This window comes from Microbacterium sp. NPDC028030, assembly GCF_040637855.1.
Lineage (GTDB): Bacteria > Actinomycetota > Actinomycetes > Actinomycetales > Microbacteriaceae > Microbacterium.
The window spans coordinates 953852-1011522 of record NZ_JBEZXF010000002.1; the positions used below are offsets into that span (position 1 = coordinate 953852).

51 protein-coding genes (2 of these 51 running past the window's edge) are annotated in these 57671 nt (G+C 69.2%); 26 read left to right on the forward strand and 25 right to left on the reverse strand.

Features of this window, described 5'->3' with window-relative positions; genetic code table 11:
* The 3 genes in view from aroA to bcp are tightly spaced (at most 9 nt apart) and all read left to right on the forward strand, a layout consistent with a single transcriptional unit that may run on beyond the window.
* Positions 1-941, forward strand: partial view of a 3-phosphoshikimate 1-carboxyvinyltransferase gene (gene aroA / locus AB0E56_RS13605; protein ID WP_359799708.1) — the 3' portion only. Its footprint begins 376 nt before the window's first position; 941 of the gene's 1317 nt are visible here — the last part of the coding sequence; its start codon lies beyond the left edge, outside the window; it ends in the stop codon at positions 939-941.
* Between the two features lie 2 nt (positions 942-943).
* Positions 944-2014 (forward strand): ribosome small subunit-dependent GTPase A, encoded by a 1071-nt coding sequence (gene rsgA / locus AB0E56_RS13610; protein ID WP_359799710.1) that lies wholly within the window; start codon positions 944-946, stop codon positions 2012-2014.
* A gap of 9 nt (positions 2015-2023) precedes the next feature.
* On the forward strand, positions 2024-2497 hold the full coding sequence (gene bcp / locus AB0E56_RS13615) for a thioredoxin-dependent thiol peroxidase (protein ID WP_359799712.1): 474 nt from the start codon (positions 2024-2026) through the stop codon (positions 2495-2497).
* Positions 2498-2651: 154 nt separating this feature from the next.
* Here the strand turns inward: bcp and AB0E56_RS13620 are convergent, their stop codons facing one another.
* Positions 2652-3038 (reverse strand): hypothetical protein, encoded by a 387-nt coding sequence (locus tag AB0E56_RS13620; RefSeq protein WP_359799714.1) that lies wholly within the window; start codon positions 3036-3038, stop codon positions 2652-2654.
* 231 nt (positions 3039-3269) lie between these two features.
* Between AB0E56_RS13620 and AB0E56_RS13625 the strand changes: the two genes are divergently transcribed.
* Entirely contained in the window at positions 3270-3518 is a 249-nt protein-coding gene (locus tag AB0E56_RS13625; RefSeq protein WP_017203224.1) for a WhiB family transcriptional regulator, read from the forward strand.
* Positions 3519-3579: 61 nt separating this feature from the next.
* On the opposite strand, the gene AB0E56_RS13630 is transcribed toward AB0E56_RS13625, so the two are convergent.
* Entirely contained in the window at positions 3580-5064 is a 1485-nt protein-coding gene (locus AB0E56_RS13630) for a histidine kinase N-terminal domain-containing protein (RefSeq protein ID WP_359799717.1), read from the reverse strand.
* A 24-nt stretch (positions 5065-5088) separates the two neighbouring features.
* Positions 5089-5475: an Rv3235 family protein gene (locus AB0E56_RS13635; RefSeq protein ID WP_359799719.1), complete on the reverse strand. Its 387-nt coding sequence runs from the start codon at positions 5473-5475 to the stop codon at positions 5089-5091.
* A 130-nt stretch (positions 5476-5605) separates the two neighbouring features.
* Between AB0E56_RS13635 and AB0E56_RS13640 the strand changes: the two genes are divergently transcribed.
* Positions 5606-6223: a hypothetical protein gene (locus AB0E56_RS13640; protein WP_359799720.1), complete on the forward strand. Its 618-nt coding sequence runs from the start codon at positions 5606-5608 to the stop codon at positions 6221-6223.
* On the opposite strand, the gene AB0E56_RS13645 is transcribed toward AB0E56_RS13640, so the two are convergent.
* Positions 6211-6489, reverse strand: coding sequence for a helix-turn-helix domain-containing protein (locus AB0E56_RS13645; protein ID WP_359799723.1), 279 nt, complete (start codon positions 6487-6489; stop codon positions 6211-6213). The genes AB0E56_RS13640 and AB0E56_RS13645 overlap by 13 nt on opposite strands.
* Before the next feature lie 97 nt (positions 6490-6586).
* Between AB0E56_RS13645 and AB0E56_RS13650 the strand changes: the two genes are divergently transcribed.
* Together AB0E56_RS13650 and AB0E56_RS13655 are read left to right on the forward strand one after the other, a co-directional pair.
* Complete coding sequence (locus AB0E56_RS13650; protein ID WP_359799725.1) at positions 6587-7207, forward strand: SAF domain-containing protein; 621 nt, start codon at positions 6587-6589, stop codon at positions 7205-7207.
* Positions 7204-8448 carry a P-loop NTPase gene (locus tag AB0E56_RS13655; protein WP_359799727.1) on the forward strand — a complete coding sequence of 415 codons (1245 nt, stop codon included), beginning with the start codon at positions 7204-7206 and terminating at the stop codon, positions 8446-8448. The genes AB0E56_RS13650 and AB0E56_RS13655 overlap by 4 nt, the downstream gene beginning before the upstream one ends.
* Here AB0E56_RS13655 and AB0E56_RS13660 read toward each other — a convergent pair.
* Both AB0E56_RS13660 and secA read right to left on the reverse strand, forming a co-directional pair.
* The gene (locus AB0E56_RS13660; protein WP_359799729.1) at positions 8372-9598 is read right to left on the reverse strand and encodes a pyridoxal phosphate-dependent aminotransferase; all 1227 of its coding nucleotides are present in this window, start codon (positions 9596-9598) and stop codon (positions 8372-8374) included. The two genes, AB0E56_RS13655 and AB0E56_RS13660, sit on opposite strands and share 77 nt — an antisense overlap.
* 65 nt (positions 9599-9663) lie before the next feature.
* The gene (secA, locus tag AB0E56_RS13665; RefSeq protein ID WP_359799731.1) at positions 9664-12465 is read right to left on the reverse strand and encodes a preprotein translocase subunit SecA; all 2802 of its coding nucleotides are present in this window, start codon (positions 12463-12465) and stop codon (positions 9664-9666) included.
* Between the two features lie 200 nt (positions 12466-12665).
* On the opposite strand from secA, the gene AB0E56_RS13670 reads away from it, so the two are divergent.
* The 4 genes from AB0E56_RS13670 to AB0E56_RS13685 all read left to right on the forward strand — a co-directional run bounded on the left by AB0E56_RS13670 (position 12666) and on the right by AB0E56_RS13685 (position 18241).
* Entirely contained in the window at positions 12666-13286 is a 621-nt protein-coding gene (locus tag AB0E56_RS13670) for a PadR family transcriptional regulator (RefSeq protein WP_359799734.1), read from the forward strand.
* Positions 13283-14008, forward strand: a complete 726-nt coding sequence (locus AB0E56_RS13675) for an ABC transporter ATP-binding protein (protein ID WP_220174107.1) — start codon at positions 13283-13285, stop codon at positions 14006-14008. Before AB0E56_RS13670 ends, AB0E56_RS13675 begins: the two co-directional genes overlap by 4 nt.
* Positions 14005-16842 (forward strand): FtsX-like permease family protein, encoded by a 2838-nt coding sequence (locus AB0E56_RS13680; protein ID WP_359799737.1) that lies wholly within the window; start codon positions 14005-14007, stop codon positions 16840-16842. Before AB0E56_RS13675 ends, AB0E56_RS13680 begins: the two co-directional genes overlap by 4 nt.
* A 76-nt stretch (positions 16843-16918) precedes the next feature.
* Entirely contained in the window at positions 16919-18241 is a 1323-nt protein-coding gene (locus AB0E56_RS13685; RefSeq protein ID WP_359799739.1) for a hypothetical protein, read from the forward strand.
* 71 nt (positions 18242-18312) lie between these two features.
* On the opposite strand, the gene raiA is transcribed toward AB0E56_RS13685, so the two are convergent.
* From raiA to mtrA, 5 genes are all read right to left on the reverse strand, one after another.
* Positions 18313-18969 carry a ribosome-associated translation inhibitor RaiA gene (gene raiA, locus AB0E56_RS13690; protein WP_359799741.1) on the reverse strand — a complete coding sequence of 219 codons (657 nt, stop codon included), beginning with the start codon at positions 18967-18969 and terminating at the stop codon, positions 18313-18315.
* 135 nt (positions 18970-19104) lie between these two features.
* Positions 19105-19590: a phosphoribosyltransferase family protein gene (locus AB0E56_RS13695; protein ID WP_359799743.1), complete on the reverse strand. Its 486-nt coding sequence runs from the start codon at positions 19588-19590 to the stop codon at positions 19105-19107.
* A gap of 250 nt (positions 19591-19840) precedes the next feature.
* Positions 19841-21565, reverse strand: coding sequence for an LpqB family beta-propeller domain-containing protein (locus AB0E56_RS13700; protein WP_359799745.1), 1725 nt, complete (start codon positions 21563-21565; stop codon positions 19841-19843).
* On the reverse strand, positions 21562-23244 hold the full coding sequence (gene mtrB, locus AB0E56_RS13705; RefSeq protein WP_359799747.1) for an MtrAB system histidine kinase MtrB: 1683 nt from the start codon (positions 23242-23244) through the stop codon (positions 21562-21564). The genes AB0E56_RS13700 and mtrB overlap by 4 nt, the downstream gene beginning before the upstream one ends.
* Positions 23245-23251: 7 nt before the next feature.
* Positions 23252-23932 carry an MtrAB system response regulator MtrA gene (gene mtrA / locus AB0E56_RS13710; protein ID WP_183152382.1) on the reverse strand — a complete coding sequence of 227 codons (681 nt, stop codon included), beginning with the start codon at positions 23930-23932 and terminating at the stop codon, positions 23252-23254.
* A 96-nt stretch (positions 23933-24028) separates the two neighbouring features.
* Here mtrA and AB0E56_RS13715 point away from each other — a divergent pair, with 96 nt between their 5' ends.
* The 5 genes from AB0E56_RS13715 (at position 24029) to AB0E56_RS13735 (ending at position 29523) form a co-directional block, all read left to right on the forward strand.
* On the forward strand, positions 24029-25366 hold the full coding sequence (locus AB0E56_RS13715; protein ID WP_359799750.1) for a hypothetical protein: 1338 nt from the start codon (positions 24029-24031) through the stop codon (positions 25364-25366).
* A complete protein-coding gene (locus tag AB0E56_RS13720) occupies positions 25363-26004 on the forward strand; it encodes a DUF4129 domain-containing protein (protein WP_359799752.1) in 642 nt (213 codons plus the stop codon). The genes AB0E56_RS13715 and AB0E56_RS13720 overlap by 4 nt, the downstream gene beginning before the upstream one ends.
* The gene (locus AB0E56_RS13725; protein ID WP_359799754.1) at positions 26001-27194 is read left to right on the forward strand and encodes a DUF4350 domain-containing protein; all 1194 of its coding nucleotides are present in this window, start codon (positions 26001-26003) and stop codon (positions 27192-27194) included. Before AB0E56_RS13720 ends, AB0E56_RS13725 begins: the two co-directional genes overlap by 4 nt.
* Positions 27195-27291: 97 nt before the next feature.
* On the forward strand, positions 27292-28215 hold the full coding sequence (locus tag AB0E56_RS13730; RefSeq protein WP_359800065.1) for a MoxR family ATPase: 924 nt from the start codon (positions 27292-27294) through the stop codon (positions 28213-28215).
* Entirely contained in the window at positions 28216-29523 is a 1308-nt protein-coding gene (locus AB0E56_RS13735; RefSeq protein ID WP_359799756.1) for a DUF58 domain-containing protein, read from the forward strand.
* Between the two features lie 55 nt (positions 29524-29578).
* Here the strand turns inward: AB0E56_RS13735 and AB0E56_RS13740 are convergent, their stop codons facing one another.
* Positions 29579-30571, reverse strand: coding sequence for a stage II sporulation protein M (locus AB0E56_RS13740; RefSeq protein WP_359800067.1), 993 nt, complete (start codon positions 30569-30571; stop codon positions 29579-29581).
* A gap of 16 nt (positions 30572-30587) precedes the next feature.
* Between AB0E56_RS13740 and AB0E56_RS13745 the strand changes: the two genes are divergently transcribed.
* On the forward strand, positions 30588-31397 hold the full coding sequence (locus tag AB0E56_RS13745; RefSeq protein WP_359799758.1) for an RDD family protein: 810 nt from the start codon (positions 30588-30590) through the stop codon (positions 31395-31397).
* 28 nt (positions 31398-31425) lie between these two features.
* Here the strand turns inward: AB0E56_RS13745 and ahcY are convergent, their stop codons facing one another.
* Positions 31426-32871, reverse strand: a complete 1446-nt coding sequence (ahcY, locus tag AB0E56_RS13750) for an adenosylhomocysteinase (RefSeq protein ID WP_359799760.1) — start codon at positions 32869-32871, stop codon at positions 31426-31428.
* 58 nt (positions 32872-32929) lie between these two features.
* Positions 32930-33136, reverse strand: a complete 207-nt coding sequence (locus tag AB0E56_RS13755; RefSeq protein WP_021199833.1) for a DUF3499 family protein — start codon at positions 33134-33136, stop codon at positions 32930-32932.
* Between the two features lie 77 nt (positions 33137-33213).
* Between AB0E56_RS13755 and AB0E56_RS13760 the strand changes: the two genes are divergently transcribed.
* Positions 33214-33642, forward strand: coding sequence for a metallopeptidase family protein (locus AB0E56_RS13760; protein ID WP_359799764.1), 429 nt, complete (start codon positions 33214-33216; stop codon positions 33640-33642).
* Positions 33643-33678: 36 nt separating this feature from the next.
* Here the strand turns inward: AB0E56_RS13760 and AB0E56_RS13765 are convergent, their stop codons facing one another.
* The 4 genes from AB0E56_RS13765 to manA form a co-directional block, all read right to left on the reverse strand.
* Complete coding sequence (locus AB0E56_RS13765; RefSeq protein WP_359799767.1) at positions 33679-35061, reverse strand: DUF5719 family protein; 1383 nt, start codon at positions 35059-35061, stop codon at positions 33679-33681.
* Positions 35058-38087 carry a glycosyltransferase gene (locus AB0E56_RS13770; RefSeq protein ID WP_359799769.1) on the reverse strand — a complete coding sequence of 1010 codons (3030 nt, stop codon included), beginning with the start codon at positions 38085-38087 and terminating at the stop codon, positions 35058-35060. Before AB0E56_RS13770 ends, AB0E56_RS13765 begins: the two co-directional genes overlap by 4 nt.
* Before the next feature lie 160 nt (positions 38088-38247).
* On the reverse strand, positions 38248-38568 hold the full coding sequence (locus AB0E56_RS13775; protein ID WP_274601226.1) for a WhiB family transcriptional regulator: 321 nt from the start codon (positions 38566-38568) through the stop codon (positions 38248-38250).
* A gap of 164 nt (positions 38569-38732) precedes the next feature.
* Entirely contained in the window at positions 38733-39863 is a 1131-nt protein-coding gene (gene manA / locus AB0E56_RS13780; RefSeq protein WP_359799772.1) for a mannose-6-phosphate isomerase, class I, read from the reverse strand.
* 69 nt (positions 39864-39932) lie between these two features.
* On the opposite strand from manA, the gene AB0E56_RS13785 reads away from it, so the two are divergent.
* Both AB0E56_RS13785 and AB0E56_RS13790 read left to right on the forward strand, forming a co-directional pair.
* The gene (locus AB0E56_RS13785; RefSeq protein WP_359799774.1) at positions 39933-41348 is read left to right on the forward strand and encodes an O-antigen ligase family protein; all 1416 of its coding nucleotides are present in this window, start codon (positions 39933-39935) and stop codon (positions 41346-41348) included.
* A complete protein-coding gene (locus AB0E56_RS13790) occupies positions 41345-42643 on the forward strand; it encodes an O-antigen ligase family protein (RefSeq protein WP_359799777.1) in 1299 nt (432 codons plus the stop codon). The genes AB0E56_RS13785 and AB0E56_RS13790 overlap by 4 nt, the downstream gene beginning before the upstream one ends.
* Before the next feature lie 22 nt (positions 42644-42665).
* Here the strand turns inward: AB0E56_RS13790 and galE are convergent, their stop codons facing one another.
* Entirely contained in the window at positions 42666-43655 is a 990-nt protein-coding gene (gene galE, locus AB0E56_RS13795) for a UDP-glucose 4-epimerase GalE (protein WP_359799779.1), read from the reverse strand.
* Positions 43656-43803: 148 nt separating this feature from the next.
* Between galE and AB0E56_RS13800 the strand changes: the two genes are divergently transcribed.
* Genes AB0E56_RS13800 through AB0E56_RS13810 form a run of 3 tightly spaced genes read left to right on the forward strand, consistent with a single transcriptional unit; the run spans position 43804 to position 47282 of the window.
* Positions 43804-45714, forward strand: coding sequence for a glycosyltransferase (locus tag AB0E56_RS13800; RefSeq protein ID WP_359799781.1), 1911 nt, complete (start codon positions 43804-43806; stop codon positions 45712-45714).
* Entirely contained in the window at positions 45711-46673 is a 963-nt protein-coding gene (locus tag AB0E56_RS13805) for a glycosyltransferase (protein ID WP_359799784.1), read from the forward strand. Before AB0E56_RS13800 ends, AB0E56_RS13805 begins: the two co-directional genes overlap by 4 nt.
* Before the next feature lie 3 nt (positions 46674-46676).
* A complete protein-coding gene (locus AB0E56_RS13810) occupies positions 46677-47282 on the forward strand; it encodes a hypothetical protein (RefSeq protein WP_359799786.1) in 606 nt (201 codons plus the stop codon).
* A gap of 36 nt (positions 47283-47318) precedes the next feature.
* On the opposite strand, the gene AB0E56_RS13815 is transcribed toward AB0E56_RS13810, so the two are convergent.
* The 3 genes from AB0E56_RS13815 to glf are packed head-to-tail and all read right to left on the reverse strand — an operon-like array spanning position 47319 to position 49991.
* Positions 47319-48053: an ABC transporter ATP-binding protein gene (locus tag AB0E56_RS13815; protein WP_359799789.1), complete on the reverse strand. Its 735-nt coding sequence runs from the start codon at positions 48051-48053 to the stop codon at positions 47319-47321.
* Positions 48053-48844 carry an ABC transporter permease gene (locus AB0E56_RS13820; RefSeq protein WP_359799791.1) on the reverse strand — a complete coding sequence of 264 codons (792 nt, stop codon included), beginning with the start codon at positions 48842-48844 and terminating at the stop codon, positions 48053-48055. Before AB0E56_RS13820 ends, AB0E56_RS13815 begins: the two co-directional genes overlap by 1 nt.
* 10 nt (positions 48845-48854) lie before the next feature.
* Positions 48855-49991, reverse strand: a complete 1137-nt coding sequence (gene glf, locus AB0E56_RS13825) for a UDP-galactopyranose mutase (RefSeq protein WP_359799793.1) — start codon at positions 49989-49991, stop codon at positions 48855-48857.
* Positions 49992-50141: 150 nt separating this feature from the next.
* Here glf and AB0E56_RS13830 point away from each other — a divergent pair, with 150 nt between their 5' ends.
* The 3 genes from AB0E56_RS13830 (at position 50142) to AB0E56_RS13840 (ending at position 54278) form a co-directional block, all read left to right on the forward strand.
* Complete coding sequence (locus AB0E56_RS13830) at positions 50142-51620, forward strand: cell wall-binding repeat-containing protein (protein ID WP_359799795.1); 1479 nt, start codon at positions 50142-50144, stop codon at positions 51618-51620.
* A 100-nt stretch (positions 51621-51720) separates the two neighbouring features.
* On the forward strand, positions 51721-53139 hold the full coding sequence (locus AB0E56_RS13835) for a cell wall-binding repeat-containing protein (RefSeq protein ID WP_359799797.1): 1419 nt from the start codon (positions 51721-51723) through the stop codon (positions 53137-53139).
* A 98-nt stretch (positions 53140-53237) separates the two neighbouring features.
* Entirely contained in the window at positions 53238-54278 is a 1041-nt protein-coding gene (locus AB0E56_RS13840; RefSeq protein ID WP_359799799.1) for a cell wall-binding repeat-containing protein, read from the forward strand.
* A 52-nt stretch (positions 54279-54330) separates the two neighbouring features.
* On the opposite strand, the gene AB0E56_RS13845 is transcribed toward AB0E56_RS13840, so the two are convergent.
* The 3 genes in view from AB0E56_RS13845 to wecB are tightly spaced (at most 21 nt apart) and all read right to left on the reverse strand, a layout consistent with a single transcriptional unit that may run on beyond the window.
* Positions 54331-55626: a nucleotide sugar dehydrogenase gene (locus AB0E56_RS13845; RefSeq protein WP_359799802.1), complete on the reverse strand. Its 1296-nt coding sequence runs from the start codon at positions 55624-55626 to the stop codon at positions 54331-54333.
* Positions 55627-55647: 21 nt separating this feature from the next.
* Positions 55648-56757, reverse strand: a complete 1110-nt coding sequence (locus tag AB0E56_RS13850) for an acyltransferase (RefSeq protein ID WP_359799805.1) — start codon at positions 56755-56757, stop codon at positions 55648-55650.
* On the reverse strand, positions 56754-57671 hold the 3' portion of the coding sequence (wecB, locus tag AB0E56_RS13855; RefSeq protein ID WP_359799807.1) for a UDP-N-acetylglucosamine 2-epimerase (non-hydrolyzing). The gene runs 147 nt beyond the window's last position; the window shows 918 of its 1065 coding nt (coding positions 148-1065); the start codon falls outside the window, past its right edge; it ends in the stop codon at positions 56754-56756. Before wecB ends, AB0E56_RS13850 begins: the two co-directional genes overlap by 4 nt.

Genomic DNA, 57671 nt, shown 5'->3' on the forward strand with positions numbered 1-57671 from the left:
ACCTCACCGCGCACGAGACCGCGCTGCATCGGCCGATGGGCGGCCTCATCAGCGCTCTCCGCGACCTCGGTGTCGACATCGACGACGAGGGCACGTGGGCGCTCCCCTTCACGATCCGCGGTCATGGTCGCATCCGTGGCGGCCGCGTGGAGATCGATGCCTCCGCGTCGAGTCAGTTCGTCTCCGGCCTCTTGCTCGCGGCCCCTCGATTCGATGTCGGCCTGCACCTGGTGCACACCGGCTCACACCTCCCGAGCCTTCCGCACATCGACATGACGATCGAGGCCCTGAGCCGCCGCGGCATCCGGATCGAGCGCCCTGCCGTCGGCGAATGGCTCGTCGAGGCCGGCGTCCCTCGGGCCAAGGAGATCGCGATCGAACCGGATCTCTCGAACGCGGCGCCGTTCCTCGCGGCAGCTCTCGTCACCGGAGGGTCGGTCGCCGTCACCGGGTGGCCGGCACACTCCACCCAGCCGGGTGCGATGCTCCCGGACATCCTCCAGGCAGCGGGTGCGCACGTCAGCCGCCACGGCGGCACCCTCACGGTGCGCGCCGGCTCCGGCATCCGCGGCCTCGACCTCGACCTGTCGGCGGCGAGCGAGCTCACGCCGACGCTCGTCGGGCTCGCCGCCTTCGCCGAGTCGCCGACGACGATCCGCGGCATCGGGCACATCCGCCTGCACGAGACCGACCGCATCGCCGCGCTGATCGGCGACCTCCGCGCACTCGGCGGCGAGGCCGAGGAACTGCCGGACGGCCTCCGCATCATGCCCCGCCCGCTGCACGGCGGCACCTGGGCCGCGCACCACGACCACCGGATGGCCACGACCGGAGCGCTCGTGGGACTTCGCGTCCCCGGAGTGGAGATCGACGACATCGGCACCACCGCCAAGACCCTCCCGGAGTTCACGATGCTCTGGGAGCGGATGCTGCGAGGCTGACGGTGAGCTGGCTCGACGACACCGACGACCTCGACGACGACTTCGAGGACTACGACGAGAGCAGTATCCGGACCAGACCGAACCCGAAGGCCAACCGCCCCCGGACCAAGCGCCGCCCTGCGCACGACGATGCCGAGATCGGACGGGTGCTCGGCGTGGATCGCGGCCGCTACTCCGTGCTCCTCGGCGAGGACACACCCGACGAGCGCATGATCACGACGACGAGGGCCCGCGAACTGCGGCGGACACCGATCGTGACCGGCGATCAGGCGCGCGTGGTCGGCGACACCTCGGGAGACGAGGGCACGCTCGGCCGCATCGTCGGCATCGTGGATCGCACTTCCCTCCTGCGGCGCAGCGCCGACGACACCGATCAGGTCGAGCGGGTGATCGTCGCGAACGCCGACCAGATGCTCGTGGTCGTCGCCGCTGCCGACCCGGAGCCTCGCGCGCGCCTGGTCGACCGCTACCTGGTCGCGGCGCTCGATGCCGGCATCCGTCCGCTCCTGGTCGTCACGAAGACCGACATCGCCGACCCCGCGGAGTTCCTCGCCCACTTCGACGGCCTCGATCTGCGGGTGTTCACGAGTGCGCAGGACGAGATGCCGATCGACGAGATCGGTGAAGCCCTGGTGGGTCACTCGACCGTCTTCGTCGGACACTCTGGCGTGGGCAAGTCCACTCTCGTCAACGCGCTCGTCCCGACGGCCGGCCGCGCGACGGGGCACGTGAACCAGGTCACCGGACGCGGCCGCCACACCTCGTCGTCCACGGTGTCGTTGCGCTACGAGGGGACGCACGGCACCGGTTGGGTGATCGACACTCCGGGAGTGCGGTCGTTCGGCCTCGGCCACGTGAACCCCGACAACATCCTCGCCGCGTTCACCGAGCTCGCCCTGATCACGCAAGACTGCCCGCGCGGGTGCACGCATCTGGCCGACGCTCCCGACTGCGCCCTCATCGAAGCAGCGGAGCGGGGCGACCTCGGCGAGACCGGACGCGCCCGCCTCGACTCGCTCCAGCGTCTGCTGCAGACGTTCGCCGACAAGGCCGAGCAGGCTCCCGGCCGATAGGCTGAGGGGGTGACTCAGCGCCTGGAACCCGGAACCGCCGCCCCCGACTTCTCCCTCCTCGACCAGGACGGCTCGACGGTCCGTCTCGCGGATCTGCGCGGGCAGAAGACCGTGCTCTACTTCTACCCCGCCGCCATGACCCCCGGATGCACGACCGAGGCCTGCGACTTCCGCGACAGCATCTCATCGCTCCAGGGCGCCGGCTATCGCGTCATCGGGATCTCGCGCGACGAGCCCGCGACGCTGGCGAAGTTCCGTGAGCGCGACGCTCTCACGTTCCCCCTCCTCAGCGACCCCGATCACTCGGTCCACTCCGCGTACGGCGCGTGGGGCGAGAAGATGAACTACGGCAAGGTCGTCGAGGGCGTCATCCGCTCGACATTCGTCCTCGACGAGCAGGGAACCGTCGACGTCGCCCTCTACAACGTCAAGGCGACCGGACACGTGGCGCGGCTGCGCAAGCAGCTCGGCATCGACGCCTGACGCCCCTCCGCACGGCACCGCCCCTCCGCGGACGGCAACGACCTTCCCGCACGCGTTCATCCGTCGGGAGAAGTCATGGATGTCGGGGCGGAGACCGCTTTCTCCCCCTGCATCCGCGCGAACTCCCGACAGGTGCTCCTGGTGCGGGCTGACGTCACTCCGCCGTGCGCTGCGGCCCTTCGCGGCGTGCACTCGAGATCAGCAGTGCGAACCCGAGGAGGCCGGGGAGTCCGACTCCGAGCGTGAACGTCCAGGAGACGGGCTGCACGGTGAGCGACGCCAGGGCGAGCGCCACCGCGAGCACCTGGAACACCACGCCTCCGGAGCGCGCCCACGACTTGCCTCTGCGTGTTCCGACGGCGAACGCGGCGAGGGCGGCGGCGGCGATCAGCGTGAGCACGATGAGCGCCAGCGCGGTCGGCAGCGACGCGGCGTCACCGGCCCCGAGACCGGCGAGCTCGATGATCGCGAAGACGAGGAGCGCCACCGCTTCGAGAGCGAGCACCGCCGCGGCCGCGAGGGCGATTCCAGGTGCGCGCACGGGGGACTCCCAGGGATCGAAAGAGAAGAAAACCCTTGATTTCAGGGTATTCATGTAACAGAATAGACAAAGTCATGTGCTCCCACAGCGGCGTGGGGCGAGCGTTCACGCTCGCATCACAATTCGCGGGCATTCCGTCCGCATCTCAACAGGGTAGCCGAACCCGAACAGCTACCCGAATCCGAGAAGTCGCATCGCGAAATCTCACGATATCCACACCGAGGAGCCCCCATGGACTGGCGCGATAAGGCCGCCTGCCTGACTGTCGACCCCGAGCTTTTCTTCCCCGTGGGGAACACCGGCCCGGCCGTCGATCAGATCGAGAAGGCGAAGACCGTCTGCGCCACCTGCACGGTCACCGAGATCTGCCTGCAGTACGCCCTGGAGACCAGCCAGGACTCCGGCGTGTGGGGTGGCCTCTCCGAAGACGAGCGCCGCGCCCTGAAGCGCCGCGCCGCTCGCGCCCGCCGCGCCTCCTGACCTCTCGTCAAGCGGCCTGAGAGCACGTCTCAGGCCGCTTTCGCATGCCGGGAGCCGCGCCTCAGCGCTCGAGCCAGCGCAGCGGGATGTCGATCACGACCTCGGTGCCCTCACCGTCGCTGCCGTGCCACTCGATCGTGCCGCCGAGTTCACCCTGGATGAGCGTGCGGATGATCTGCGTTCCCAGCCCCTGCCCGATCCGTCCCTCCGGCAGTCCGTGTCCGGTGTCCCGCACGGTCACGCGGAGGTTCTCCTCGGTACGTTTGGCATCGATCGTGACGACACCCTCCTGACCGGCGAGGCCGTGCTCCACCGCATTCGTCACCACCTCGGTCAGCGCGAGGGCGAGCGGTGTCGCGTACTCGCTCGGAAGCACCCCGAACCGACCGGTCGACTGTGTGCGGGCCCGCGTGTTGGGCGCGGATGCCACCTCGGCGACGAGCTTGAGCACCCGGTGGAAGACCTCGTCGAAGTCGACCTTCTGTGTGAGTCCCTGGGCCAGGGTGTCATGCACGACGGCGATCGCGTCGACGCGCCTCATGGCCTGAGTCAGCGCGTCCCGCGCCTCGTCGGAGTGGGTGCGACGCGCCTGGATCCGAAGGAGCGAGGCCACGGTCTGGAGGTTGTTCTTCACCCGGTGATGGATCTCGCGGATCGTCGCGTCCTTGGTGATGAGTTCCTGCTCCTGATGGCGCAGCTCCGACACGTCGCGGCACAGCACGATCGCGCCGATGCGGGTCCCATGATCCTTCAGCGGGATCGCTCGCAGCGACACCGTGACACCGCGTGCCTCGATGTCCGTGCGCCAGGGCGCGCGACCGGTGACGACGACGGGCAGGGACTCGTCGACCTGCCGCGACGGCGGGACGAGGCGGGTGGTGACCTCCGCCAGAGACTCGCCCTCGAGCTCGTCGTCGAAGCCCATCCGGTTGAACGCCGACAGGGCGTTGGGGCTCGCGAAGGTGCTGATGCCGTCGACGTCGATGCGGATGAGACCGTCGGAGGCGCGCGGCGCCCCCCGTCGCGGTGACGTCGGCGCGGCGAGATCGGGGAAGCTCCCGTCCGCGATCATCCGGAACAGATCGTTCGCGCATTCGTCGAACGTGATCTGCTGACGAGAGGGAGTCCGCAACTCCCCCAGGTTCGTGTGCCTGGTGACCACTCCGATCACGGTGGCCGCAGCGTCGGCCGCGCGCCGCTCGATCACGATCGGCACGGCCCGCACCCTCGTCGGCGTCTCCTCGAACCAGTCGGGCGAGGATGAGTCGACGATCTCCGCCGTGTCGAAGGCGCCCTGCACCTGGGTGCGCCACTGCGGCCTCACCCGCTCGCCGACGATGTCGCGATAGAAGAGCGTCGCGGCACCGCTGGGCCGCGCGTGGGCGACCGCGATGAACGAACCGTCGTCGGTCTGGATCCAGATGACGATGTCGGCCGAGGCGAGGTCGGCGAGGAGTTGCCCGTCGCCGGCGAGTCGGTGGAGCCACTCGACGTCGTTGTCGGTGAGGATTCCCTGGGCATGGGCGAGATCGCTGAGGGTTGACACCTCACCAGCCTACGGTGACCCGTGTCAGAGAATCGCCAGCGACGTCGCGCGCCAGCGTCGATCGAAGCCGTCCAGCCGGACGGCGACCGCACGCGTCCGCCCCGGCCCCGCCACCACCACGACGGCCTCGATCACTCCATCACGAGGCTCGGCCACTCGGAGGGACACGATCTGGAACGTCGGGCGCGCGGGCGCGACACCTCGCGCGCTCCGGGCCCTGGCCGAGAGGTTCGCCCTCGTGACCAGGCTGCGGTAGGCGTCTTCGCTGAACCAGCGGGCGAGCTGATCGACCTCTCGCACGCCTGCGAGCGCTTCGAGGACCCCCTGCGTGAGGCTGCGGAGCAACGGTGCGGGATCCGGAAGGTCACGTGTCGACGTCGGCTGGGGCGCGAAGTACTCATGAGGCGTCATGTCGAACCTTCGGTCGGGGCGGTCTGCGAGGCCGTCAGTACAGCACCGCATCGCCCCGCCCCGTGCGTCGGCGGCGCAAGTATGTGGATAACTCGTACATCGGATCCCCCGCTCCCCTACGCTCGGGCGAGTGCACTGGGACCGCCTGTTCGAAGACCTCGAAGGTCAGCTGGAATCGGACTGGGAGGCGGAGCGTGCGGTGCTCGACGCCGAGTCCGAGAGGCTCCGCATCGCGCGGCTCGACCTTCGTGCGCGCCTGAGGGCCCTCTGTCGCGCCGGAACCGACGCCACGGTCGATCTCGTGGACGGACAGCGTCTTGCTGTGACGATGCAGACGCTGGGCGCGGAGTGGATCGCCGTCGCGTCACGAAGCGCGGCTGTCGAGGGCGGACGCACGACGGCATCCGCTCTCCTCCTCCCGCTCGAGGCGATCGCGGGGATCACGGTGGATCACGGTGCTCTCCTCTCGAGCCTCGACGCCCTCGTCCCTGCAGAGCACTCGCTCCGAGAGCGGATGACGCTCGGATTCGTCCTCCGTGACCTCGCCAGGCGCCGTGTCTCCGTCCACATCAGCACTCGCACCGGGAACGATGCGCACGGCACCATCGACCGCGCGGCGGCGGATCACCTCGATCTGGCCGTCCACGACCCGGGACAGGCGCGCCGCGCGGATGCGGTGCACGGGTTCCGGATCATCCCGTTCGCCTCGGTGGTCGCGATACGGACCTCAGGGAATCAGATCCCGTGAGCGGATGACGTGCCCCAGACCTCCGGGAAGCTGGCCGCGGCGGACTGCCGCCACAGGGCCATCCGGCGAGAGGTCTCCGACTCTTCGGCCAGATACCCGGCGAGGCTCGACTCCTCGACTCGCCACCGCGGTGGCGAGCCCAGCTGTGCCCCGCGAAGCCTGCCCTCGTGCAGGAGCCCGATCACCTCGCCGACCTCGATGCTCAACAGCTCGGCGACCTGCGCAGGAGCCAGGAATCGCGGTGCATGCGAGGAAGGAGCTGCCATGTCCCCATTCTCCACGACCAGCATTCCGGGAGCGCGGCCGAAGCCCAGCTGTGGATAACCGAGGCCGACCCATCGCGATATCTGTGACGATATGGCCATGGTCTCCCACTCTGGTCCACGACGCGCGTTCTGGGGCGACGTGCGGTTCCTCGTCGGCATCGCCCTGGTGGCCGTCTCCATCGCCGCGGTATGGCTCATCGTCACCGGAGCCGACGACACGGAGCCGGTACTCCGTGCCGGCCACACGATCGTGCAGGGAGACGCCCTGAGCTCCGATGACTTCCAGGTGGTAGACGTGGATCTCGGGCCATCGACCGACGACTATGCGGGCCCCGATGACCTGCAGCCGGGTCAGATCGCATCGCGCACGCTCACGAAGGGAGAGATGGTGCCGCACGCAGCACTGACGGATGCGAAGAGCAGTCGCACCACCACGATCGTCATCGAGTCCAGCACCGGTCTCCCCGACGAGGTGCGGGCCGGAACCGTCGTCGACGTCTGGAGTGCCCCACCGATCGACGACGGACGATCCCACGATGCCCCGCGCGTCCTGGTCGCGGGCGTCATCGTGCGCGAGGTGCGTGAGCCGGAAGGCGTGCTGGCCGACACCGGCACCTCGCTCGAACTCGTCATCCAACGGGCTGACGCCGCCGACGTGCTCGCCGCCGTCAACGGCGGATCGGCCCTCTCCGTGCTTCCGGTGGGCGGCGGCTCGTGACGCGGGTCGTTCTGGCGATCCCTGCGCCACGCGCGAACCGATTGGCGGAAGAGCTGGAGCTCGAAGGCATCACCGTGGTGGCGACGCTCGCACTTACCGCTCCCCTTCCCGAACTCCCCTCCGATGCGGAGGCACTCATCGTCTCCCCCGCACGTCCCCTTCTGACAGCAGAACTCGTCTCGAGGTGCGACCGCGCGGGAGTGCGCATCCTGGTCCTCGGCGGGACGGACAGCCGCCTCCTCGGTCGACTCGGGCTGTCGGCGGCGCTCTCGTCCGAGGCCACAGGCTGGGAGATCGCCGCCGCCTTGCGGGAGGATGCGCCCGCAACCCCGGTGCTGCGCTCTCCGCACCCACACCGCGTGATCGCCGTGTGGGGACCCCAGGGCTCTTCCGGTCGCTCCACCGTCGCGATCGAACTCGCCGTCGAACTCGCCCGCACCGGTCGCAGCACGGCACTGGTCGACGCCGACACGGTGGCCCCGTCGCTCGCCCTGCTCCTCGGCCTCGGCGATGACGCTCCCGGCATCGCCGCAGCCTGTCGTCGCGCCGAGCGGGGTGTGCTCGACGGCGCCGAGCTCACCCGCCTGTCGATGCGGATCGGCAGCGGGGGCGACGGCGTCCAGGTGCTCCCTGGAATCAGCCGGCCCAACCGCTGGCCCGAGCTGACCTCAGCCCGCGTACGCGCGACGTTGAGCGCCTGCCGGCAGTGGAGCGAGGAGACCGTCGTCGACGTCTCCAGTGCGTTCGATGCCGACGAGGAGGTGACGTACGACCTCATCGGGCCCCGACGTCACGACGCCACATCCGCAGCGCTCCAGGAAGCGGACCTGATCGTGGCGATTGCGGCCGCCGATCCCCTGGGCATCAGCCGCTTCCTCCGCGATCATGCGGAGGTGCGACGCCTCACGGCGCCTGCTCCGGTCGCCGTCGTCGTCAATCAGGTCCGACCCGGACCCCTCGGCATCGACGCGCGCGGACAGGTGAGACGCACTCTCGAGCGTTTCGCGGGGATCACCGATGTGACCTTCCTGCCGTTCGATCGACGGGCGGCTGACGCGGCACTGCTGCACGCGCGACCGGTGACCGATGTCACCCCCCGATCGAGTTTCGTGGCCGGCGTGCGACGGCTGGCTGCGACACTCTCGCTTCGGGGTGCCGAGGCGGTCACTGCCGATAGCTCGCGAGGAAGTTCCCGAGTCGCTCGACGGCTTCGCTCAGCACTCGGGGCTCGGGGAGCGTGACGAGGCGGAGGTGATCCGGCGTCGCCCAGTTGAAGCCGGTGCCCTGAACCAGGAGGATGTGCTCCGACACGAGAAGGTCGTAGACGAGCTTGGCGTCGTCCCTGATCTCGTGCACGTTCGGATCCAGACGCGGAAACGCGTACAGAGCCCCTTGCGGCTTGACACAGGAGACGCCCGGGATGGACTCGAGCCCTTCCCAGGCGATGTCGCGCTGCTCGTGCAGACGTCCCGTCGGCGCGATGAGCGCATCGATCGACTGCACCCCCGAGAGCGCGGCCTGCACGGCGTGCTGCGCCGGCACGTTCGGGCAGAGGCGCGTCGAGGCCAGCAGTGTGATCCCCTCGATGAAGCCCTTGGCGTGATCCTGCGGACCCGTGATGACCATCCACCCCGAGCGATAGCCGGCGACCCGGTAGGTCTTCGACAGCCCGTTGAAGGTCAGGCACAGCAGGTCGGGCGCGAGAGTCGCGGTCGGGATGTGCACCGCGTCGTCGAACAGAATGCGGTCGTAGATCTCGTCCGAGAGCAGCAGCAGCTGATGCTCCCTGGCGATCTGCACCAGTCCCTCCAAGATCTGCCGCGAATACACCACACCTGTCGGGTTGTTCGGGTTGATGATCACGAGCGCCTTGGTCTTCGGCGTGATCTTCGACCGGATGTCTTCCAGGTCGGGCTGCCACTCGTCGTCCTCATCGCAGAGGTAGTGCACGGGGGTCCCGCCGGCGAGACTCGTCATCGCCGTCCACAACGGGTAATCGGGTGCCGGGATCAGCACCTCGTCCCCTTCGTCGAGCAGAGCCTGCATGGTCATGGTGATCAGCTCGGAGACCCCGTTGCCGAGGTACACGTCGTCGGGGTCGAAACGGGGGAAACCCTCGATCTGCTCATACCGACTGACGACGGCCCTGCGAGCGGAGATGATGCCCTTGCTCTCGCTGTAGCCGTGCGCCGTCGGCAGTGCGGCGAGCATGTCGTGCACGATCTGGTGGGGTGCATCGAATCCGAAGATCGCCGGGTTGCCGGTGTTCAGCTTGAGGATCTTGTGACCCTCGGCCTCCAGCCGCGCCGCCTCGACGAGGGCGTTTCCGCGGATCTCGTACAGGACGTTCTTGAGCTTCGACGACTGGTCGAAGTTGCGCGTTGGGGTCATCGACCAAGCCTACAGCGACGGAAGGAGGGCCAATCCTCTCGGACTGGCCCTCCTTCCGTCGAGCACTACTTCTTCTTCTTGCCCTGAGCGCGTCGCTGTTCGCGGTTGCCTGCGGCCGGCGGCTCCGCCTCCGTACGCTGGCCGAATGCTCCGCGCGGAGCCTCCTCGGCCTCCGGCTGCGGTGCCTGAGCACGCGCCGCAGCCTGACGCACCCGATCGGTCGCCGCCTGCTGCACCTGTCCGCGATCGTTCCGCACCTCGACCTCGCCCGCATCGTTCGCTGCGGAATATTCGAGACGCTGCTCGCCGCCGCCCGTGGAGAGCCCCTTCGCTTCGACCTCGGCGGTCTCCGAGTCTCCGGCGCGACGCACCTCGACCTCCAGGTTGTAGAGGTAGCCGACCGACTCCTCCTTGATCTGGCCCATCATCGACTGGAACATCGCGTAGCCTTCACGCTGATACTCGATCAGCGGGTCGCGCTGCGCCATCGCCCGCAGGCCGATGCCGTCCTTCAGGTAGTCCATCTCGTAGAGGTGGTCGCGCCAGCGGCGGTCGAGGACCTGCAGCACCACGCGTCGCTCCAGCTCACGCGTCGCCGCCTCGCCGAGGGACGCCTCGCGGGTCTCGTAGGCGATCTTGGCGTCGGAGAGGAGCTCGCGAGTGAGTCCGTCGGCGGTGATGCCGCCCTTGCGGCCCGCAGCCTCGGAGACGACCTCGTCGATCGTGACGCCGACCGGGTAGAGGGTCTTGAGCTCGGTCCAGAGGGCGTCGAAGTCCCAGCTCTCGTTGTGGCCCTCGCCGGTGTGGTCGCGGACCACGCTGCTGATCGCGTCTTCGATGAAGTGCTGCACCCGGTCGGCGATGTCGTCGCCCTGCAGGATCTGCCGGCGGTCGGCGTAGATCGCCTCGCGCTGGCGGTTCAGGACGTCGTCGTACTTGAGCACGTTCTTGCGCATCTCGGCGTTGCGCGCCTCGACCTGCGATTGCGCGCTGCGGATGGCGCGCGACACGAGTCCCGATTCGATCGGCACGTCATCCGGGAAGTTCGTGCGGGACAGGATCGCCTCGGCTGCGCCCGACTGGAACAGGCGCATCAGGTCATCGGTGAGGCTCAGGTAGAAGCGGCTCTCACCGGGGTCTCCCTGTCGGCCGGAGCGTCCGCGGAGCTGGTTGTCGATGCGACGAGACTCGTGTCGCTCCGTTCCGAGCACATAGAGCCCGCCGGCCTCGATGACCTTCTCGGCCTCTTCGGCGACGACGGCCTTCATGGCCTCGTAGGTCTCGTCCCAGGCGACCTCGTACTCCTCAGGCGTCTCGACGGGGTCGAGCCCCTTGCCCTTGAGCTCCTGCACGGCGAGGAACTCGGCGTTCCCACCGAGCATGATGTCGGTGCCGCGGCCGGCCATGTTCGTGGCGACGGTGACGGCGCCAAGGCGGCCGGCGCGGGCGACGATCTCGGCCTCTCGGGCATGGTTCTTCGCGTTGAGGACCTCGTGCTTGACGCCCTTCTTCGCGAGCAGACGAGACAGGTACTCGCTCTTCTCGACGCTCACGGTTCCGACCAGCACCGGCTGACCACCCGCGTGACGTTCGGCGATGTCCTCCACGACCTGTGCGAACTTCGCCGTCTCGTTCTTGTAGACGAGGTCGGCCTGATCCTTGCGGATCATCGGCTTGTTGGTCGGGATGGGGATGACACCGAGCTTGTACGTCGACATGAACTCTGCCGCCTCGGTCTCGGCGGTACCGGTCATGCCGGCGAGCTTGTCGTAGAGGCGGAAGTAGTTCTGCAGCGTGACGGTGGCGAGGGTCTGATTCTCGGCCTTGACCGGTACGCCCTCCTTCGCCTCGATGGCCTGGTGGATGCCCTCGTTGTAGCGGCGTCCGACCAGGATGCGACCGGTGTGCTCGTCGACGATCATGACCTCGTCGTTCATCACGACGTAGTCGGTGTCCTTCTTGAAAAGAGCGAGCGCCTTGATCGAGTTGTTGAGGAACGAGATGAGCGGGGTGTTCGCGGACTCGTAGAGGTTGTCGATGCCGAGGTAGTCCTCGACCTTCTCGATACCGGGCTCGAGCACGCCGACCGTGCGCTTCTTCTCGTCGACCTCGTAGTCCTCACCGACCTCGAGGGTGCGGGCGATCTTCGCGAACTCGGCGAACCAGCGGTTGGCCTCGCCCGAAGAAGGGCCGGAGATGATGAGCGGGGTGCGCGCCTCGTCGATGAGGATCGAGTCGACCTCGTCGACGATCGCGAAGAAGTGCTCACGCTGGACGAGGTCCTCCTTGCGCCACGCCATGTTGTCGCGCAGGTAGTCGAAGCCGAACTCGTTGTTCGTGCCGTAGGTGATGTCGGCGGCGTACTGCTCGCGACGGACTGCGGGAGTCTGGCCAGAGACGATGATGCCCGTGGTCATGCCGAGTGCGCGGAACACGCGACCCATCAGTTCCGCCTGGTAGCTCGCGAGGAAGTCGTTGACCGTGATGACGTGCACGCCCTTGCCGGCGATCGCGTTCAGATAGGCGGGCAGCGTGGCGACGAGGGTCTTGCCCTCACCGGTCTTCATCTCGGCGATGTTGCCGAGGTGCAGGGCAGCGCCGCCCATGATCTGCACGTCGTACGCGCGCATACCCAGCGTGCGCTTGGCCGCCTCGCGCACGGCCGCGAACGCCTCGGGCATGAGCTGATCGAGCGTCTCGCCCTTCTCGAAGCGGGCACGCAGCTCGGTGGTCTCGTTGCGCAGCTCGTCGTCGGTGAGCTTGGAGATGTCCTCTTCCAGCGCTCCCACTGCCTTGACGACCTGATTCAGGCGGCGGATGACCCGCCCCTCGCCAGCACGCAGCAGCTTCTCAAGAGGATTGGCCACGGATGTCATCTCCCTGTCAGTGGGTAAATCGCCGGTCGTCGGTGAGCCCGACGCCAGGCATGCTTTGCCATGTTACCGGGCTGTGACCTGCACGTCGCCTGCAAAGGCCGCCCCCGGGTCATCCGCGTGGCGCGGCTGACGAATACCGAGTATGCATATACTCGGTATTGCATTCCGGACGAGTCACCAGGAGATCACGCATGTCGGTACGCCAGAGCCTTCTCGCCATCCTCGATCAGGGGCCCTGCTACGGCTATCAGCTGCGACACGAGTTCGACCGCCGCACAGGATCGACCTGGCCCCTCAACGTCGGACAGATCTACAACACGCTCGAACGGCTCGAGCGCGACGGGCTCGTCCAGCGCGGCGATGCCGACGAGCAGGGCCACATCTACTGGCAGATCACCGAGGACGGTTCGGCCGAAGTCGCACAATGGCTCTCCTCCCCCGTGGTGCGCACCCAAGCGACCCGAGACGAGCTGGCGATCAAGCTCGCGGTCGCCGCGACACTGCCCGGCGTCGACGTCACGGCGGTCATCCAGGCGCAGCGCACCGCGTCACTCCGCCAGCTGCAGGCTCTGCAACGTGCCAAGTACGCGGGGGGCGATGCGGACGGGCCCGAAGAACTCTCCTGGGCACTCGTGGTCGACTCGATGATCTTCGCCGCAGAGGCGGAGGTGCGCTGGCTCGACCACACGGAACAACGGCTCGCGCTGCATCCACGCCATGCGATGACACTCGAGCTCGCGACCGAGCGCCCCAAGCGAGGTCGTCCGGCCAAAGCCGGAGCCGCACTCGCGGATGCCGAGCCGACGCCGTGAGCGACGAGACGGTCCTGAGCCTCGTCGGCGTGACGCAGCAGTACGGTCACGGCGCGACCGCGGTCTCCGCACTCTCGGGCGTCGACCTGGAGGTTCGACGCGGTGAGCTCGTCGCAGTCATGGGTGCGTCCGGCTCCGGCAAGTCGACACTGCTCGCGATCGCCGGTGGTCTCGCCAGACCCACAACGGGCGAGGTCGTTATCGAGGGCGCATTCCTCAGCGAGCAGAGCGCGGCGGATGTCGCCCGCCTGCGTCGGAGGTCGCTCGGGTTCGTCTTCCAGGACTTCAACCTCATCCCCACGCTCACCGCCATCGAGAACGTGACGCTCCCGTTGGAACTCGACGGCTTCCGTCGGCGTGTCGCGCGCCGTGCAGGCAAGGACGCCCTCGAGTCCGTCGGGCTGGCCGACAAGCTCGACTCCTACCCGGACGACCTCTCGGGAGGTCAGCAGCAGCGCGTCGCGATCGCCCGCGCGGTGGTCGGCGGGCGACGGCTCATCCTCGCGGACGAACCGACCGGCGCACTCGACTCCGTCACCGGCGAACTCGTGCTCCGGATGCTCCGCGGGCGTGTGGATGCGGGCGCCGCGGGCATCCTCGTCACGCACGAGGCCCGCCATGCGGCCTTCGCCGACCGGATCGTGTTCCTCCGCGACGGCAGGATCGTCGACGAGACCCGACGCGATGACGCCGAGGTGCTGCTGAGCGGAACGGGCCGATGACCTCGACCGTCGAGCGGCCGGAGACCCGGACGTCCGGACGTCTCTCCGCAGCAGGTCGGCGCCCGGGGGCGGGGACCCGCTGGCGCGTCGCCGCCCGGCTGGCGCGCCGTCAGCTGCGCCGCACACTCCTGTCCAGCGCGCTCATCGGCGTGCTCGTCATGCTCCCGATCGCGGCCATGACGGCCTACGCGGTCATCGGAGGGAGCATGGTCGGCACGGCTCAGGAGCGCGTGACCGCAGAGCTGGGGCAGACGGAGGCATGGATCTCGGTGGCAGGCGTGCCGGGGAGCGGCTTCTGGCAGTCACCGACCGATCCCACGTGGCTCGGTTATCCCGAGAACTCGAGCACCGCCCCGGAGGGCACACCAATCGCCGACCCGATCGCCTTGCTCCCCTCCGGCACCGAGACGATCCCCGTCGTCGAGGACGACGTGCGCGTGGAGACGCCGGATGGCGTGACCAGCATGCCGGCGTGGGGCGGTGCAACGTGGGATGAGCGCTTCGAGGGACGATACGCCCTCGTCGACGGAACCACCCCGAGCAACGACCGCGAGATCATGACCACCCCGGCCGCACTCGAACGACTCGGAGTCGCGATCGGCGGCGAGGTGGTCCTCACCGACAGCGACCGGCCCTACACCGTCGTCGGAACGCTCGACTCCGCCGTCCTCACCGATGCGACCCCCGCGCTGTTCCTCCCGGCGAGCGCGGGGCTCGAGGGCGACGCCCGCTGGTACCTCCCCGATCTGCCGCTCAGCTGGCCCGAGGTCGAGAAGCTGAACGAAGACGGAGTCGTCGCGTACGCCCGATCGGTGATCCTGGATCCACCCGACATCGCCGACGACTCGAGGCGCGGGTGGTCCGGAGCCGACGACGGCGCACTGTGGACGATGCTCATCGTGCTCGTCGCCGGGGGGCTCTTCGCGGCCTACGTCGTGGTGATGCTCGCGGGCGCCGCCTTCGCCGTCGCCGCGCGTCGACAGCAGCGATCCCTCGCCGTCGCCGCGAGCGTCGGCGCCTCGGCCTCCGACCTCCGCCGCGTCATCCTCCTCCAGGGAACCGCGCTCGGACTCGTCTCAGGGGTCATCGGACTCGCTCTCGGCATCGGCGCCGCCGCCGTCACGATGACGCTGCTCGCCGACGGATCGGCGACGCAGTTCTGGGGCTTCCACATCCCCTGGCTGATACTCGCCGGGATCCTCGCGTTCTCCGTGCTCGTCGGCACCGTTTCCGCCGCCTTCCCGGCGCGGACGGTGGCGCGCTCCGACACGCTCAGCGCCCTCCGCGGCGCACGTCGCCCGCAGTCACCCCGTGCGTCGAGACCCATCTGGGGGTCGATCCTGCTGCTGGTCGGCGTCGCTCTCACGATCGGCAGCGCTTTCGCCGTCCTGGCGATCGTGGTCACCGATCTCCCCTGGGACTCCCCCCTGCGGACCGTCCCGCCGCTCGGGATCGTGGTCGGGCCGGTCCTCGTGCAGATCGGCATCCTCCTCTCGGGACGCTGGCTGTTGTGGGTCACCGCCACGGCCCTGTCGCGACTCAGCCTCGCGGCTCGCATTTCCGCGCGCGACGCCGCCGCGAACGCGTCCCGCACCGTTCCCGCCTTCGCCGCGATCGCCGCGACCGTGTTCATCGCCGTCTTCGCGATCGGTCAGACCTCCATGCAGAACGCGTGGACCGCTCGGGACTGGGCGTATCAGGCGCCCGTGGGAACACTCGCCATCAGCATTCACGAGACCGGAACCGGCGCTCCCCTCGATGCTCCGACGGCGGACGAGGCTGCAGAGGCGGGCATCGAGCTCGCGGAAGACGTGGGGGCATCCGGCATCGCTGCCGTCTCCCATCAGCCGGAGGTCTGGTCGTACGCCAGCGCCGGCGACGTCCCCGCTGATGAGACCAGAGTCATCGCGGTGATGCCGGAGCGCCATCTTCTCGACCCGGTCGACCAGGACTCGTTCTCCGGCGGGCAGAACCGGGCGAATCCGATCGCCGTGATCGCCGCGGACGAGGTCGAGGATGCGCTCGGGATCACCATGACCTCTGCCCAGCGCGCCGCGTACCGGAGCGGTGCCGCCGTCGTCACCGACGCGGACTACGTCACCGACGGCACGATCGACGTCGGCGCGTGGACGGGAAGGGAGGCCTACGAGGGCGAGATGCCCGACAACATCTGGACCAGGTGGGAAGAGGGTCCCCCGCGCAGCGATCCGATCTGGGAGAAGAAGGTCGACGCCATCCAACTCGACCTCTCCCACCAGGCCATCGCGGTGGCGATCGCCCCGGAGACTGCGACAGAGCTCGACATGGAGGTCCGCCCGTTCCTGGTGATCGCGTCGTTCGACGCCCCTGTCCCCGTGGAGGTGCGGGACCGCGTGCAGGAGCAGGCGGACGCGTCGAACGCGGACGCGTGGGTGCTCGCCCCGTACTTCGAGGATGGTCCGCCGGATGACTCGCTGTGGATGATCCCGATCCTGACGGCCGTGGGTGTGCTCGTCCTGGGGGCGAGCGGTGTCGCACTGAGCCTCGCCCGATTCGAACGCCGGCCCGATGACGCGACACTCTCCGCCGTGGGTGGCACAGACGGGCTCCGTCGCCGGATCGGGTTCTGGCAGGGGCTCATCATCGCCGGGTTCGGCACGATCGCGGGTGCTGCGGCTGGCGTTCTCCCGCCGATCGGATTCGCCATCCAATCGCGCGACGTTCTGCTGATCTCCGATGTCCCCTGGCTCGTGCTCGCTCTGCTCGCCGTCGCACTGCCCCTCGCGATCGCAGTAGTCAGCTGGCTCGTCCCGCCGAGGAAGGCGGAGCTGACACGACGGACAGCCATCGCATGACGCGCCCTGAGCGAACACCGCCCACCTGAAGCGGATGCTCAGCCAGCTCCGGCGCGCGGGAAACTAGGATCGGTTCATGGCTGGATTTTGGGGCAGACGCAAACGCGAACAGGAAGAACTCGCCGCACAGGACGCCGATCTGGCGCGCCGCGCGGAGCAGGCCCTGGTCGGGGCGGACGAGCGGATCCGCACGACCTCGGATGAGCTCGCGTTCGCAGAGGCCGAGCTCGGCGAGTCGCTGACCGCTGATCTGCGCAAGGCGCTGATCGCCGTGCGCACCCACCTGCGCGAAGCGTTCCAACTGCACCAGCTGAACCACGACGAGATCCCCGACACGCCTGAGGAGTTGCGCACTCGCAATGCGCGCATCCTGCAGCTGTGCGATTGGGCCCAGGACCTCCTCGACGAGAAGACCTCGGTGCTCGCGGAGTCGGTGGCGAAGGTACGACGGGCGCCGGAGATCATCGCGCAGGTGCGCGCCGAGGCTGCCGCCCTCGGCACCCGCATCCCGCAGACCAACGAGACCGTCGCACGTCTCTCCGCCCGCTACTCCGATTCTGCGATGCACCAGATCACCGCGAGCGCAGCCGAGGCGGAGCAGCTCATCCGCTTCGCGACACACAGCGCCGATGTCTCCGAGCGCCGCCGGGCGGCGAAGCAGAACGAAGAGGCGAACGTCGCGCTCGAGACCGCGACCGAGGCGACCCGGCGCGCATCGGCCCTGCTCGACGCGGTCGAGGACTTCGAGATCGAAGCACTGCGGGCAGAATCGACCCTCGCAGAAGTCGTCGCCGACTCCCGGGGTGACCTCATCGCGGCTCGCAACGCACCGGCGGTCCCCGCCGTGGCCGAGGCGGTCACCGCACTCCAGGCGGCCCTGGCGGCGTTGACACCGTCCGGTCAGCCCAACGACCCCTTCACCGAGCTCTCTCAGCTGCGCGAAGCCAACTCCGCTCTGGACGACGCGATCGCGAAAGCACGTCATCGCGCCGAGAATCCGCTCCCGAGCGTCGCGCAGGTGCAACATGCGATCGACGACGCCGACCGGCAACTCGGCGTGGCACGAGGCCTCATCGCGGGGCATCGTGGATGGATCGGCGCCGACGCCCGCACACGACTCGCCGAAGCCGAGCGCCTGCGGGTCGACCTCTCCGATCTCCTCCCCGCGGAGGAGACGCGCGAGGCCGCGCTGGCACAGGCGCGGCGCGTGGCTCATCTCGCGTCCGAGGCGCTGCAGCTCGCGCAGCGCGACATCGATTCCTCCCGTCCGCAGGACCAGGACTGGGGCGGCGGTGGTTGGGGCGGCGGACCGCGACGCGGTGGTGGCGGCGGGGACCTCGCTTCCGGCATCCTGGGGGGTCTCGTGATCGGCAGCATCCTCGACGGCATCTTCGACTGACGGCGTCACCGCGGCGCAGACACCGGAACGGCCCGGTCCCTCCGAGGGACCGGGCCGTTCTGCGATGCGGCTCAGGACGCGAGGGCCGCGGACGGCGGAGCCTGCGTGCTCAGGGCGATCACACCGTAGTCCCACCCCTTGCGGCGGTACACGACACTCGGGTGGTCGGTGCGGACGTCGACGAAGAGGAAGAAGTCATGACCGACCAGCTCCATTCGATCGACGGCCTCCTCGACGGTCATCCATTCGGCGTCGAAGCTCTTGGTGCGGATGACGACAGGAGAATAGGTCTCCTCCTCGGACTGCTGCACGGGAACGCTGCCCGTCGCGACCGCATGGAGCACATCGGCGGATGCGGGCTGGACGTCGATGCCCTCCAGGGCGCCGCTGCCCTTCTCGAAGTGGGCGCCGCGGGGGTGCTGTCGGCCGTCGACTCGCTTCTCCTTCGCGCGACGCAGTTGCTCGGACATCTTGTCGACGGCGAGATCGAGAGCCACGAACTTGTCGCCGTCGGTCGCCTCCGCGCGGACGACGGGCCCCTTCCCGATCAGCGTCAGCTCGACGGTCTCATCGGGGATGCGGCCATTGCGATACACACGATGAGTGACTTTCACGTCCAGTCGCTGCGCGCGAGACGCGAGCATCTGGACCTTGGCGATCTTCTCTTCGACAACGGTTCGGAAGCGATCGGTGATACCCACTCCGACGCCAACGATGCTTGTTTCCATTGCTGCCTCCTTGTCCCGGTCCTCCCGGCCAAGGGCGGACCGTGGTCGCCTTGTGTCCCCCCACCGTAGTCCGCCCACCGACGGATGTCACGGGGTCGCACCCCTGTGTCGCCGGTGCGTTCTCGATGAGGTTCCTCAGAATCCGGCGCGCCGCGGCGTGGCGGCGAGCGCGACCGCGGCGGTCACGCGGAAGCCCGCGACATCGAGGGCGCGGGCCGCTTCGTCGAGCGTCGCCCCGGTGGTGACGACGTCGTCGACGATCACCGCCGCGGCGCCGTCGCCCCGCCGCCGCGCTCGCATGGTATCCCGCACATTCGCCGCCCGGGCGCTGGCCCCCAGCCCTCGCTGATCGACGCTCGCGGTCACGACGGAGAGCACCCGCTGCGGGCTGAGCCCCGCCCGATGGATCAGCAGCTCGGGTACGCGGTAGCCGCGCCGACGAAAGGCCGCGCGCGCCGTGGGCACCGGGACGACCCAGGTCGCGGGGGTTGCCACGGGGGCGAGCACGGTCGCGAGAGCAGACCCCAGCGGACGCGCGAGGACCGTGGCTCCCTCGCCCTTGAGCCGACGGATGCAGCGCGCGGCGACCCCCTCGAAAGCGAAGGCGGCCAGGACCGGCATCCCTCCGGGCGTCACGCCCTGGTGCGGTCGCGGCGCCAGCTCCCGTCGACACCGGTCGCACACGATGCTTCCCGGCACATCGCACCCGGCACACGTGGCCGCCGACAGGAAGGCCGCGACTTCCGCACCGAGACAAAGGATCCGGGACTCTGTTCGCACTCCCCGATTCTGTCGGCGAACAGCGTGCCGTGACGCACGATCCCCGTCCGCGACGACACTCCGCGGGCTCTCCCCCGTCGTGGAGGAGGAGTCACTCCCCCGCGCGCGTGCCCAGGACGGAGATCCCGGAAGCGACCTCGCGCCAGGCGGACCCTGCGTGGGCGAAGAGCTGCCCGCTCGCCCCCAGGATCCGAACGCCCGCCGACGTGCGCGCACCGGCCACCGAGACCGCATCGCTCGGTGCTGCCTCGGCAGACCCGGGTCCGCCCACCATCTGGGTGAGGAGCCGCGGGCTGGTCGGACCGATGAGGACCCCGAGTCGATCCGGCCCCAACCACACGAGGCTGGTCGCCGGTTCGGTCAACTGGGTCACCTGCTTGGCGTCTCCGAGCTCGATCGGGGCCCCCGCCGAATCGCGGATCACGGCGGCGACGACGACCCAACGCTGCTTGCCGACGGCCACGACCGCGGCCACTCGTGCCCCGTCTGCCGACACCCGCAGATCGGAGACCGCGGAGGCCGTCGGCCATGCGTTCGCCACGGCGAGCGGTGCGACATCGGGGTCGCTTCCCGAGGCCTGCACAGCGGAGGGCTCTCCTTCGGGAACGGACCAGGTGTATCCCCACGGATCGAGGGACGGCTCGATGAGGCCCGGTCGTGCGTCCACCTCGTCGCGACGGTCGTCGTGAACCGTATAGACGTGACCGTCGCCCAACTGGACGGCCGCGCGGGAGTCGTCTGCGGCGACGTCGATCGAGACGATCGGTTCCTCGATGGCGTCGATCTGCGCACTGATGTCAGCGACCGGCACGATCTCATCGCCCACTATCCGCCCGAAGTCCCCGTCCTGCAGCACCAGACTGCCGATCTCCGCGGTGGGCTCGACGACGTCTGCGACGGCGGCGTCGAGGGAGCGCCCGTCCACCGTGAACTGCACACGGGTGACGGCGACACCCGCGGCCTTGAGCGTCGCCTGCAGCTGGGTGCGCATGCGGGAGAGCGTCGTCTCATCGAGATCGGCCGCCGGTCGGGTGAGGGCGACCTCGGCGACCTGCCCCACGACGGGGACCGCATCCTGCGCGAGCTGGACATCGGCGGGGAAGGCGTTCTGCACCGCCGGCTCGAGCCACTCGCTGGGGGCTCCGCCGATCAGAGCCTGCGTCACGGTGGTCGCGGGGCTCAACCGCCGCGGGAACCACCTCATGTCGGGCACGAGCCGTGACCAGGCGAGATCGAAGTACTGCAGCGGGTACCCCTGGAAGACGGTAGCGAACCGCGGGGCGTCGATCACGACCCCGTCGAGTGCCTCCGTGATACGCCACTCACCGTCCTCCATGCGCTCGAGTGCGAACGGCATGGTGGACGCACCGAGTGCATCGGAGTACGCACCCGATTCGTCGACGCTCGCGACCAGATCGAGCAGCACCTGCACTTCCGCCGAGTCCGCGTCCTCCACCTCTTCGACGGGAACGGTGGAGGAGATGGTGCGCGTATCCGTGCCGAGATCGATCGACACTCCGGCCGCGGGGCGCCAGGTGCGCTGCAACGCCGGAGCCAGGAACTCGCGGGCCGTCGCCCAGTTGTCCGAGGTCGTGATCCCCGCCTCGAGGAACCCCTCGACGATCTCCTCGGGGCCGGCGCCCTCGATGGGACCCGATGCCACGGGGAGGAAGTCCAGGTCCTGCGTCGACTCGCCGAGTTCGAGGCCGACCGACACCCCGCCGGTCGTCGGCAGACCGGCGCACGCGGGAAGCAGGAGCGCGGCGAGCGCGAGACCGGCCGCGCGCAGCACCTTCTTCGATGTCGCCCGCCTCATGACCGGTCCCTCTCGTCGAACAGATCGGAACGGCTCTCGGCCAGCGAGATGGGCTGCGTCGCGTCCCCGAGTTCGGCAAGCGGCTCCTGCGGCTCCACGGGAATCGGACTCGGTCCGTCCAGGGTGCCTTCGTGGCGGGGAATCGTGAGCACGAAGTTCGTGCCGACACCGAGCTCCGACCACACCGCAAGCGTTCCGCCGTGCAGGGTGGCGTCCCCGAGCGCGATGGACAGCCCGAGGCCGGTCCCTCCGATCGTGCGCTGCCGTGAGGGATCCGCCCGCCAGAACCGGTCGAACACGCGCTCCGCGTCGCCCGGCTCCATGCCGAGCCCGAAGTCCCGGACTCCGGCGGCCACCGCATGCTGATTGCTGTCGACCGTGATCACGATCGGGCGGCCCTCACCGTGCTCGATGGCGTTGCCGATCAGGTTGCGCAGCACCCGACGGACGCGCCGGGGATCCATGTCCACCGGAGAGTAGCCACCGGGGGCGACGAGTCGCAGTTCGCTTCCCCGCCCCTCCGCGAGCGGCATCATCTGTTCGATGATGTCCTCCGCCAGGTGAGCGAGGCTCGTGGCCTCCAGCTCGAGCTGCACCGATCCCGCATCGTAGCGACTGATCTCGAGCAGGTCGGAAAGCAGCGTCTCGAATCGCTGCACCTGGGCGTGCAGCAGTTCCGCGGCGCGCGCGGTCGTCGGATCGAACTCCTCGCGCTGATCGTTCAGCATGTCCGCGGCGAGCCGGATGGTGGTCAACGGGGTGCGGAGTTCGTGCGAGACGTCGGACACGAAGCGCTGCTGCACCATCGAGAGCTCGCCGAGCTCCTTGATCTGCGCCTCGATGCTGTCGGCCATCGCGTTGAACGAGCGCCCGAGGATCGCCAGCTCGTCCTCGCCATGCACCTCGAGCCGCACGCCGAGATCTCCCGCCGCGAGCCGTGCGCTCGTCTCCGCCGCCTGGACGATCGGCGTCGAGACCGCGCGCAGCACGATCCAGGAGATGGCGGCGACGATCGCCACCAGCCCGATGCCGGCGATCCAGAGCGTGCGCTGCACGAACACGAGCGTCTGATCGGCATCGGCGAGGTCGTAGGCGAAGTAGATCTCGAAGGCCCCGGCCTCCGGCACCTGCAGCTGTTGGCCCACCACGATCCCCGGCACCACCCCGCCGTCGGCCACCGGCAGTGCCACCGACTGCCAGGCCTGACGATCGTCGAGCTCGACCACCCGCCGCTGCAGCTCAGGACTGAGCAGCTCCTCGCTCAACCCCGCCTCGAAGCCGTTCAGACGCACGCCGTCCGCCCCGGTGTCGATCTTGTATCCCGCCAGCTGGTCGGTGCTCGAGGTGCGGGCGAGCGTGTCCCGGATGCTGTCCCAGAGAGTCGACAGCGCCGCAGGGTCATCACCGACCTCCGCGATGTCGAGGATGCGCTGCGCCTGGTCGACGGCCCGCCTGGCATCCTCCAGCGCGACGTTCTTGCGCGAGATGAAGAGGTCGTTCTGGATCACGAGAGCCATCGTCACGCACGTGATGAAGATCGCCAGCGAGGTCGCCAGCAGAGTGATCGACAGGGTCCGGAAGCGGAGCGAGCGCCGCCACAGCATGCCGAGCATGGTCGGCCAGCTCCGCCAGTCGCGCAGGACAGCGACCGTGGAGGTGGTCGCAGTCGTCGCGGCCATCGTGCTCCTAGCCGACGCTCCCGGCCCGATAGCCCACGCCACGCACCGTCATCACGATCTTCGGGTTGTCCGGGTCGAGTTCGACCTTGGCACGGAGTCGCTGCACGTGCACGTTCACCAGCCTGGTGTCGGCCTTGTAGTGATAGCCCCACACCTGCTCGAGCAGCATCTCGCGGGAGAACACCTGCTGCGGCTTCGACGCGAGCGCCACCAGGAGCTGGAACTCCAGCGGCGTGAGCGCGATCGGCGCCGTGCCTCGTCGCACCTCGTGCGCATCGACGTCGACCGTGAGATCGCCGACCCGCAACTGTTCGCTGGTCGTCTGCGGGGCAGGACGAAGACGGGTGCGGATGCGCGCGACGAGCTCCTTCGGGTTGAAGGGCTTGACCATGTAGTCGTCCGCGCCCACCTCGAGTCCTCGGACCACGTCGGCGGTGTCGCTGCGGGCAGTGAGCATGATGATGGGGACACCCGATTCGGCGCGGATGCGCGTGCAGATCTCGATGCCGTCCATCCCGGGGAGCATGAGATCGAGCAGAACCAGGTCTGGTCGCTGCGCGCGCCATTCATCGACAGCTCGCGCACCGTCAGCGCAGAATACCGGCTCGAAACCCTCGGTGCGCAGCACGATCCCGATCATCTCGGCGAGCGCTGTGTCGTCGTCGACCACGAGAATGCGTGAGGTCATAACAGTTACCTTATGGCACCGAGTCCCGCCGACCCCAGGTCTGCGCACCACGCGTGGGATATGACACGATGGGAGCGCACGATGGAGGGAGTGCCTGTGAGTGGCCAGACGTGGACGCCCGCCCCGAAGAAGGGGATCATCCCTCTTCATCCGCTGACGTTCGGGATGCTGCTGGGAAAGGCCTTCGCGGCGCTCCGCCACAACCCGAAGGTGCTCTTCGGCTTCGCGGTCGCCATCCAGCTGGTCGTCGTGATCGCCACCGCCGGTGTGATGGGGGTCGTGCTGTTCACGACGTTCTCGCGCCTGGAGACGGTCTCCCCGTCGTCCCCCGACTTCGAGGCGGTGCTCGCCGGGACCATCGGGATCAACATCATCGCCGGGGTCGCCGTCGGGCTCGCCTCGATCGCGTTCACCGCCATGATGCAGGGCGTCGTCGCGGCAGAGATCGGCTACGCGGCGGTCGGCGTGAAGGCCACCCTGCGGATGCTGTGGCGGAGGATGGCACCGTCGTTCTGGCGCCTTGCCGGATTCGCCTCGTTGTCGGTCGTCGCGCTCTTCGGCATCTTCGCGATCGTCGCCGCCGTGATCGCCGCGTTCGTCGCCGGTGGTCTGGGCGGCAGCGTCGAACTCATCGGTGTCGTCGTGCTCGTCGTGATCCTCATCGCATTGGCCGCGGTGCCGCTGAGCGTGTGGCTCACGACCAAGCTGCTGCTGGTGCCCTCGATCCTCGTGCTCGAGCGCGCCCGCTTCCGCGAGGCGTTCGTCCGCTCGTGGCGCCTCACCCGCGGGCGGTTCTGGGTCGCCTTCGGAGTGACCTTCCTGATCAGTCTCATCATGGGTGTCGCCATGCAGGTCGTGAGCCTGCCCGTGACCTTGCTCAGCAGCCTTCTCGGCTCCGTCGTCGCACCGACGGGCGCGGAGGAGCCGACCGCCGCGATCGGCTTCGTGCTCACCCTGCTCGCACCGCAGATCCTGCTCCTGGTGATCCAGGCGATCGCGCTGGTGGTGCAGAGCACCGGATCGGCGCTCGTCTACCTGGACTGCCGGATGCGTTACGAGGGACTGGATCAGACGCTCATCGCTTTCGTGGAGCGCCGCGACCTCGGATGGACAGCGGAGCAGCTCGGCGATCCCTTCCGCGTCGACCCGACACGAGCGGTCTCCTCCGCGCCCCCGCCCAGTCAGGTGCCCGAGCATGTGATGATGACCCAGGGATACGCCCAGGGCGCTTATGGGGCGCAACCTCCGGTGGCGCAGGGGTACCCCGCACAGAGCCACCCGGCGCAACCGTGGCCAGGACAGCCCTCTGCAGTCCAGGGCACGGCGCCCACGGCCTTCCCTCCGCCTCCCCCGCCCGCACCCTCAGCAGCATCGTCGAACCCCGCGCCGGCGGAAAGCGCGTGGGCCGCTCCCGGCGGCGACGACCCGGCATGATCCTGCGGTTCGACGACCTGTTCGTCCCTGACGGGGACGAGGCACGACGCTGGGCGCAGGACGAACTCGCCAACCCGCGGTACGCCGACGCCACACCGACCTGGTTCGATCTCGTTGCCCGTGACGTCGGCCGGTTCCTCGCCGATCTGTTCAGTTCGCAGAACGGCGCGAACGTGGGTCCGTGGGCGCTCATCGTCGTGAGCGTCATCATCGTGGTGGCGCTGATCGCCGCTCTGCTCATCTGGGGCAGGCCTCGGAGCTCGCGAGCGGTCCGCCGCGCACGTGCGGACCTTCTGGGTGCGAGCGACGACCGCACGGCCGCCCAGCTTCGCTCTGAGGCCGAGCGCAGTGCGCGCGACGGCGACTGGAACATGGCCACCGTCCTCCGCTACCGTGCGCTCGCTCGTGGTCTGCTCGAACGCGACCTGATCGCCCCGGCGCCCGGAGCGACCGCGCAGGCCATCGCCCGTGAGGCGAGCACCGTCTTCGCCGATGAGGCCGACGCGATGCGGCGCGCGGCCGTCCTGTTCGACGACGTCCGATATCTCGGGCATCCGGCCACGGCGCAGAGCTACCGAGATCTCGCGGACACCGACGACCGACTCCGCACCCGTCGGCCCGAGGCGGTCCCGGCGTGAGGACGACGGAGACCGCTCAGAGCCCGTCCGCTCCCTCGACCGCGGAGCGCAGGCCCCGCCGGGCGAAGACTATCCTCGGCTGGTCGATCGTGGTGATCCTCGTGCTCATCGTCTCGTTCGTCGCCCTCCGCGTCGCCGCGAACCCTCCCGGCGCACGAGGTGCCCTCGACCCCGAGGGCCGCGACGACGCCGGTGCCCTCGCCCTCGCGGAGATCCTGCGGGATCAGGGTGTCGATGTCGAGGTGCACCGCTCCAGGGCCGACGCACGCGACGCGATCGACGGCGACACCACGCTCGTGATGGCGAATCCGTACACGCTGACCGATGAGGCCCTCGAAGAGTTGATGGAGCCCGCCGACCGCGTGGTCTTCCTGTCGACGAGCACCCACCTGCTGAGCACACTCGGGATCGGCGAGAGCGCTCCTGGCACGCTGCCCGCCGTCGCCGCCGACTGCAGCGTGCCCGAGTTCGCGAAGGTTGGGACGATCCGCGCCGACCGGCTGTTCTCCGCGGAACCCGAGGTGAAGGCCTGCTTCGGCGACGACGGAGGCTCGGCCGTGCTCGTCGACGACCGTTCCACCACCCGCCACGTCGTCGTGGAGGGCGCGAGACTCTTCGGCAACGCCTCTCTCGCCGAAGACGGGAACGCCGCCCTCGCCCTCGCGCTGCTCGGGCAGACCGATCGCGTCGTCTGGTACGTCCCGAGCTTCGCCGACTCCGACATCGAGGGCGAGTCCATCGACACGCTCGGGAGCCTCACGCCGCCCTGGGTCACCCCCGCCATCCTCCTGCTGATGCTGGCCGGAATCGCCGCTGCCGTCTGGCGCGGCCAGCGCTTCGGTCCGCTGGTCGCCGAGACGCTACCGGTGACCGTGCGCGCATCCGAGACGATGCACGGACGCGCACGCCTCACGGCCAAGGCCGCCGATGCAGCGCATGCCGCCGACGCACTCCGGGACGGCGCGCGGCGACGCCTGGCTCGCCGGCTCGGGCTCGCCGTCCACTCGGGCGCGGACGAGGTCGCCGACGCCGCGTCCGACCGGCTCCGGATCCCTCGTGGCACGCTGCAGGCGCTTCTCACCGGTCCGCTCCCCACCGACGACGCCGCGCTGATCGACCTGGCTCGGCGACTCGACGAGCTCGAGGCGGCCGTCGAGGCGAGCGCCCGTACGACCAGGGGCGACGAATGACCCGTACCGCACACCCGTCCACCCATTCCAGAGAAGCCGAGGGAACCCCGTGATCTCCGAGAATCAGACCGCCGACGACGCCGCGCTCCGTCAGGCCATGCACCGCGTGCGCACCGAGGTCGACAAGGCGGTGGTCGGTCAGGCCGGAACCGTCACCGGTCTCCTCGTGTCTCTCCTCGCCCGTGGACATGTTCTCCTGGAAGGGGTGCCGGGGGTGGCGAAGACCCTGGTGGTCCGCTCGTTCGCACGCGCGCTCGGCCTCGACACCAAGCGTGTCCAGTTCACGCCCGACCTGATGCCCGGCGACGTCACCGGCTCGCTCGTGTACGACGCCCGCACGGGCGAATTCGACTTCCGGGCAGGGCCGGTGTTCACCCACATCCTCCTCGCGGACGAGATCAACCGCACGCCGCCGAAGACCCAGGCGGCGCTGCTCGAGGCGATGGAGGAGCGTCAGGTGTCGGCGGACGGCGTCAGTCGCGCCCTGCCGGACCCGTTCCTCGTCGCCGCGACGCAGAACCCGATCGAGCATGAGGGCACGTACTCGCTCCCCGAAGCGCAGCTCGACCGCTTCCTGATGAAGCTCGTGGTCGGCATGCCAGAGCGTGATGCCGAGGTCGCGGTGCTCCGCCGGCACGCCGAGGGCTTCTCCCCCCGTGAGTTGACCGGTGTCGAGGCCGTGGTGTCGGCGGAGGAGATCCGCGCGGCGCAGCAAGCCTCCGCCGCCGTCGAGGTGACCGACGATGTACTCGGATACGTCGTCGACCTGGCGAGGGCGACGCGCCAGTCGCCATCGGTCGAGCTCGGCGCAAGCCCCCGCGCCTCGACCGGGCTCCTCGCGGCCGCGAAAGCCTGGGCCTGGCTCAACGCCTCATCGGCGGTCACTCCGGACCATGTGCAGACCATGCTGGTTCCGGTGTGGCGCCATCGTCTCCAACTGCGCCCGGACGCACAGATGGAAGGCGTCTCCGCCGATGCGGTCCTCACGTCCGTGGTCCAGCAGACGAGGGTTCCGATCTAGGTGTTCGTCACCGGCCGTCTCGCCGTCGCTCTCGCCGTCGGAATCGTCCCGCTCGTCCTCGCCGGGCTCGCGGGATATCCGGCGTACCCCGTGCTGGGAGCGTGGGTCGGCCTGTGCGCTGTGCTGGTGGCGATCGACCTCGTTCTCGCCGCCAGCCCTCGCACGGTGACCGTGAGCCGCCGGGTACCGAAGCGCGCGCGCCTCGGCGAGCCGGTCCCCGTGAGCGTCGCCGTCCACAACCACGGACCCAGGGTGCTCCACGCGGTGCTCCGGGACGCCTGGCAGCCGACGGCGGGAGCGCCCGCCGAGCGACAGCAGCTGCGCGTGGAGTCCGGCGAGCGCGGCCGCGTGGAGATACCGCTTCTCCCCCGCCGCCGCGGCGAACTCGTCAGCGATTTCGTGATGATCCGCTCACGGGGGCCTCTCGGCATCGCCGGTCGTCAGGCCACGCACTCCGTCCGCGGGACGATCCGGGTGCTCCCAGCGTTCTCCTCGCGCAAACACCTGCCGTCGCGTCTCGCCCGGCTGCGGGAACTCGACGGCAACACCAGCATCCAGGTGCGCGGCCAGGGGACCGAGTTCGACTCCCTCCGCGAGTACGTGCGCGGCGACGACGTGCGCTCGATCGACTGGCGTGCCACGGCGCGCGCGGGCACGACGATGCTGCGGACATGGCGGCCGGAGCGCGACCGGCACGTGGTCATCATCATCGACACCGGGCGCACTGCGGCGGCACGTGTCGGAGACGGGACCCGCGTCGATGCGTCGCTCGAGGCCGCTCTCCTGCTCGCCGCACTCGCTTCCCGTGCCGGAGACCACGTGCACCTGCTGATGTACGACCGCGTGGTGCGCGGTCGGGTGACCGGCGTCGACGGCGCGGCGCTCCTGCCGGCGATGAGCGACGCCATGGCACCGGTGCACGCCCGCCTGGTCGACACGGATTGGCCGGGCGCGTTCGCGGCGGTGCGCACCCTGACGACGCGGCCCTCGCTGATCGTGGTGCTCACGGCACAGGACGCGGCCGAGTCGGCCAGGGGTTTCCTCGGAGCGTTCCCCGACGCCTCCCGTGCGACCACGGTGCTGGTGGGCTCTGTCACGGACGGCGGCATCGCCGCCATCGCCCGCCGACGCGATTCCCGCGAAGACGTGTATCTCGCCGCAGCCGCGGAGCGGACTCTGCGCGATGCGGAGAACGTCGCCGAAGCGGTCCTGCGCGCCGGAGGCGAGGCGATATCGGCCGATCCTGATGACCTCCCGCCACGCATCGCCGACCGCTACCTCGAACTCAAGGCCGCCGGACGCCTCTGAGCGGGTCGCGACTGCACCTGACTGCACCTGCCCAGCGGGCGGCTGACGAAGAGGCTCAGCCCGCGACGAGACGCGGGGTGCCCGCCTCGTACTCGACCAGGTCGCCGGTCTCGCCCTGTCGATGGGCTCGGCCTCCGACGACGAGCATGTAGATGAGGAACACGGCGAGCGCCGCCGCGCCGATGCCGATCTTCACCGGCCACGGCAGAGCCCAGCCGGTGACGAAACCCTCCACGAGGCCAGCGAGGAGCAGAGCGAACACCAACCCGATCGCGACCGTGGCGAGCGCCCTTCCCTGCTCCGCGAGCGCCTCTCCACGCGAACGGCGGCCGGGAGCCACCCAGGCCCAGAACACGTGCAGTCCCGCGGCCGCGGCGACGAAGATGCAGGTCATCTCCAACATTCCGTGCGGCAGGATGTACAGCACCATGACGTCTGCCTTGTCATGGGCCGCCATCACCGCGCCGGCGGTGCCGATCCCCATGGCGTTCTGCACGAGCATGTACACCGGCCAGATGCCGGTCACGCCGAAGAGCACGCACTGCATCGCGATCCACGCGTTGTTGGTCCAGACCATGCCCATGAACGTCGCTGCGGGGTTCTCGGTGTAATACCCGGTGAAGCTCTCGTCCGCGTACTGCTCGAGCGCGGCGGGCGGGCCGAGAGTCGCCACGAGTGCCAGGTCGCTCGCGATCCAGGCTGCGGTGCCGACGGCGACCGCGATGAAGGCGACCGCGATGACCAGGGTCGTCCACCGCAGGCGGTAGAGCGCGGCGGGCAGCTGCAGCCGGAAGAACCGCGCGGTCTGGGTCAGGATGCTGTCGGACGCTCCGGTCAGGCGCAGTCTGGCGCGCACCAGGATCGTCGAGAGGTACGCCCCCTGCGGGGTGTCGCCCACCGACGTCTTCAGCTCCGCGAGGTCGGCCGAGGCTGCGCGATAACGCACGATCAGCTCGTCGACTCCTGCACCGTCGAGGCGCGCACGGCTGAGCTCCTCGAGCCGCTCCCATTCGGTGCGGCGTGCATCGGTCAGCGCATCGGCATCCACCTGATTTACTGTACTCATGTCCGTCCCGATCGACGTCTCCGACGAGGTGCTCTCCGGCGAAGCCGTCGCGATCGACGTGCAACCGGTCGGCTTCCTGCTGCGAGCGCTCGGCGCCGCGATCGACATGATCGTCGGCTACGCGGTCTTCATCCTGTGGCTCTTCCTCCGCATCTGGCTCCTCGACGCCGGTGTACTCGATGAGGCCACCGACCGCATCGCGACGGTCGCGGCGCTCGTCGTGAGCTTCGTGGTGCTGCCGATCACGATGGAGGTGGCGCTGAAGGGCCGCAGCCTCGGCAAGCTCGCCGTCGGCGGGCGCATCGTCCGTGTCGACGGAGGTGCCGCAGGCTTCCGTCACGCGTTCATCCGGGCCCTCCTCGGTGTGCTGGAGATCTACATGACCTTCGGGGGCCTCGCGGTGCTGACCGGGGCGTTCAACGCACGATCGCAGCGTCTGGGCGATCTGGTCGCCGGCACCTACAGTCAGCGCGTGCGCACGCCCGCGCTCCCCTCGCACGCCCCGGCGCTCCCGCCTGCGCTGACGGGGTGGGCTCAGGTCGCCGATGTCGCGCGTATGCCGGATCGACTCGCTCGTCGCATCTCGCAGTTCCTCGTGAGCGCACCGCGCATGCTCCCCGACGCCCGCGCGCGCGTCGCCCTCGATCTGCTCACCGAGGCGACCCCGTTCGTCTCGCCGGTCCCGCCCGTTCCGCCCGAGCAGGTGCTCATGGGAATCACGGTGCTGCGCAGAGAGCGCGAGCGACGCGCGCTGGAGAACGCCGACCGTCGGACCGAGAGGCTCACAGGCCGACGGATCGGCGTCTGATCACCCCTCAGGCCGCACCGGAGTCGGATCAGTAGCGGTAGTGCTCGAGCTTGTAGGGGCCGTCCACCGGAACTCCGATATACGCCGCCTGCGCGTCGGTGAGCGTGGTCAGCTGCACGCCCAGTGCATCGAGATGCAGGCGCGCGACCTTCTCGTCGAGCGCCTTGGGCAGCACGTACACCCCCGTCGGGTAGGCCGCGATGTTCGTGTAGAGCTCGAGCTGCGCCAGCACCTGGTTCGTGAACGACGCGCTCATGACGAAGGACGGGTGGCCCGTCGCATTGCCGAGGTTCATCAGTCGACCCTCGCTGAGCACCAGGACGCTGCGTCCGCTCGGCAAACGCCATTCGTGCACCTGCGGCTTGATCTCGACCTTCTCGACGCCCTCCAACGCCTCGAGGCCCGCCATGTCGATCTCGTTGTCGAAGTGGCCGACGTTGGCGACGATCGCCAGGTGCTTCAGCGCCTGCAGGTGCTCGGTCGTGACGACATCGCGGTTGCCCGTTCCGGTGACCACGATGTCGACCTCGCCCGCGACGTCGATCAGTCGCGCCACCTGGAACCCGTCCATCGCCGCCTGCAGCGCGCAGATCGGGTCGACCTCGCTCACGATCACGCGGGCGCCCTGACCGCGCAGGGCTTCGGCCGCCCCTTTGCCCACGTCGCCGTAGCCGCAGACGAAAGCGACCTTGCCGCCGATGAGCACATCCGTCGCGCGGTTGAGTCCGTCGGGAAGCGAGTGCCGGATGCCGTACTTGTTGTCGAACTTGCTCTTGGTGACGGAGTCGTTGACGTTGATCGCCGGGAACAGCAGGTCGCCGGCTGCTGCGAGCTCGTACAGCCGATGCACGCCGGTGGTCGTCTCCTCGGTCACGCCGATCAGCCCCGCCGCGAGCTTCGTCCAGCGGTCGGAGGACGAGGCGAGCGAGCGGCGGAGGACATCGAGGATGATCCCGTACTCGTGCGAGTCCTCCTCGGCGGTGTCGGGCACGACTCCGGCCCTTTCGAACTCGACGCCCTTGTGCACGAGCAGCGTCGCATCCCCGCCGTCGTCGAGGATGAGGTTCGGGCCGTCGACGCCCGATGCCGACCAGTCGAAGATCTGCTCGGTGCATGCCCAGTACTCCTCGAGCGTCTCGCCCTTCCACGCGAAGACGGGCACGCCCGCCGGGGCGTCGACCGTGCCTCGAGGGCCGACCACGACCGCAGCGGCTGCTTCGTCCTGGGTCGAGAAGATGTTGCAGCTCGCCCAGCGCACCTCGGCGCCGAGCGCGACGAGGGTCTCGATCAGCACGGCGGTCTGCACGGTCATGTGGAGGGATCCCGCGATCCTGGCGCCCTTCAGGGGCTGGGCCGCCCCGAACTCCTCGCGCAGTGCCATGAGCCCCGGCATCTCGTTCTCGGCGAGACGCAGCTGGTGGCGGCCGGATTCGGCGAGGGACAGGTCGGCGACGCGGTACTCGAGCTCAGGCATCTCCCCATTCTTCCATCACGCCGCAGTCGGACTCGCGTGTGTGTCCGACGCGAGCTGCTCAGGCGCGGAGAGCTTCGTGGCGCACGACGAGCCACCCCGCCGGCACCGAGAGTCGGTCGGCATGCGGAGAGCACAGGTCATGGGCCTGGGGATCGTTCGCGGCGCCGAGCGGGCCGAGCGCCGCCATCTGGTCCCCGTAGTCGTAGGTGAGGGTGGCCACGGCCTCTCGCGCGCAGCCGACCTTCGAGCACAGTCGTCCGTCCATCTCCGTCAGAGTACGGCCCTCGAGTCCTTCGATCGGGATGCCGCGCCGCGCACGCAGGCACCGCCTAGACTTTCGTCATGCCCCGTCGTCGCGCCGCCCATGCCTCCGCCGCTCCTCGGCGCGGTGCACGGCACGGACGCCACGGGCGGCTCGGCCGCAGCGAGGTCGTCCGGCCTCCCCTCGCGCCGCTCGACGGACGCATCGACCGTTTCGACCTGACCGTGAGCACGGCCGTCGAGTTCCTCCGCGGGACCTGGCCGGAACTGCAGGACGTCCGCTTCGAGATCGGTGCGATCCCCGGGTTCGACGCGACCGAAGAAGTCCCTCGTTGGTATCTCGATCGGGAACACGGACGAATCGTGCTCTTCCGGCTTCCCATCGAACGGTTGCTGCCTCCGGGGCACGACGACGCCGCGCACCGCCGGATGGCGATCGAGAGCGCCGTGTTCCGTGCCGCCGCCGAGTACGTCGGCCGCGAACCGTGGGACCTCGGTCACGAGCACTGACGATGCGCCGCTGTCCCGACCGAAACCTGGGCAGCCTCAGGGGTAGACGGTTATCGCCTTCTCGACACCCGCGTTCGCCTGCACGGGAAGCACCGCCAGCGCACCAGGGGCGGTGAAGGTCACAGTGGCGTGGATCGGCGCCGTGGTGCGCAGCAGATACGTCTCACGGGCATCGACATCGAGCCCCACACTCTGCCCCGCCGCCACGGTGACTTCTTCCGGCTGCCCGCTGTCGAGGGCCTCGAGCGTCACCGTCGCGTCCTGGTCCGATGCGTTGACCACCTGGACCCGGGGAGAGGGACCCGACGGCACGGCGAAGAGGACGTCGTCGTCGATCTCCGGAGCCGGAGTCACCCACGCGAAATCGGACCCTTGACCGAACCCGTCCTGCTGGCGCAGAGCCGCCACGACCGGCGCATCGGCCACGACATCGACCGTGTACGCCCCGGGTTCGAGGCCGCTGAGCGACACCTGGGCCGGCATGTCGGGTTCGAGCGGAACGGTGAACTCGTCAACGGCGCTCGATGAACCTTCGGGTGTGACCCTGACCTGCACGCGGGCGTCGGCCCCAGGGGACAGCACCCGCAGGACAGCCATCTCCGCGTCGTCCCCGTTCGCGGCGAACACCTGCACCCCGGAGAGCACGAGCCGCTGCTGCGGACCGGGCACCGCATCCTGCAGGTCGATCCCTGCCGGGTCGAGGACCTGCACGAGCGACGACTGGAGCACGGCGCGCACCGGTGCGCCGGTGGCCTCGACGCGGACGACGGGGGCGGCGGTGCCCGCAGCGACAGAGGTGAGCGGAAGAGCGACCTGCGTCCGTGCGGGGACCACGACGGTGCGCGTTCCGCGGGTCTCGCCGTACACCGTGAGCGTCACAGTCGACGGAACCTCTGCGGCATTGGTCAGGATCACGATGTCCTCGGTGCCGGTGTCCGTGCTGCCGCCCACGAGCCACGAGTCGAGCCGCGGCGTGCCGCATGCCGCGGCAGCGTATCCGGCGAGGTCGTCGGCCGCGAGCGTCGCCGACTCGGACGCGGCGATCAACGGCGCGGAACGCCCCTCCACCGCCCCTGTGAGCACGCGCACCTCTCCCGCACCGGGCAGATCCGGGACCGCCAGTGGTACGGAGGACGGATCACCCGAGGTTCCCCCGGTGGTGATGCCGGGTCGCCCGGCCGAGACCATGCTCAACGGATCTGCCGCGTCGCGTCCGAGCGCACGCATGTCGCCGTTGCACACCAGGATGTTGTCGCCAGGGAGCGGGGTCACCTCGACCTGAGCCGGGTCATGGCCGATGATCGGCCACGGTGCATGCACCGCTGCCGCGACGCCGACGACGCACGCGGCGATCACGACGAGCCCCGTCACGACGCGAGCACTCGTCGCCGCGACGCGGAAAGCGCGAGAGCCGCTCATCGGTCCTCCTCCACGGCCGTCGGCCTCGGTTCATCGACATCGTCCGACGGCGGAGACGACTCCGCCGGGTCGGACGGCTCATCGACAGGCTCGGCGATCGGTGCGAGCGCCTCGTCGTTCAGTGCAGCCTCGTCCTGCGGGTCGTCGACAACACCCACGGGGGCCTCCTCATCCAGCGACGCCCTGTCCTCCGCATGCCGTGGCAGGACGAGGGGCTCGTCGGGGGCGCGGCCGACGATACGCGATCGGGCCCGTGCCGCTCGCCGCGAGGCACGCGTCGGGATCGCCAGCAGCAGCGCCGCCAGCACCGCCATCAGCTGGATGGTGATCACGAGACGAGCGCTGCCCTGCTGCGCGTCCGTGAGGCTCGCTGGGCCGGCGACGTCGACGTCGGCCTCGAGCCGCCACAGGACGCCGCGATCGGTCGTCCCGGCGTGAACCAGGCCGGGACGCTGATCGATCGATGCGATCGCCGTGGTGCGGAGGGTGCGAGCCTTGTCCGCTTCGCCGCCGGGGATCTGCGCGACCAGCACGTAGCTGATCCCAGCCGCGGCGAGTTCGCCCGGCGCGTCGAAGTCGCGAGCGGACAGGAGGTCGACCGCGAGAGTCGAGATGTCGGCGCCCTGCGGGTCGACCGCTGTGGAGATCATGGTCGACTGCGACCCGAGCGTCTCGCTCGCGCCCCACACGGCCTCGACCGCGAGACCGCCGTCGTTCTGGGGGGTCAGCACGAGCGTCGCGACGTCACGGTCGCCGGCGGCCTGGGCCGCAACGTACGCAGGAAGGGTCGACTCCGGTCCGTTCGCGAGAACAGAGCGCTCGGTATGGAACGCCGTGAGCGCGGGAACAGCGCAGATCCCGAGGGCGACCGCCGCGACGACCGTCGCGACGGCGCGCAGCCGCGGAAGCGTGATCGCCGTGTCCAGTGTGACGAGTGCGGCACCCAACAGCCCCGCCCACGCCAGGCTGAGTCCCGCACCGGGCCAGATCGCCACTCCGCTTCCCTGGGCGAAGCTCACGGTGATCCCGACAGCGAGGAAAGCCGTCGCGAGACCCGCGAGCGCCACGACGAGGAGCGTGATCCCGGCGCGCCATCTCGGGGCGACCGCCGCACCGAGGGCGAGGAGTGCGATCGGCGCGCACAGCAGGGGCGCCCAGGCGGCGATCGGGGCGGGAAGCAGCGACATCCAGCCGGCGAGATCCGTGGTCGGGAAGCCGGTGGCGAGCGCCAGGCGACCCGCCGCGTCCGCTGCAGCCTGCGGTCCGGCCCAGATCGACCCCGGATCGCCGAGCAGGGCCAGAGGCGTCCCGTGAGCGAGCTGCCAGAACACGAGAGGGGCGAAGAGGGCGGCCGTCGGCACGGGCACCCACAACAGCCGTGCCGCTCCGCGGAACTGCGCGGTGCCCAGCACGATGCCCATCGCCACCACCCAGAGCAGTACGAGAGCGGGCACCAACGACGGTGTGCACGCGCTGACGGCGGCGAGCAGGAGCGAGGCGCTCCCGGCCGCGCCCCAGGAACGGTGCGCCACCACCGCGCTGTGGAACAGCCACGGCAGCAACAGATGCACCAGGACCGCCGTCGGGCGCCCATCGACCAGCGCCGTCAGGAACGTGGGCGCGAGGGCCCACGCGATACCGGCGAAGATCCGCAGCCCCGATCTGTCGGTCACCCTGGTCGCGGCGAACCATCCGCCGAGCACGGCGAGCGGAAGCGCGAGCACCCACAGCAGCACCATGGCGAACGACGGTGCGCCCGGCCACAGGGTGCCCAGCACCGCCACGACAGCCGCGAAAGGATCAGCAGGACCGATGAGGTCGACCGCGGTCCCGCGTACCCCCCACGCGGCGTCGCTCCACAGCGCTGCAACGGTCTGCCGCAACGGCAGCAGTCCTCCGCCGCCGAGCGCAGGCCACGCCAGCAGCGTCGTGAAGGAGGCGATGCTGACCACGAGAGCCGCAAGCACGACCCATGCACCGCCCCCGGAGAAGAAGCGGAGCTCGCTCACGGCGCCACCCTCGCTTCCGTGACCGTCGTCGAGGCGTCGCCGCAGATCCGACGAGGTCACCCGCAGCGGTGCGATGCTCGCCCAGGTGGACGAGCGGAACGCGCGGATACGAGACCGCGACCGCGCGACCGCGCCGACCCGGAGCATCGCGGTGAGGGCCGCGCCCCATTCCGGCAGGACGGCCTCGGGCCGCTTCCCGATGAGGTCGGTGGCGGAGCGCCAGAGAGCGAGAGGGAGCAGGCTCAGCCAGTGCAGAGGCACCGCGGTCGCCGGCGCATAGGCCAGACGACGGTGCAGCTGCGCGAGCCGGGTGACGTAGGCACGACGGAATCTGCCCGACGGCAAGGCCGCGGGGCCGTCGGGCGCCACGGAGATCCTCGCACTCGGCGCGAGCACGACGCGCCCGCCCCCCAAGCGCGCACGCACACCGATGTCGAGTCCTTCGTCGGCTCCCGCGAGCGCTGGATCGGGGCGCAGCGCGTCACGGACCTCCCCACGGATGAGGATGCCGCGGATGTCGGATCCGAGCGCGTCGTCCATCCGGTCGTGCTGTCCCTGGTCGAGTTCCCCGGCGGCGAGCTCGACCGAGCGACCCAGCGCTGTCATGCTGACCCCGAGCGACACGATCTCCCTGTCGTTGTCGGTCGCTACCAGCTTCGGCGCGATCACGGCCGCGGAGGGCGAGCGCTCCAACATGCCGCGAAGTCGCTCGAGGGCGCGAGGGTGGGGAGCGGTGTCCTGGGCCAGCAGCCAGATCGCGGATCCTTCGGACACGCGAGGTCTCGCGAGTTCGACCGCCTCGGCGAAGGACGTCGTGGCGCGCGCCTCGATGATGCCCTCGACCGTCGCGGCGACGGTTTCGCTCTCCCGCGCGGACGCGGCATCCCCGCACATCACGAGCGTCACCGCATCGACGGGCGCGGTCTGGGAGCGCAGTGCTTCGAGAGTGCGGAGGAGCTGCGCGCGGGAAGAGGATCCGGGGCGCGCGACGATGATGGCGTGAACACGGGCTGGCATGACGTCGTCAGCCTATGCGCGCTCCGCGTGGGGCCGGAGCAGTGGATGCGGCGCGCCCGCGAAGCCACGCGATCCGGTATGTACGAAGGTGCTCCGTGCGAGCACGTCCACCGCGCGGCGCCCCCGACAGCAGGTCGCTGCCGGAACCCGACGGCGAGCGTCAGCTCGCGCGGCGCTTGAGCTTGCGACGCTCGCGCTCGGAGAGTCCGCCCCAGATACCGAACCGCTCGTCGTTGTTGAGCGCGTACTCGAGGCATTCGCTGCGCACGTCGCACGTGGTGCAGATGCGCTTGGCATCGCGTGTCGAGCCGCCCTTCTCGGGGAAGAAGGCCTCGGGGTCGGTCTGCGAGCAGAGAGCATCGCTCTGCCAGGCGAGAGCGTTGTCATCATCGGTGGCGTCAGCACGACGCACACCGGGGACGCCGAGGTTGACCGGGTCGACGAACCAGTTCTCCGGCACTTCCGAACGGTAACCCGTCATCTCGACCTCCAACCCTTCAATCCGCCCCCCTGGCGGGCCGTGCGCATGACTAATTACACCCGTGTCATTCGCTGCGGTCAAGTCGCGGATCGTAAACCCTCAAGCGAGTCTTGAAGGTTCACGACGATTCCTCGGCGTGTCGCGGCACGGCGTAGGGGTCCCGCTCACCGCCCCGGCCGCGCGACGAAGGCCTCTCCGACGCCGGAGAGGGTGAGCACGGATTCGTCCGCGCTTGCGAATGCCGTCGACCCGACCGCGAGCGCCACTTCTTCGCCCGCCGCCGACGTGACGACGACCGAGCCGGCGGTGGCGAGGACCATGGTCGGTCCGGCGACGTCGATCGCCACCGGATCGCCGTCGAGCGTGATGCGGGTCAACGCGAAGTCCGGCACCGGAACGGGGTACTCGGTCACGACCTCCCCGGACGCCGGCCGCAGCACAGGCACCTCACCGGGTGATGTATCGAGGATGGCGAGGAGCTCCGGCACATCGATGCGCTTCGGGGTGAGGCCGCCGCGCAGGACGTTGTCGCTCGCGGCCATGATCTCCACCCCGAGTCCGGAGAGGTACGCGTGCAGCAGACCGGCACGCAGGAAGATCCCCTCTCCTCGGCGCAGCACCACGTGGTTCATGAGCAGGGCGACGACGACCCCGGGGTCGCGCGGATAGGTCTTCGCGACGTCCGCGATCGCGCGGAGAGTCGTCCTCCACTCCCCCGCGTCATCGCGCTCGGAGGCCGTGACGACCGCCTCGATGATCTGGTCGACCTCGCGCTGCGCCTCACCGCCGAGAAGCCATCCGATCGCATCACGCAGGGGGTCGCCCGCTGACTTGAGACGCGCACGCAACCGCGCGACTCCCTCGCCGCCGCCGAGGAGGCCGAGCAGGGAGATCGTGTCGTCGATCGGCCGCAGACCGCTCAGAGACTCGAACCTCTCGCTGAGCGCGACGATGAGCTCCGGCTTGTGGTTGTCGTCGCGATAGTTGCGCCGAGGGTCGTCGGCGGCGAGGCCGAGTTCGCGCTCCCAACCCGCCCTCGCCTGGGCTACCGTCGGGTGCACCTGGATCGAGAGCGGCTGCCCTGCGGCGAGCAGCTTCAGCAGGTACGGGAGGGAGCCACCGGTGATCTGGTCGAGAGTGCCGCCTCCCGCCACGTCGGCAGGGTCACCGGGATGGTCTCCGAACCACACCTCGGCTTCGGGTGCACCGGTGGGCGCGCGCCCTTCGAGGGAGGCCAGGAGGGAGGCGGAGCCCCAGGCGTAGTCGCGGGGCTCATTCGTCAGGCTCAGCAGCATGTCCCCCAGCGTAGAGCCGCGTCGCGGCGTTCAGGGATGCCAAGAGCGTGGCGCGGTAGCCTGAACGCGATGGCCCAGTACACCAAGCACCCGGTGACAGCCCCGCCCTCGGCGCCGGAGCGCGAGTCGACGGGGCATCTCCTGCTGCGCGGCTACGTGATCCTCGTGCTCATCACGACGTTCGCGCACAGCGCGGTGTACAACCTCCTCGGCATCGAGGGTGCTGCCGTCGTCCTGGCCGTGTTCACGCTCGCGACGCTCGGCATCGGCGTCCCGATGCTCACTCGCCACCGACCGCAGCCGTTCCGCTGGCGACGCCTCCCGTGGACGGCAGTCGGCTATGTCGCCTTCGCCCTCCTGTCGGTCGCGTGGTCGCAGTGGCCCGGGCCGACGCTCATCACCTGGGTCCTGCTCGCGGCTGTCACCGCAAACGGCCTGTTCATCGCGCACGCGCTCACGTGGCATGAGATCATCCGGGCGCTCTCCTCCGCTTTCAAGTGGATCCTCGGCCTCTCGCTGGCGATCGAGCTGTGGGTCTCCCTCGTGCTGCACGGGCCGCTCCTGCCGAACTTCGTGACTCTGCCGGACGGGGAGATCGACCCGCAGTGGTACTGGGTGCGCGACAACCTGTTCGACGGTGGACGCATCCAGGGCATCGTGGGCAATGCGAACCTGCTGGCGATCATCTCCCTGTTCGCGATCATCACCTTCGGGGTGCTGTTCGCCGCTCGCGCTCGCTGGCGCACCACGCTCGCACTGTGGATGCTCCTCGCGGCATACTTCCTGTTCCGCACGTCCTCGGTCACCGCTCTCGCGTGCGCGGCGGCGGCGGTGGTGGTCCTCGTGGTCGCCCTGCTGATGCGACGGGCGCGCACCCCCGGTGCCCGAACCCGCATCTACGTGATCGCGATCGGCGGCACTGCCGTGGCGGCTGCCGCCGTCTGGCTGCTGCGCGATCAGCTGCTCGGCCTCGTGGGGCGCAGCTCCGATCTGACGGGCCGATCCGACCTGATCTGGGCCAAGGTCCTCGAGCGCGTGAGTGATCACCCGATCTTCGGCAACGGCTTCTCCAGCCCGTGGATCCCCACCGACCCCGCGTTCGACCGCTGGATCACCGACCACGGACTCACGGTCTTCCACGCCCACAACATGTGGCTTGACGTGCTGTTCCAGCTGGGCGTCGTCGGCGTCATCCTGATGGGCGTCGCCTACCTGAGTCTGCTCTGGCGGTCCTGGTTCTTCGCGGTCGACCGCCCGCGATGGGACCTCGATGCACGGCGGCCCTACTCGCCGCTGACTCTCCTCCCCAGCCTCTTCACGGTGGTGCTGCTCGTGCAGGGGTTCTCCGAGTCGACCCCGATCATGCTGTGGGGCTGGCTGCTCGTGGTCCTGCTGTCGTTCAAGCTCAAGTCCGTGCCGCTCGTGGGCGTCGGAGAACGGGACCTCGTGTTCGAACGCGGCACACGGCAACGGCGGGTGCCGTGACTTCGGCGCGTCCCCTCGTGCGCCTCCTCGGCTCGGCGGAGTTCGCGCGGGCCTTCACCCTCGCCGCTCTGACCGCCGTCTTCGGCTCCTTCGCGATCGAGCGGATGGCCTCGGCCGTCACCCTTGCCACGGTCATCACCGTGCTGTGCGTGCTGGGCGCCGCGATCCTTTGGGTCCGTCGCGACGAGCTCTCCCCGCTGAGGATCGCCCCCTCGTCCCTCTTCGCCTTCCTCGGCTGGGCGCTCGTGAGCCTGGTGTGGACGACGGATCGCTCCGACACCTTCTTCGGATGGATGTCCCTGTTCGGATTCGCGTTCCTGGCGATCACGATCGGTCATATCCGTGACACGCTGCAGACCGTGCGAGCGATCGGCGATACGTTGCGCGTCCTCCTCGGCGCCTCGCTCGGACTCGAGATCCTCTCGGGCATCCTGCTCGACGTCCCGTTCACGTTCCTCTCCATCCAGGGCGATCTGGCGGCAGGCGGTCCGATCCAGGGCCTGTTCGGCAGCCGCAACATGCTGGGATTCATCGCGGTCATCGCGCTCATCACCTTCGTGATCGAGTGGCGCACGCAGTCCGTGGAACCGCCGCTCGCCGTCGTCTCGATCGGGCTCGCCGGGGCGCTGGCGTTCCTCTCCGCCTCCCCCACCGTGCTCGTGCTCGCCGTCGCGGTCGGCATCGTCACGCTCGCCCTCACGATCGTGCGGCACACCGCGCCGCACCGGCGCAACGTCGTCCAATGGATGCTCGGAGCGATGGTGGCGCTCGCTCTCGTGATCGCCTTCGCGTTCCGCCATCAGATCATCGCGCTCCTCGACGCCGGGTCAGACTTCTCGATCCGGGCGTCGCTGTGGAACACGATCCTCGACTTCGTCGCCCTGAAGCCGATCCAGGGATGGGGCTGGTTCGGCGATTGGGCGCGCGGCGAATTCCCCTTCACGTTCATCAACTTCCAGCTCGACGACCACCACCAGAGCGCGTTGAACGCCTTCTTCGACGTTCTCCTCCAGCTCGGCTGGGCAGGCCTGGTGCTGTTCCTGCTGCTCGGTGGAGTGGCCCTGATCCGCTCGTGGCTGGTGGCGAGCGCTCGGCGGTCCGTCGTCTACGCCTGGACCCCGATCATGCTCGTCACCCTCGCCGTCGACTCGATGTTCGAGAGCTTCACCCTGGTGGGCGCGGGGTGGTTCATGCTGGTGCTCTGCGCACTGCGCGCGGGGCAGTCACGGTCATGGCGCGAGAACATCGATGCCGCGCACACCGGAGCGATCCCGACTCTCCGCCCTCAGCAGTAGCGGCGCACACGCGAGGAAGGCCTCAGCCCAGCGCGCGCAGCTTCTCCGCCCAGGCGATCGCGTCGCGGACGCCGTCGTCCACCGAGCGCTCCGCACGCCAGGCGAGCACATCTGCCGCACGGTCCACGATCGCGAACGCACCCGCCTGGTCACCGGGGCGGCGGGCGGCCTCGACCACGGGAAGCGGCTCTCCGGTGACGCGCTCGAAGGCACTGATGAGTTCGCGAACCGTCACTCCCGCTCCCGTGCCGAGGTTGATCACCTGAGACGGCGCGTCGGGCGTGGCGACCTGGTCGAACCTCTGCACGGCCGCGACATGCGCGAGGGCCAGATCCCAGACGTGGATGTAGTCCCGAAGCCCGGTTCCGTCCCGCGTCGCCCAGTCGGTGCCGGTGATCGTGAACGGTTCTCCCGACGCGCGTGCCTGCATGATCCGGCCCAGGGCGTGGGTGGGGGTCGGGTTCTGCAACCCGGTGCGCAGCCGCGGGTCCGCTCCGATCGGATTGAAGTACCGCAGCGCGATGGCACGGAAGTCCCCCGCTTTCGCGGAGTCGTCGAGGATCTGCTCGATCATCGCCTTGGTCGCCGCGTACGGGCTCGCCGGCGCGAGGCTGCCGTGTTCGTCCACGCCCTCGCCGGACTCCCCGGCGTACACCGCCGCCGAGGAGCTGAACACGATCCGAGGGATCCCCGCGTCGCGCAGACCCTGCAGGAGCGTGATCGTCTTGCCGACGTTGGCGTCGTAGTAGCCGAGCGGGTCCGCGACGGATTCCGGGACCACGATGCGTGCTGCGCAGTGGATGACCGCGTCGATGTCGGGGTGATCGGCCAGCAGCCTATCGAGCACGCCACGGTCCGCGATGTCGCCGATGTAGAGATCGCGTCCTTCGCCGAAGGCCTTGAGCCCGGTGGAGAGATCGTCGAGGATCACCACCTCGATCCCCGCCTCGATGCATGCCGTCGCGACAGTCGCGCCAATGTAGCCGGCACCGCCGGTGATCAGTACCTTCATCGCGGTCAGTCTAGCCAGTGCGTCTCGTCGCCAGCAGGGAGGCTCTCCGCAGATCCAGAGGTCATCGACGGTAGGCTACTCACTGCTCGTCGAATCCCGCGCCGTCCTCCGACGGCGGCCTGCGGCATCAACATCGGAGAACCTCCCAGTGGCTCACGTCCTTCAGAACGTCGTCTTCCCACTTGATCGCGACCCCGATCTGCTTCCCCTCTACGCCGACCCGGAGACGTGGTCCGTGATCGAGAACGAGCCCGTGCGCGTGTCCAATCGCGCGCACCTCGGAAACATCCTCGGCCGCCACCGCGCGCGGATCGTGGCGGGGCGTCGCGTCTCGCTGGGGACCTACTTCAACGCGTTCCCCGCCTCCTACTGGCAGCACTGGACGAGCGTGCGCGACGTGCGCCTCACCGTGCGCACCACGGGACCGGCGACCATCCTGGTCTACCGCTCCAACGGTTCGGGTGTCCGCCAGCGCGTCGCCACCCGCGAGGTCACCGGCGAGTCGTCGACGTCCTTCGACCTCGAGCTCACGCAGTACAGCGACGGCGGGTGGATCTGGTTCGACATCGTCGCCGACGAGAAGCCGGCCGTGCTCGAGGGCGCTGTGTGGACCACCGAGCAGGAGCCCGCACGGACCGGCAAGGCGTCGCTCGGCATCACGACCTACAACAAGCCCGACTACTGCGTCGAGACGCTGCGCGCGCTGGCCGCATCCCCCGATGCGCTGGAGTTCGTCGACCGGATCTTCCTGGTCGACCAGGGCACCCGGCTCGTCGCCGACCAGGACGGCTACGACGACGTCGCCGCGAGCCTCGGAGAGACCCTCCAGGTGATCCGGCAGGACAACCTGGGCGGCTCCGGCGGCTTCGCCCGCGCCATGCATGAGGCGCTGCAGCGCCCGGAGAGCGACTTCGTCCAGCTCCTCGACGACGATGTCCGGCTCGAACCCGAGTCGCTGCGCCGTTCGATCGTGTTCGGTCAGTACGCGACCAGTCCGCTGCTCGTCGGCGGCCACATGTTCGATCTGCTCGACCGCCCCAAGCTGCACGGCTGGGCCGAGGTCGTCGACGAAGGCCCCTTCATGTGGCGGAACCTCTACCAGGAGAAGATGCCGCACGACTTCGGCGTCTCGAACCTCCGTCAGTCCACTCTCCTGCACATGCGTATGGACGCCGACTACAACGGCTGGTGGATGTGCCTCATCCCGCTCGATGCCGTCCGGAAGGTCGGTCTGTCGCTTCCGGCCTTCATCAAGTGGGACGACGCCGAGTTCTGCCTGCGCGCTGGAGAAGCGGGTTTCCCGACCGTGTCGATGCCGGGAGTCGCGCTCTGGCACGTCGCCTGGGTCAACAAGGACGACACGATCGACTGGCAGGCGTATTTCCACGCCCGCAACCGCATCGTCGCGGGCTTGCTGCATTCGAACGCCCCGCGTGGCGGTCGTCTCATCGTGCACAGCCGGCGCGTCGACCTCAAGCACCTCATGATGATGCAGTACTACCCGGCTGCCCTGCGCGCCAGGGCGCTGAAGGATGTGCTCTCCGGTCCGGAGCACCTGCGCCGAGACCTCGCCACCGCCATGCCCGCAGCGCGTGCCCTCGCCGCCGACTTCCCGGAGACCGTCGTGCATCGCGACCCCTCGACGGTGCTGCACTCGCGGCGCGGTCGTCAGGTGTACAAGCAGCTCGACAAGAACGATCTGGACAACCCGAAGGGGCTCCGGCTGCGCTGGTTCACCCTCGCCACGCTCGCGTCGCATTTCGTGCACCGGCCGCATCCCGCCAACGTCGCCCAACCCGAGGTCGAGTTCGGCAAGGAGGATGCGCACTGGTGGCGCGTCCCCGCTTTCGACAGCGCCCTCGTGAGCGCCGCCGACGGCTCCGGCAAGAACATCTACACGCGTGACCGCGCGAAGTACCGCCGGATGCTGCGAGAGACGCTGCGACTGCACGCCGAGTTGCGGCGCCGCTGGCCCGAGCTGCAGAAGCAGTACCGGCAGGCGCTCCCCGATCTCGTCTCCCCCCAGTCCTGGCAGAAGATCTTCGAGGAGAAGGCATGACCGCGGCTCCCGCTGCATTCGACCCGAAGGCCGCGACGATCGTCATCGTCACCTTCAACCGCTCCCACCTTCTCTCGGGCCTGCTGACCAGCATCACCGCGATGGACCCGAAACCTGGGCGCGTCGTGATCATCGACAACGCCTCGTCCGACGACACGACCGACGTGGTCGAGTCGTTCCGCGACGACATCGGCACCGAGATCGTGTACCGGCGGCTGGACACGAACACCGGCGGCTCCGGCGGCTTCAGCGAGGGGATGCGCACCGCGTACGAACTCGGCTCCGAGTGGATCTGGATGATGGACGACGACGTCGAAGTCCTCACCGAGGGGCTCGCGAAGATGGGAGCCTGGAGCAGCCGGTTCAAGAGCATCCAGGGACGGCGCTTCGACTACGACGGCAGCGAGTTCTACTGGCAGTACCGCATCGCCGAACGCATGGGCATCCCGATCCCGTTCGCCCCGTCGGGCTTCGACGAGACCGGATACAAGGAGATGAACAGCGGATGCTTCGAGGGCATGTTCATCCACCGTTCGATCGTGCAGCAGATCGGGCTTCCCGACCCCCGGTTCTTCATCTACTGGGACGACCAGATGTACGGGTGGCTGGCCTCGCGCCTGACGACCGCGGTGATCGTCGACGAGTTCGTGCTGCGTCGCACCCGTGAGATCAAGCAGTGGGACATGGGCATCCGCCACATGAACGCGTCGAGCAACGCCTACCGCTACTACATCATGCGCAACCGCGGCTTCATCAAGCAGTATTACCGTGTCCACGGCGTCTACAACCCCGTGCTGTTCGGCCTCGGCACCGCGGCGACCTTCTTCAAGGAGCTCATCCGCCTCGTCTTCGTCGAGCGGACCGTGCGTGGCACGAGCAACCTGTTCCGCGGCATCCGCGACGGCGGCAAGGCGGGCCGTGACCGCACCTGGCAGCCCATGCCCCCTCTGGAGGCGTGACGGATGGACGAACAGGCGCCGGAGCTGCGCTGGGCTCCCCTGCCCCCGCAGCCGAAGAGGACGGGGCGGGTCTGGCTCATCGTGGGACTCGTCGTCGCGGCGCTCGCGATCGTCGGAGCCCTCCTCTTCTTCCTGGTGCCGCGCGGCGAGAGCACGCCCCCGACGGAGTCCGCCTCCCCCTCGCCCTCCGCATCCGCGTCGCCGACCCCGACGGCGACCCCGACCGCTTCTCCGACGCCCTCCGCCGTGCCGGAGCCGACGCAGACCCCGATGGTGACCCCACCGCCGGTCGAAGACCCCAGCCTCGGGGTCTTCCGCGAGCGCGTGAGCGGCCCGCTGGGCGCCGCACCTCGCGGCCTCGACATCATCGCCGGATCGAGCGGGCAGGACGCCCTCTCGGTCGTCGACACGCTCCAACTCGACGCCCAGGGGCTGTCGGATGCCCGGCCGCCGTCATCGATCGGTGCAGCCTGGCACGACGGGGTGTCGGCGTACAGCGAGCGCCTCACGCAACTGCGCACGGCGATCTCGAACCAGTCGGGCGTCTCCGCCGCCGTGGATGCCGCCCGCACGTCCGTCCAGCAGCTGAGGACACTCGTCGGACTCTGAGCCGCAGGCGACCGCGGCTCGTCGGGGTCGCGCTCGCTACACCGCGTAGTCGGCGTTGTAGCGGTCGAGCACCTCGGCGATCGGGGCGTCGAGCGCCAACGCACCCTTGTCGAGGTAGAGCCCCCTGGTGCAGAAGCGTCGCAGGTCGCGCTCGTTGTGACTGACGAAGAAGAGCGTGCGCCCTTCGGCGAGCAGCTCGTCGATGCGCTTGTAGCACTTGTCACGGAACGCCTTGTCACCGACGGCGAGCACCTCGTCGACGAGCAGGATCGGCTCGTCGAGCTGCGACACGACCGAGAATGCGAGCCGCACCTTCATCCCGTTGGAGAGGTGCTTGTACGGAGTCTCCTCGAACCCGGCGAGCTCCGCGAACGCGATGATGTCGTCGTAGCGGCGAGAGACCTCGTCGCGCGACATCCCGTGCAGGCCCGCGGTCAGACGGACGTTCTCGCGCACCGTGAGGTCTCCGACGAACCCGCCGGTGATCTCGATCAGGGGGGCGACTCCCCCGTTCACCGCGACGGTGCCCTCATCGGGGAGCAGCACCTTCGCGACGAGCCGGAGCAACGTGGACTTGCCCTGTCCGTTGCGCCCGACGACGCCGATGGATTCCCCTGGCTGCACGGTGAAGGAGACGTCGCGGAGCGCCCAGAACTCGCCGGGACGCGACCGGCGCGAGGCTCCGGCGAACAGGTCCTTGAAGCTGCGGCGGCCTCGCCTGTTCCGACGGAAGTGAACGCCGAGTCCCTGGACTTCGATCGCGGGTGCCATCACAGCTCCTTCAGCACGGGGCGCTCGAGGCGGCCGAAGGTCCACGTCCCGAGCGCGAGGATGCCCACGCACATCACCGCACTGACGAGAACCGGCATCGGCTCCCACAGGTCGGGGAAGAAGCCCACCCGGTAGAGCGTGAAGATGCCCGCGAGCGGGTTGAACGCCCCGATGATGTCGAAGGGCGCGGGGAGGTCGCGGAAGCTGTAGATCACGGGCGAAGCGTAGAAGAGCGCCCGCAGGATGAGCGCGGTCGTGCGTTCGAGATCGGCATACAGGGCGCACAGCGGCGCCACGAGGAGGCCGAGTCCGACCAGGAGCACGGTCTGCATGAGGATCGCCACGGGGAACCACAGCAGCATCCAGGTCACGTGTGCGCCGCTGAACACCGCGAACAGGACGAGCACGGGCATGGAGAACAGGAACTCGATGCCCTTGCTCAGCACGATGCGGTTGACCCAGATGGAGCGAGGGATGGCGGTGGACCTGACCAGGCGGGAGTCCTTCTTGAACGCGCGCGTGAAGTCCGACACCGAGGTGTTGAACCACACCCACGGCAGCAGCGCGACGATGAGGAACACGATGTATGGGTCCTCACCGACACTCCGGTGGAAGATCTGCGTGAAGACGAACCAGTAGATCGCGCTCATCACGAGCGGATCGAGGATCGACCACAGGTAGCCGAGGGAGCTCGTCGCGTACCGGACCTTGAGGTCGCGGGCGGACAGCAGCCACAGCGAATGCAGATAGCGCCGGGGCGTCCCGGGCGCCCCGACAGCAGCGTGACTCACGATGTCGAGTCTAGGAGAGAGTGTTGTTCCAGAGCGACAGCGCCGAGCCGATGGCCATGTGCATGTCGAGGTACTGGTACGTGCCGAGGCGTCCGCCGAAGTGCACGTCCTGCTCGCCCTTGGCCAGCTCACGGTAGGCCAGCAGCCCCTCGCGGTCGGTCGGCGTGTTCACCGGGTAGTACGGCTCGTCCTCCCGCTCCGCGAAGCGGGAGAACTCCCGCATGATCACGGTCTTGTCCGACTCGTAGACGTCCTTGCGCTCCGGGTGGAAGTGCTTGAACTCGTGGATGCGGGTGTACGGCACGTCCATGTCCGGGTAGTTCATGACGCTCGTGCCCTGGAAGTCGCCCACGTTCAGCACCTCCTGCTCGAAGTCGAGCGTGCGCCAGCTCAGCGCGCCCTCGGCATAGTCGAAGTAGCGGTCGACCGGGCCGGTGTACACCACGGGGACCTGCCCGACGGTCGCCTTCTTGCTGAGGGGCTGCGCGTCGTCGAAGTAGTCGACGTTCAGCTTGACCTCGATGTTCGGGTGATCGGCCATCCGCTCCAGCCACGCGGTGTACCCGTCGGTGGGAAGCCCCTCCCACGTGTCGTTGAAGTAGCGGTTGTCGTACGTGTAGCGCACCGGGAGCCGGCTGATGATGTCTCCGGAGAGCTTCTGCGGGTCGGTCTGCCACTGCTTCGCGGTGTAGTCGCGGAAGAACGCCTCGAACAGCGGGCGACCGACGAGAGCGATGCCCTTCTCCTCGAAGTTCGCGGCCGTCTTGGCGTCGAACTCGCCCGCCTGCTCCTTGACCAGCGCGCGCGCCTGGTCGGGCGTGTACGCCGACTGGAAGAACTGGTTGATCGTCCCGAGGTTCACCGGCATCGGGAACACCGTGCCCTTGTGCGTCGTGTAGACCCGGTGGACGTAGTTCGTGAACGACGTGAAGCGGTTCACGTACTCCCACACCGTCGCGTTGGAGGTGTGGAAGAGATGCGCACCGTAACGGTGGACCTCGATCCCCGTCTCGGGCTCGGCCTCGCTGTAGGCGTTGCCGCCGATGTGGTGGCGGCGGTCGATGACAGTTACCTTGCGGCCCGCTTCGGCGGCACGCTCAGCGATGGTGAGGCCGAAGAAGCCCGACCCGACGACGAGAAGATCCATGCCACCCATGGTATCGGCGCGTGGCTGGGAGCCCGTCCCACCGCGGCGTCCCCTCCCCCTCTCCCCGTTTGTCCAGGCGCGCGTACTCGACCGCTACGCTGAGCGGCATGCGGGAACGCCGCAGCCTGTTCACCCCAAGATGGAGTTCCCATGTCCCGACGTGCGGTACCCGCTGCTCTCGCCGCGGTCGTCCTCGCTGCCTCTCTACTCACCACGACCGGGATGAGCGCGTCCGCCGACGTCACGCGACCGTCGGAGACCGGCACCGCAGCCGATATCTCCTTCCCCGCCGGCGTCTCACGTCTCGCAGGCAAGGACCGCTACGACACGGCGATCGCCGTGTCGAAGAAGTACGCTGCGGGCACGGATGCGGTCTTCGTCGCCACCGGCGCGAACTTCCCCGACGCCCTGTCCGCGGCCGCGGCCGCGGCACGTCTCGGTGCACCGCTGCTGCTCACGCCCGGGACGACATTGCCCGCCGCCGTGCGTACGGAGATCACGCGGCTGAGCCCCGCGACCATCTTCATCGCCGGTTCCGAAGGTGCGGTCGGTGCTGGCGTCGAACGCGCGCTCACGGCGATCGCACCGGTGGAGCGGCTCGGGGGCGCCTCCCGATATGAGACGGGAAACGCGCTGGTCCGCCGGGTTTTCCCAGGAGCCACCCACGCCTTCATCGCGACAGGAAGGACGTTCCCCGACGCCCTCGCCGCCACCGGCGCCGCGGGTGCCACGTCAGCACCGGTCATCCTCGTGGACGGCGCAGCCGCCTCGCTGCCGACCGACACTCGAGACCTGCTCGACGCTCTGGGCGTCTCCGCGGTGACCATCGTCGGAGGCGCGGGTGCGGTCTCCCCCGGCATCGAGGCGGAACTCGCGAACGCGTACGACGTCCAACGGCTGGGCGGCGCCGGCAGGTTCGACACCGCGGCACTCATCAACGATTCCTTCTTCTCCGCCGGATCGGCCCCCGCAGCCTTCCTCGCGACGGGACAGAACTTCCCTGACGCGCTGGCCGGTGCCGCACTGGCAGGACGCACCAAGAGCCCGGTCTACGTCACGAACGCCGCCTGTGTGCCCGAATCCGCGCACCTGTCGCTGCAGCGACTCGGCGCCCCCAGCACAGTGGTGCTCGGAGGTGTCGCCGTGGTCGGCGCCCAGGCCGCCGCGAACATGGGTTGCCTCACGGCGGGAACTCCGACGATCTCCGGCACCGCCCACGTGACCGGCTCGCTCACGGCGAACGTCGGAACGTGGACGGCGGGGACGACGTTCCAGTACCAGTGGCTTGCGAACGGGAGCCCCCTGTCCGGAGCGACGGGGGCTCGACTCGCACTGAGCGCGGCGCACGCGGGCAAGCAGATCTCCGTGCGGATCACCGGCTCCAACCCCGGCTACGTGTCGGCTTCGGTGCTCTCCGGACGGACCTCGGCCATTTCCTATCCGGTGCGCACGACCCCGGTCGACAGCTGGAACTGCCCGAGTTGGGCACCGATCAAGGGGAACATCGGAGCCAAGGAGAAGATCTACCACATGCCCGGCGGGCGCTACTACGCGGCCACGAACCCCGAGGAGTGCTTCCGCACGGAGGCCGCCGCGAAGAGCGCCGGCTACCGCCGCTCGAAGCTGTGACGACGTCGTCTCCGATCACCATGGAGACAGGCTCGCGGCACGATAGGATCACGCAACGGCCCCGGGCTCTCCGGGCGCCTCGAAGAGAAACGATGACTCCTTGAAAACACGTTCGCACCGTCGCGCCGTCGTTGCCGCGACCGTTCTCGCCCTCGCTCTGTCGACTCCGCTCGCCGCAGCAGCCGCGGGAGACCAGGAGCTTCCGCAGCTCGACCAGACCGACTCCTCGACGCCGCCTGAAACGCACTTCCGGCTGGACGAGACCCCGGTCTCGAGTAACCGCTCGGCGGAGCCGAAGGCGCTGGCCGCTGCGGAAGCGCCCGGTGCCGTCACGGGTGTGACCATCGGCGATGTGACCTCCACCGACGCTCACGCCGCCTGGGCCGCGCCTGCAGACAACGGTTCGACGATCACCGGGTACCACCTGCAGATCCTCATCGGCGGCTCCGTCATCGAGGAGTTCGTGTCGGACACCCCCGTGCTCGGCGCGACCCTCTTCAACCTCGCCCCTGACACCACCTACGGATTCCGCGTCGCTGCGGTCAACGCCATCGGCACCGGCGACTTCTCCGCCGTGCAGTCCTTCACCACGACGCACACCTGGGTGGAGCGGCAGTTCGGCGCCGACCGCTTCGAGACCGCTGTGCGCGTCTCCGAGAGCGCCTTCCCCTACGAGGGCGTGCCGGTCACTTTCATCGCGAACGGCCTGAACTTTCCTGATGCTCTGGCCGCGGCCGCGGCCGCGGGCACCTTCGGCGGACCTGTGCTCCTCGCGCGACCGACCAGCGTGAGTGCCGGGACCGTGGCCGAGGTCGCCGCGCTGAAGCCGGAGTACCTCTTCGCCGCCGGCGGGAAGGCCGTCGTCGGCGACTCCGTGTTCAACAAGCTCTCGCCGTACGCGACCATGGGCTCCGATCGCGCCGCCGGCGCGTCGCGATACGAGACCGCTGGCCTCATCTCCACGCTGTGGGAGTCGACCGGTACCGTGTATCTCGCGAACGGGATGAACTTCCCTGACGCCCTGGCAGGTGCTGCCGCGGCCGGGTACGAAGGTGCTCCGGTGCTGCTCACCAAGCAGGGTTCGCTCCCGCCGGAGACGGCTGCGTACCTCGCCTACCACCGGCCGACGAGGCTGGTCATCCTCGGAGGAAACGGCGCCGTCAGTCAGGCCGTCGTCGACCAGGCGCAGCGGGCCGCTGGCGGATTCGTCGCGTCGATCCAGCGCCTGTCGGGCGACAGCCGCTACGACACCGCGGTCGACATCTCCCGTCGCACCTTCACCACGCCGAGAGTGCCCGTGGTGTACATCGCAAGCGGGCAGAACTTCGCCGACGCGCTCGCGGGGGCTGCGGCGGCTGGCGCCCTCGGTGGACCCGTGCTGCTCACCGAGCCGAACACGATCAGCGACGCGACCATCGCCGAGATCGAACGACTGGATCCGGTCCGCGTGGTCGTGCTCGGAGGCCCAGCGGTCGTGAGCGACGCGGTCAAGGACCGCATCGCGAACGCGATCGACTGACCGATCGGAACGGTCGCGGCGTTTCTTCGTGCCGCGACCGTTCTGCCGCTCTCCGCACTGCACCGCACTGCACCGCACCGCACCGAAAGGGTCTCCCCTTGTCCCCGCGAACCCGATGGCGCTCCTCGACCGTCGCTCTGACCCTCGCGCTCGCCGTCGCCACTCCTCTCGGCGCGCACCCCGCCGCGTCCGCGGCCACGGACACGCAGACCTCGGTCGAGCGGATCTTCGGCGCCGACCGCTACGAGACGGCGGCAGCGGTCTCAGCCGATGCGTTCTCGCACGGCGGGGTGATCACCGCCTTCGTCGCGAGCGGCGTGGACTTCCCCGACGCCCTTTCCGCCGCTGCCACCGCGGGGCTCATGGACGGCCCTGTCCTGCTCACGAAGCCGGGGTACCTGCCTGCGGTGACGGCGCAGGAAGTCGACGCTCTCGAGCTCGATTCGGTCTTCGTGACGGGCGGAACGGGCGCTGTGAGCGACGCAGTGCTGCGACAACTGGAACCGCTCACGACAGAGGGCTCTTTCCGCTTCGGCGGTGCGGACAGGTACGCCACCGCGGCCGCGATGCTGCCCTGGTGGATCCTCGAGTTCCCCGACACGGTGTTCCTCGCGAGTGGCGCCGACTATCCGGACGCCCTCTCGGGAGCGGCAGCGGCAGGATTCCTGCATTCGCCGGTGTTCCTCACCGCCCCGGACACCCTGCCTTCGCAGACGGCGGCGGCCCTCCGGCGACTCGCCCCGTCTACCGTGATCGCGCTCGGAGGAACCGGCTCCCTCAGCGACGCCGTGCTGGAGAGCGCGCGCCTCGCCACCGGTGTCGACGATGCGACGACCGAGCGCCGAGGCGGCCAGACCCGGTACGACACGGCCGTTTCCGTGTCTCAGGCGACGTTCGCCACCGGCGCACGTGTGCCGATCGTGTACGTCGCCAGCGGCGAGAACTTCGCCGATGCCCTCGCCGGGGCGGCAGCCGGAGGCAGTCTCGGCGGCCCCGTCCTTCTCACCCCGGCGCACGATGCCCCTGCGTCCGTGCTCGCAGAACTCCGAAGGCTCGACCCGCAGCGCGTCGTGATACTCGGAGGGCCGAGCGTGATCAGCGACCACGTCGCCTCTCAGATCACCGCCGCCCTGGGCTGAGGCGACCCACCTCAGGGCGCGACGGTACTGCTTCCGGTGCCGAGGTGCGGTGTCAGACCGCGGTGCCGACGACGATGCGCGGCGTGCCGGTCCACAGCGCCGGGTCGGTGGCCGCGCGACCGTCGACGATCAGCTTGATGCCGGGCAGCTGCGCGGGCGTGAGCTCCTTGTAGTCGGCGTGGTCGGTCTGCAGGACGGCCAGATCGACCTTGCCGCCGATGGCGTAGGGCTCGAAGCCGAGGCCGCGCAGCTCGTCGTCGCTGTACAGCGGGTCGTGCACCACGACATCGGCTCCGCGATCCTTCAGCGCCTTCACCGTCGGGAACACCCCGGAGAAGGCCGTCTCCTTCACGCCGCCGCGGTAAGCCGCGCCGAGGACGACGGCGCGCTGCCCGCTCAGATCGCCGAGGATGCCCTCAGCCTGCGCGACGAGGCGCTCCGGCATCGAGGCGTTGAGCTGACGTGCCACGCGCACGATGTCGGCATCGGGGTCGGTCGACAGGTACAGACGCGGATAGACCGGGATGCAGTGACCGCCGACGGCGATGCCGGGGCGGTGGATGTGACTGTAGGGCTGGGAGTTGCAGGCCTCGATCACCTTGTAGACGTCGATGCCGTGCGAGGCGGCGAAGAGTCCGAACTGGTTGGCCAGCCCGATGTTCACGTCACGGTACGTCGTCTCGGCCAGCTTGGCCATCTCGGAGGCCTCGGTGCTGCCGAGGTCCCAGACGCCGTTCGGCTGAGCGAGATCGGGACGCTCGTCGAACTGCAGCACCGCCTCGTAGAACTCGCGGGCGCGACGATTGCCCTCGTCCGAGAGGGCGCCGATGAGCTTGGGGTACTTGCGCAGGTCGGCGAAGACACGGCCCGTGAGCACGCGCTCCGGCGAGTAGGCGAGGAAGAAGTCCGTACCCTCGGTGAGGCCCGACCCCTCCTCGAGCATCGGCTTCCAACGGTTCCGCGTGGTTCCGACCGGAAGGGTGGTCTCGTAGGAGACCAGGGTGCCGGGCGTCAGATGTTCCGCGAGCGAGCGGGTGGCCGCGTCCATGTACTTGAAGTCGGGTTCCCAGGTCTCGTCGTCGACGAACACGGGCGCGACGAGCACGACGGCGTCAGCCCCGGGGATCGCCTCGGCGTAACCGGTCGTGGCACGCAGACGACCGGCCGGGATCAGCTCCTCGAGTCGCTCCTGCAGCTCGGCCTCGCCGGGGAACGGCTCCTTCGCGGCGTTGATCAGGTCGACGGCCCTCTGGTTGACGTCGACGCCGACCACATCGTGACCGGAAGAGGCGAACTGGACGGCGAGAGGGAGCCCGATCTTTCCGAGGGCCACGACGGCGATACGCATGATCCCCAGTCTAAGGGCGCGTCAGACGACGCGTCGCACACCCGGGATTCTCCGCATCAGGAAGACGACGAGGAACGAGGTTCCGACGACGACGAGCCATTCGAGCAGCGAGAGGAGCAGCGACGCCGCTGCGGCCTCGAAGGGAGGGAGGGCACGTACGAGGAGCATGATCGAGAAGTGCACGAGGAAGACGCCGAAGGCGCAGTCCGACAGCTCGCGCACCACACGCTGGGTGCCCGATCCGGGGTTCCACCGCGCCAGCGCACTGTTGACGCAGACGAACACGCCGAGCGATGCGGCCGCCACGACGGGCCCGAAGTAGCTCAGGGGGAGCACCGCGTCGACCAGCGAGGGACGCACCCCGTACTGGACGATCGAGGCGACGATCGCGAGGACAGTGAGTCCCAGCACTGCGGCGAAGCGCCAGCCCGACACGCGGACGGCACGCAACGCCCACCCCGCCAGGAAGTATCCCGCGTAGGGCAGCCACTGCGTCAGCGCGAGCAACGTCAACGGGGCCTCATCCCCCATCGCCGTCAGGATGCTCGAGGAGACCCCGGTGACGACGGTCGCGCCGAGCGTCACGGCGGCGAAGATGACGGCTCGACGCTGTCCGCCGCCCTGGAGGAACGACGCCAGGACGGGCGCCACGACGTACAGGCCCACGATGAGCCACAGGAAGTACAGGTGCGTGTAGGGCTGGCCGTCCAGCACGAAGCGCGCGAGATCGAGACGGGTCGGCGCGATCTGCGAGAACAGCGTGCGGATGAGCACGAAGTAGAGCACCGACCAGAAGACCAGGGCGGTGAGAAGCCGAGGAAGCCGCTTCCGGTAGAACGGCGCCGGACCGGCGGCGTGCTGCCGCGGGGCCAGGACGAGAGCGCCGGAGATCATGACGAAGACGGGCACGACCCACACGAAGCCGATGTCGGCGACGACGGCGCCCCACCAGCCGGCCGTGCCACGGACGTCCGGATTCGCCACCATCCCCGCGAAGACGTGGATCGCCACCACCCCGACGACCGAAACGATCCGCAGGGCGTCCAGCGCCCACTGACGCCCCGACGACGCGCTGGACCTCGATCGCTCAGGAGCGCTCGGCGGGCTTCCCTGCGCGGGCTCGGACGTCACGTCAGGTCCTGGAGCACCTGCACGACACGCTCTGCTGCACGACCATCACCGTACGGCGCCGCATCGGTGGGCTGCGGGCGCTCACGGGCGACACCGCGCGCGATCTCCTCGGCGTTCTGTGCGAGGACGTTCCAGCCGAGCTCGACCGTCTCGACCCACTCCGTCTCGGTCCGCACGGTCGTGCACGGCACTCCCAGCAGGAACGCCTCCTTCTGCAGACCTCCGGAGTCGGTCACCACTCCAGCACTGGAGAGCGTGGCTGCCACGAGTTCGGGGTAGGCCAGGGGCGCGTGGACGATGAGCGATCCGCTGGCGAGATCGATGCCGTGCGCTTGCGCCTTGGCGACCACCCGGGGGTGTGCGAGGAGGACGACCGGACGGTCAAGGCCCCCCAGCCCTGCCACCACCTCGGCGAGTCGCGCCGGGTCATCGGTGTTCTCCGCACGGTGGATGGTCGCGATGTAGTGCCCGCCGACAGGGAGCCCGAGTTCCTCGACCAGCGGAGAAGGACGCGAGGCGACCTCGTCGCGGACCGTGAAGAGCACATCCGTCATCACGTCGCCGACGAGCACGGTGCGTTCGGCGAGGCCCTCCGCCGCGAGGTGGTCGACGGCGACCTGCGTCGGTGCGAGCAGGAGGTCGGCCGCGTGATCGGTCATCACCCGGTTGTGTTCTTCCGGCATCCGCCGGTTGAAGCTGCGGAGCCCTGCTTCGAGGTGGGCGACGCGAATGTGCATCTTCACCGCGCTGAGTGCGGCCGCGACGGTGGAGTTCGTGTCTCCGTACACGAGCACCCAGTCCGGACGGTGCTCGTCGAACACCGCGTCCAGAGCCGCCAGCATCGCGCCGGTCTGGACTCCGTGAGACCCGCTCCCCACCCCGAGGTGGACGTGGGGGGCACCGATGCCGAGGTC

Bases quoted from the DNA above. Each gene is read 5' to 3' on its own strand.
- AB0E56_RS13810 (WP_359799786.1), top strand. From the start codon at position 46,677: ATGGACGAACAGGCGCCGGAGCTGCGCTGGGCTCCCCTGCCCCCGCAG.
- AB0E56_RS13695 (WP_359799743.1), bottom strand. From the start codon at position 19,590: ATGCCGGTCCTGGCCGCCTTCGCTTTCGAGGGGGTCGCCGCGCGCTGC.
- AB0E56_RS13730 (WP_359800065.1), top strand. From the start codon at position 27,292: ATGCACCGCGTGCGCACCGAGGTCGACAAGGCGGTGGTCGGTCAGGCC.
- manA (WP_359799772.1), bottom strand. From the start codon at position 39,863: ATGCTGCTGAGCCTGACGAATGAGCCCCGCGACTACGCCTGGGGCTCC.
- AB0E56_RS13760 (WP_359799764.1), top strand. From the start codon at position 33,214: ATGCCCCGTCGTCGCGCCGCCCATGCCTCCGCCGCTCCTCGGCGCGGT.
- AB0E56_RS13845 (WP_359799802.1), bottom strand. From the start codon at position 55,626: ATGCGTATCGCCGTCGTGGCCCTCGGAAAGATCGGGCTCCCTCTCGCC.
- AB0E56_RS13805 (WP_359799784.1), top strand. From the start codon at position 45,711: ATGACCGCGGCTCCCGCTGCATTCGACCCGAAGGCCGCGACGATCGTC.
- AB0E56_RS13670 (WP_359799734.1), top strand. From the start codon at position 12,666: ATGTCGGTACGCCAGAGCCTTCTCGCCATCCTCGATCAGGGGCCCTGC.
- AB0E56_RS13745 (WP_359799758.1), top strand. From the start codon at position 30,588: ATGTCCGTCCCGATCGACGTCTCCGACGAGGTGCTCTCCGGCGAAGCC.
- AB0E56_RS13765 (WP_359799767.1), bottom strand. From the start codon at position 35,061: ATGAGCGGCTCTCGCGCTTTCCGCGTCGCGGCGACGAGTGCTCGCGTC.
- AB0E56_RS13685 (WP_359799739.1), top strand. From the start codon at position 16,919: ATGGCTGGATTTTGGGGCAGACGCAAACGCGAACAGGAAGAACTCGCC.
- AB0E56_RS13635 (WP_359799719.1), bottom strand. From the start codon at position 5,475: ATGACGCCTCATGAGTACTTCGCGCCCCAGCCGACGTCGACACGTGAC.
- galE (WP_359799779.1), bottom strand. From the start codon at position 43,655: ATGAAGGTACTGATCACCGGCGGTGCCGGCTACATTGGCGCGACTGTC.
- AB0E56_RS13785 (WP_359799774.1), top strand. From the start codon at position 39,933: ATGGCCCAGTACACCAAGCACCCGGTGACAGCCCCGCCCTCGGCGCCG.
- AB0E56_RS13645 (WP_359799723.1), bottom strand. From the start codon at position 6,489: ATGGCAGCTCCTTCCTCGCATGCACCGCGATTCCTGGCTCCTGCGCAG.
- AB0E56_RS13680 (WP_359799737.1), top strand. From the start codon at position 14,005: ATGACCTCGACCGTCGAGCGGCCGGAGACCCGGACGTCCGGACGTCTC.
- AB0E56_RS13770 (WP_359799769.1), bottom strand. From the start codon at position 38,087: ATGCCAGCCCGTGTTCACGCCATCATCGTCGCGCGCCCCGGATCCTCT.
- AB0E56_RS13830 (WP_359799795.1), top strand. From the start codon at position 50,142: ATGTCCCGACGTGCGGTACCCGCTGCTCTCGCCGCGGTCGTCCTCGCT.
- ahcY (WP_359799760.1), bottom strand. From the start codon at position 32,871: ATGCCTGAGCTCGAGTACCGCGTCGCCGACCTGTCCCTCGCCGAATCC.
- AB0E56_RS13700 (WP_359799745.1), bottom strand. From the start codon at position 21,565: ATGAGGCGGGCGACATCGAAGAAGGTGCTGCGCGCGGCCGGTCTCGCG.
- AB0E56_RS13650 (WP_359799725.1), top strand. From the start codon at position 6,587: ATGGTCTCCCACTCTGGTCCACGACGCGCGTTCTGGGGCGACGTGCGG.
- AB0E56_RS13755 (WP_021199833.1), bottom strand. From the start codon at position 33,136: ATGGACGGACGACTGTGCTCGAAGGTCGGCTGCGCGCGAGAGGCCGTG.
- AB0E56_RS13815 (WP_359799789.1), bottom strand. From the start codon at position 48,053: ATGGCACCCGCGATCGAAGTCCAGGGACTCGGCGTTCACTTCCGTCGG.
- AB0E56_RS13660 (WP_359799729.1), bottom strand. From the start codon at position 9,598: ATGACCCCAACGCGCAACTTCGACCAGTCGTCGAAGCTCAAGAACGTC.
- mtrB (WP_359799747.1), bottom strand. From the start codon at position 23,244: ATGGCCGCGACGACTGCGACCACCTCCACGGTCGCTGTCCTGCGCGAC.
- mtrA (WP_183152382.1), bottom strand. From the start codon at position 23,932: ATGACCTCACGCATTCTCGTGGTCGACGACGACACAGCGCTCGCCGAG.
- AB0E56_RS13720 (WP_359799752.1), top strand. From the start codon at position 25,363: ATGATCCTGCGGTTCGACGACCTGTTCGTCCCTGACGGGGACGAGGCA.
- raiA (WP_359799741.1), bottom strand. From the start codon at position 18,969: ATGGAAACAAGCATCGTTGGCGTCGGAGTGGGTATCACCGATCGCTTC.
- AB0E56_RS13775 (WP_274601226.1), bottom strand. From the start codon at position 38,568: ATGACGGGTTACCGTTCGGAAGTGCCGGAGAACTGGTTCGTCGACCCG.
- AB0E56_RS13625 (WP_017203224.1), top strand. From the start codon at position 3,270: ATGGACTGGCGCGATAAGGCCGCCTGCCTGACTGTCGACCCCGAGCTT.
- glf (WP_359799793.1), bottom strand. From the start codon at position 49,991: ATGGATCTTCTCGTCGTCGGGTCGGGCTTCTTCGGCCTCACCATCGCT.